The following is a 57671-nucleotide window of genomic DNA, read 5'->3' as shown; positions in this document are numbered from 1 at the left end:
AGCTCGCTGTAGCTGTCGTTTTCCAGCACCCAGATGCCGTGGCGCGTGAGCAGGCTTGCAATAGCCTCGAGATTATCCTGAGGAGCCAGACTGCCGTGGGGCATGTTCAATTGCGACGACAGCAAGACCAGCCGTACTGGCTCGGTTTCCAGCAACAATGCCAATTGCTGTGGATCGAACACCCCGCCGGGCTGCACCGGCAGCTCGATGATCCGCACATCCGCAGACTGAAGCAGGCGCAATATCATCCAGTCACAGGGCGACTCCACCACCACGGTAGCGTGGCGCAGCTCAAGGACAGCGATCAGGATCTCGAGGACCCCTCTTGCGTCGGCGCCAATATAGACATCTTCGGCATGCCAGCAATGGGTCGGTGAAGAGGTATAACGTGCAGCAAGCAACGTGCGCAGCTCCAGTTCGCCACAGGGCTGAACCACGGCCTGAGGTTGCCGCGGGTACTGGCGCATCAGCTCCCGCTCAAGCGTCAGCAGCGGACCATCCAGCGGTTGTACCGATGCCGGGTCATCTGCGCTCAGCACGCGCATCCCCGAACATCTGGCATTGACATAGACGGTTTCCAGCAGGTCGCTGCCCCGACCGGGCGGCATGACCGTACTGGCTGCTCTTGCGAAATAACCGGACTTGGCAACGGAGTAAACCCGACCTTCCTTTTCCAGCAAGGCATAGGCGTACTGAATGGTTGAAATCGAGACGCCCAGCCGTTCGGCCAATTGCCTCAGGGATGGCAATCGAATCGCACCTTCGCCGCCAGGCTCTTCGATCAACTGGGTAAGGTATCGATAGACGGCCTGGTAGGCGAAGTCGGTTTCACGTGCGGCATTCATGAGCGGGCATCCGCCGGCATGTTTTCGCCTTCAGGCAATACACTCACGCTCAACCTTCCGCGGAGCGGTCGCCCACGGCAACCTCGACGTCGGAGAGCTCCGGAGCCCGCCTGACCTGCTCATCCATGGGAATGGAATCCATGGCATACAACCGGCTGATCAGGTGTACGGGCAACCCGCTGACTTCGGTCATCCATTGCAGAACCTGCTCCGGCGCATGCAGCCCTTGCATCGCCCGGTGCAGATCCGGCATGGCGATCAGCATGCCCGGATGGCAAGTGCGCAGAAAACGTTCCAGGCCGGCACCGCCTTCGATAAACGGCGCAAACAACAGACAAACGAGTTGCGATTCACTGATTCCGACATTTCTGTGCAGTGCGGCCATCGCCACCGATCGGTGTTCGGTCAGATCGGACAGGTTGCCGAATGACGCCAGAAACCGCTCGCAAATCTGTTCGGGAACGTTCCTGCGGCGCATCGAAGCCAGACAACGCTGCACATACTCCGAGACGCCCGCCTCGTAGCTGCGCCCTTCGACATGACAGACTTGCAGGCCGTGCAGGTAGGCAGCGATTACAGGGTCTGTCGACTCGTCGGTGCCCGTTTCGATCTGCAGTTCATTGGCCTGAAAACCAAGAAAATCGCTGAGCAACGGCCACCGCTCGTCCATCTTGCCCACCACGATATCGTCGATGCCGATGTAACTGGTGCGCCGACAGGCTTCGAACTGGCCAAGCGGGCGCCAGGGCTGCAGGTCGGCTTCCGGGTAGAGTTCCCGATAGTAATCGCCGCCCATGCCATCGAGCAGGCTGAACAATTCATCGAAACCGTTGCCCCGCTTTGGCAGTGCACCGATGCCGGCTTTGCGAGCCGCCCGGTCGAGGCCATGCAGAAAAGCCTCCTGACTGCGTGCAGAGTCACTGCTGAGCAGTGCATCGACGCCGTTGTTCCATCGAGCGACCTGGCCGAAAAACTCGCCCGTTGCCAGGTAGTTGTCGTCCCATAGATAAAGCTCTTCATTCCAGCACCGACGATGGCCGACCATCAGCAAATTGATGCAGCTTGCCTCGCGCCCCACCTCCGAGACGGGTGCCTGGTGATTGAAGGGCAACACCTCTCGATGATCGACCATCAACAGTTCGACCCTGGGATCATCATAAAGAAACAGTGCACTGAAGCTGCGATGCATGTTGTGCAGTGCCGACGCGGGTACGGCACCTCCGCGCAGCGTCGCAACCCGCAGCTGAAAGGTGCCCGGAGCGCGCCCGGCGATGCTCAATTGGGCGGCGCGCATAAGGGCCAGGCTGTAACAACAGTCTCGGGTTCCGGATTGAGTCACCAGCACCTTGAATTCGCCGATACGATCCATGCCCCCGGCCGCTACCGCCAGCCGCTGAATCAACAACTGCAATGCCGTGCGCTCGGCACGGGAAAAGAAACTCAGCAATCGCTGCAATACTTGCTGGTAGACATAATTCATTGCCTGATCATGGATCGTGCTCATCAGTACTTCACCCGATATCAAAGGTTTCATATTGCGCAGCCAAGAACATCGGACGCGCAATCATTCTTCATTAATTAATAGACGCTAAAATGCTAACACTTAAAGTTTTGTAGTTATTTGAAACAGTTGCACTTGAAATAATTCACGCCCGCGACACGAATGGCGCAACCCCCTGTCTTTACGGAGGTTTCCCTGGCTTCAAGTTTTCTTAGGAAAATTCTTACAATGACCTGCGCACGATGAGCACAGGAAAAAAAGAAGGGATTACATAGCCGCCCTACAGCAATTAAACAGAAACCGGAACATCGATCTTCAACAGCCGTTTGGTATTGCACAAAGCAAATAGAATGCACAGACATCGCTCATTCCTTGAGATGAAAGTAGTCATTCAATTATCAGGGTCTGGAGGGCGATTAGAAGATACAGATCACGAGTAAAAACCAGTTCAGTTGCTGAACGTCCCCAGGCATCGCGCCCAGGGTTTCTCATGGTCTGAAGGAAAGAACGCACAAGAGTCCGTGGGCCACGGACTCTAAAGGTAAAGGTCAGGCAGGTTCGACTTGCAGTGCAACGCGCTCACGGCAAGGGCATTCATCCATGTAACGATGCGCTTCGACAAACTCGTTGAACGGGAAGACTCGCGTCTTGAGCGGCACCAGCACGCGATCGGCCGTCAACTGATTGATGTCGCGCAGGGCACGTTGCAGCGCAACATGATCCTGGACGATGCCCAGCTCCGGCTTCCCGGTGAAGTTGCCGATGCAATGCACGAAGAACTGGATGTTCTTCTGGAACGCTGCGCAGGCCGGGAATGGCGTCTGGTTGCCACCCTGCAGGCCATACAACACCAAGCTGCCACGAGGTGCCAGCACATCACCCAGCAGTGACATCTGTGGGCCGCCGAGACCGTCGAACACGACGTTGACGCCGCGGTTGTCGGTAATCTTGTTGACCCGCATCAACAGGTCTTCTTCTTCGGTGACGATCACTTTCTCGGCACCCAGAGAGAGCAGGTATTCGCGCTCTTCTGCGTTTTTTGTGGCGGCAATCACTCGCACGCCCAGCGCCTTGCCCAACTGGACAAAGGACGGGCCGGCGCAATGACTGGCGTCAGTGACCAGGGCAAACTGTCCGGGTTTGACGCGTGCCAGATCGACGTAACCGAAGTACGCGATCAACAGCGGCGTGTAATGCACGCTGGCTTCGATCGGGTTCAGCACGTCCGGATAACGGGTCAGCGCGGTACGTGGCAGAACGATCAGTTCGCCGTAGACCGGATAGTCGTTGGGACTTTCCGCCGGGAAACTGGCTACCTTGTCACCGACGATGAGGTCTTCGACACCGTCGCCGATCGCCGTGACCACACCGGCCATCTCATGGCCCAGGCCGGACGGCAGGCGTGCCTGGGACGATGCCAGATTCTGACGCCAGAGTGTGTCGTACCAGCTGATGCCGATTGCCTCGACACGCACCTGCACTTCGCCAGGACCTGGCTGAGCGGCCGCATGCTCTTCGCATTTGAGCACCTCGGCCGGACCAAACTTGTGAAAACGGATCGTGCGGGACATCGCAAACCTCGTCAAAGTAACCTCTAATGCCCTGAACTCTATCTGGGCTTTCCAGCCAAGACCATCAGTGGCTATTAATAGTCGACATGCCTGTCATTGATTCCGCAGCATGGCCAGCATTGAGAAAATCCATGAAAAAACTGCCACTGCCTTCTCAGTAAAGCTGAATTACCCGGTGCAGACTACCAGCCTTTCCCCGTAAGATTCATGCCGGCCATTGTTCTCATATGGCTGCCCTCGTCAAGCTTGATGACTCTGCCAGGACTCCAGATGAATCGTAATGACCTGCGTCGTGTCGACCTGAACCTGTTGATCGTATTCGAAACACTGATGCACGAACGCAGCGTGACCCGCGCTGCGGAAAAACTGTTTCTCGGCCAGCCGGCGATCAGCGCGGCGCTCTCGCGCCTGCGTGGTCTGTTCGATGATCCGCTGTTTGTACGCACCGGGCGCAGCATGGAACCGTCCGCTCGGGCGGTGGAAATCTTTGCCCTGCTCTCCCCGGCCCTGGATTCGATTTCGACTGCCGTGAGCCGCGCGGCCGAATTCGACCCGGCCACCAGCACGTCGGTTTTCCGCATCGGCCTGTCGGACGACGTCGAATTCGCGTTGCTGCCCATGCTGCTCAAGCGCCTGCGCGCCGAGGCGCCGGGCATCGTGCTGGTGGTGCGACGCGTCAACTACATCCTGATGCCTGGCCTGCTCGCCTCCGGCGAAATCTCCATCGGCGTCAGCTACACCACCGACCTGCCGGCCAACGCCAAACGCAAGGTCTTGCGCCGCAGCCAGCCAAAACTGCTGCGCGCCGACACCGTACCCGGGCCGTTGAGCCTGGACGACTACTGCGCCCGCCCCCATGCGCTGGTGTCGTTCGCCGGCGACCTCAGTGGCTTTATTGATGAGGAGTTGGAAAAACTCGGACGCAAACGCCACGTGGTACTGGCCGTACCGCAGTTCAATGGCTTGAGCACGTTGCTGGCCGGAACCGATATCGTCGCGACCGTGCCGGATTACACGGCTGATGCGCTGACGTCTGCGGGTGGCGTTCGGGCGGAAGATCCGCCGTTGCCGACGCGCACGTTCGAACTGCATATGGCCTGGCGCGGGTCGCAGGATAACGATCCGGGGGAGCGGTGGTTGAGGTCGCGGATTCAGATGTTTTTCGGTGATCCGGACAGTCTCTGAGCAACCTTTCCGAAACCGCTTTGCTGTCGTCAGCAAAGCGGTTCAAAAACTCAAACACAAGCCCCGGATCAAGCCACGCGATTGGCCGACAGACAGTAGATCAACAGCGCCAGCGCCGCCAGCGTGCCACCCACGATCCCCACATAAGCAAAGCCGAGCTGGCTGCCCACCCAGCTCCCCATCAGGGCCCCGCCACCAATACCGATGTTGTAGATCCCTGAAAACAGCGCCATCGCCACATCGGTCGCGTCGGGTGCCAGCACCAGGACCCTGGACTGCAGCGCCAAGCCGAATCCCATGATCGCCATTCCCCAGAACACGCTCAGTGCGCACAGGTACGAAACGCTACCGCTCAAAGGCAACAGCAGCACCAGGCACAATGCAAGCAACGAAACGGCGACGATCAGAAAACGCGGCGGGCTGTAGCGGTGCAGCCAGCTGAACAGCAGGGACCCGAAAATACCCGCGCCGCCGAATAACAGCAGGATCAGCGTGACCGTCTCGCCACTCATGCCCGCCACGACCTGCACGAAAGGTTCGATGTAGCTGTAGGCGGTGAAATGCGCCGTCACGACCATGGCCGTCAGGACGTAGATCGCCATGAGCGCAGGTCGCTTCAATAAAATGGGCAGACTTTTGAGCGAGCCAGAGTTCTGGCTCGGCAGCAACGGCAAGACCCTGGCCAGCCAGAACACCAGCGTAGCGGCCAGCACTGCGATCACGATAAAAGTGGTTCGCCAGCCCATCGCCTCGCCCAATATCCGGCCAAGGGGAATGCCGAGCACCATCGCCAGTGAAGTGCCGGTTGCCAGCAGGCCCAACGCTTGAACCTGCTTGCCCGGCGGCGCCAGGCGCACAGCCAGTGAAGCGGTGATGGACCAGAACAGCGCATGCGACAACGCCACGCCAATCCGGCTTACCAGCAGGACAGCGAAGCTGGTCGCCAGACTCGACAGGATGTGACTGAGGATGAATATCCCGAACAGTACGATCAACAGCTTGCGCCGCTCGACATTGCGCGTCAGCAGCATGATCGGAAGTGACGTCAGCGACACCACCCATGCATAAATGGTCAACATCAGGCCGACCTGAGCCGATGTCATGTCGAAACTGCTGCCAATCGAACTCAACAGACCGACAGGAACAAACTCGGTGGTGTTGAAGACGAACGCAGCCAGTGCCAGCGCAATGACCGCATACCAATTGCCGCTGGTGGTCGTCGTAGAATTGCTCATTTGAAAGTCGTGCCCATCTGTCGGTTTTGCGTACACCAATTGCCGGAAAGCCTCAGACGACAGGTGGTTCGATGGCGACTTTACTATAAAGAAACGGCGACTTGTCCGTTGGTGGCGAAACTCTTGGCGCGAGCGCCTCGCTGTTCTTTCTGCAATGCGCGTTATCGGTCGGAGCTGGTGATCCGGACGCCCCTCGCAAGCTCGTCATTTCGGTGCACATCGTGAGTGCTGGCAAAGTGCCTAATGACAAATTCGGCAATAAAGTTTAACGTGTCGCCGCCCCGACACATGGCAGTTCGGGTATACGCACTCAGTTAAGGAAAACGATGGCAATGGTCTATTGTCGTGCTTGCGCCAAGGAGCTTCACGAATCGGCGCTCACCTGCCCCCAATGCGGGGCTCCCCAGCAGGCCTCGGTGCCGCAAACTCAAGCCGAAGCTCCCTGGCTCGCCATCGTTTCATTGATCATCGGAATTATCAGCGCACTCACTTTGTTCGATGATTCCGAATGGGACAGAGACGCGATTGTCGGTGTGGGAGTTCTCAGCATTGCTGGTCTCCTTTGCGGCATCGTCTGCATCAACCAAAAACATCCAGGAAGAAACCTCGCGATTGCCGGCATTATTTTGTCAGGCCTTACCGCGTTCGTTTTGTCCTGCCTATCGATTGAATAATTTTAGGGAAAAAGATATGAGCATGGTTTTCTGCCGCGGTTGCGCCAAGGAAATTAGCAGCCTGGCCGTGGCTTGCCCACAGTGCGGAGCGCCTCAGGCGACCCAACAGTCCTTTGCAAGCGGCCCCGCCATCACGACGGGCAACCCCTATATGGAAGCGTTGAAGAACTACGCCGAGTTCAAGGGGCGCGCCACCCGTCGCGAGTACTGGATGTTCATCCTGATCAACATGGGTATCTGCATTGTCATCGGTGTTCTCGATGCAATCCTCAATACCAAGGGCGTCCTTTACAACCTGTACAGCCTAGCGATGTTGCTGCCAAGCATCGCGGTCGGTGCACGCCGCATGCACGACACCGACCGCAGTGGCTGGTGGTTGCTGTTGCCGATCGTCAACCTGGTGTTTCTGGTGCAGGACAGCCAGCCAGGTCCGAACCGTTTCGGGCCGAACCGCAAAGGCATCAACTGAGTCACCCGCTACACGCTGATCGAGACGGCCGCCATGGCCGTCTCTTTGCATCTGCCGCAAAGAATTCCTGTCGATTTCATCCTTGCAGGTCGCGCAACACAGATTTGTCATCGACCATATTGATAGCCCCCTAACGAAAGGTGCATGCTAGAGGGCTTCACTCGGTCTTATATCATTCCGAATGATAGTTACCTTCGTGTCATTCGATTCGTTTGCTATCTACCTGCCGAGCATCATCCGCCCATCTTCAATACATTGGCGGATGCATCCATGGAACAATCACTCAAACATTTGCGCTTCCCGTTGGCTCTGTTGGCCGTGATGGTGATGAGCGCCTGCGGCAAGACTCCAGAAACCGCCGCCGCCATGCCTGCTGCCAAAGTCAGCGTGGCCAAGGTGCTGGAACAACCCGTCAACGAGTGGGACGAATTCACCGGGCGCCTCGAGGCGCCGGAAACCGTTGAAATCCGTCCACGGGTCTCCGGTCAGATCGACGAAGTCGCCTTCACCGAAGGTGCACTGGTGAAGAAAGGCGACCTGTTGTTCCAGATCGACCCGCGTCCGTTCCAGGCTGAGGTTCGCCGTCTTGAAGCACTGGTCGCCCAGGCCCGCGCCAACGCCACCCGCAGTGAAAACGAAGCTGGCCGTGGCGAACGCCTGCGTGCCAGCAACGCGATTTCCGCCGAACTGGCCGACTCGCGCACCAGCGCTGCACAAGAAGCACGTGCCGCTGTCGGCGCCCTTCAAGCGCAACTGGATCTGGCCAAACTGAACCTGAGCTTCACCCGTGTAACCGCACCGATCAGTGGCCGTGTCAGCCGTGCCGAGATCACCGCCGGTAACCTGGTGACCGCCGACACCACCCCGCTGACCAGCGTGGTTTCCACCGACAAGGTCTACGCCTACTTCGACGCCGACGAGCGTGTGTTCCTCAAATACACCCAACTCGCCCGTCAGGGTCAGCGTGGCGCGACCACCCCGGTGTACATGGGCCTGTCCAACGAAGACGGCAACCCGCACCTGGGCCAGATGAACTTCGTCGACAACCAGGTCAACCCGAAAACCGGCACCATCCGTGGTCGCGCCGTCTTCGACAACAGCGACGGCACCTATACCCCGGGCCTGTATGCGCGTCTGAAACTGGTCGGCAGCGGCACCTACAACGCCATGCTGATCAACGACGAAGCCGTTGGCACCGACCTCGGCAAGAAGTTTGTGCTGGTGATGGATGGCGACAACAAGACCGCCTACCGCGCCGTCGAACTCGGTCCGAAGATCGAAGGCCTGCGTATCGTGCGCAGCGGCCTGAACAAGGACGACACGATCATCGTCAAGGGTCTGCAACGGGTTCGCCCAGGCTCCCCCGTTTCGCCTGAAGTGATTCCGATGGCCAGCGAGCAAACCATTGCCGCTCTCGCTCAACAACGACAAGCGCTGGAAGCCAGCAACCTGCCCAAAGTCGCACCAACCAAAGGCGCGCCGGGTTCGGTTGTGAAACTGGCTGCTGCGACCCCACGCGGTTAAGGGACGACAACTCCGATGAATTTTTCCCAATTCTTCATTTCACGGCCGATCTTCGCAGCGGTGCTGTCGCTGTTGATCCTGATTGCCGGTGCGATTTCGCTGTTCCAATTGCCGATCAGCGAATACCCGGAAGTCGTGCCGCCCACCGTGGTGGTACGTGCCAACTTCCCGGGCGCCAACCCAAAAGTCATCGGTGAAACCGTGGCGGCTCCGCTGGAGCAGGCCATCACCGGGGTCGAGAACATGCTGTACATGTCCTCGCAATCCACCGCTGACGGCAAGATCACCCTGACCATCACCTTCGCCCTGGGTACCGACCTGGACAACGCGCAGGTGCAGGTGCAGAACCGCGTGACCCGGACCGAACCGAAGCTTCCGGAAGAAGTGACGCGCATCGGTATCACCGTCGACAAGGCCTCGCCCGACCTGACCATGGTTGTGCACTTGACCTCGCCGGACAAACGCTACGACATGCTGTACCTGTCCAACTACGCGATCCTCAATATCAAGGATGAGCTCGCTCGCCTCGGTGGTGTCGGTGACGTGCAGCTGTTCGGTATGGGCGACTACTCGCTGCGTGTATGGCTGGATCCGAACAAGACCGCCTCGCGCAATCTGACTGCCACTGATGTAGTGACCGCCATTCGTGAGCAGAACCGCCAGGTGGCCGCCGGCCAATTGGGCGCCCCTCCTGCGCCAACTGCGCAAAGCTTCCAGCTGTCGGTCAACACTCAGGGCCGTCTGGTCTCCGAGGAAGAGTTCGAGAACATCATCATTCGCGCAGGCGACAACGGTGAAATCACTCGCCTGAAGGATATCGCCCGCGTCGAACTGGGTTCCAGCCAGTACGCCCTGCGCTCGTTGCTGAACAACCAGCCAGCCGTAGCGATCCCGATCTTCCAGCGTCCGGGGTCCAACGCCATCGAAATCTCGAACGAAGTTCGCGGCAAGATGGAAGAACTGAAGAAAAGCTTCCCGCAAGGCATGGACTACAGCATCGTCTATGACCCGACGATCTTCGTGCGCGGCTCCATCGAGGCGGTGGTTCACACCCTCTTCGAAGCACTGATCCTCGTGGTTCTGGTGGTGATCCTGTTCCTGCAGACCTGGCGCGCCTCGATCATTCCGTTGGTGGCGGTGCCGGTATCGTTGATCGGTACGTTTGCGGTGATGCACCTGTTCGGCTTCTCGCTCAACGCACTGTCGCTGTTCGGCCTGGTACTGGCGATCGGTATCGTGGTGGACGACGCCATCGTGGTGGTGGAGAACGTCGAGCGGAACATTGAACTGGGGCTCAACCCCTTCGATGCAACCAAAAAGGCCATGGGTGAAGTAACGGGTCCGATCATTGCCACGGCGCTGGTGCTGTGTGCGGTGTTCGTACCGGCGGCATTCATCTCGGGTCTGACCGGCCAGTTCTACAAGCAGTTCGCGTTGACCATTGCGATCTCGACCGTGATCTCGGCCTTCAACTCGCTGACCCTGTCGCCAGCGCTGGCCGCTGTGTTGCTCAAAGGTCACGACGCGCCGAAAGACCGCTTCTCGCGAGTGCTGGACAACATTTTCGGTGGCTGGCTGTTCCGTCCGTTCAACCGTTTCTTCGACCGTGCCAGTCATGGCTACGTCGGAACCGTGCGCCGGGTTATCCGTGGCAGCGGCATCGCCCTCTTCCTGTACGCAGGCCTGATGGTGCTGACCTTCTTCGGGTTCTCCAGCACCCCAACCGGTTTCGTACCCGGCCAGGACAAGCAATACCTGGTGGCCTTCGCACAACTGCCGGACGCCGCGAGCCTGGACCGCACCGAAGACGTGATCAAACGCATGTCCGACCTGGCGCTGAAACAGCCGGGCGTGGAAAGCGCCGTAGCGTTCCCGGGCCTGTCGATCAACGGCTTCACCAACAGCCCGAACGCCGGCATCGTGTTCGTGACCCTCAAACCGTTCGACGAGCGTAAAGACCCGAGCATGTCCGCCGGTGCGATTGCCGGTGCCTTGAACGGCCAGTACGCCGGGATCCAGGAAGCCTACATGGCGATCTTCCCGCCGCCACCGGTACAAGGTCTGGGCACCATCGGTGGTTTCCGCCTGCAAATCGAAGACCGGGGCAACCTGGGCTACGAAGAGCTCTACAAGGAAACCATGAACATCATTGCCAAGAGCCATAACGTTCCGGAACTGGCCAACCTGTTCACCAGCTACACCGTGAACGTGCCGCAGGTCGATGCTGCCATCGACCGCGAAAAAGCCAAGACCCACGGCGTGGCCGTCAGCGACATCTTCGACACCCTGCAGATCTACCTGGGTTCGCTGTATGCCAACGACTTCAACCGCTTCGGGCGCACCTATCAGGTCAACGTTCAGGCCGAGCAGCAGTTCCGCCTCGAATCCGACCAGATCGGCCAGCTGAAAGTACGCAACAACAAAGGCGAAATGATCCCGCTGGCGACCTTCATCAAGGTCAGCGACACCTCGGGCCCGGATCGCGTGATGCACTACAACGGCTTCATCACCGCTGAAATCAACGGTGCAGCAGCACCCGGCTACAGTTCCGGTCAGGCCGAAAAAGCCATCGAGAAATTGCTCAAGGATGAACTTCCGAACGGCATGACCTACGAGTGGACCGACCTGACCTACCAGCAGATTCTGTCCGGCAACACTGCGTTGTTCGTGTTCCCGCTCTGTGTACTGCTGGCGTTCCTGGTGCTCGCCGCTCAATACGAAAGCTGGAGCCTGCCACTGGCGGTGATCCTGATCGTGCCGATGACCCTGCTGTCGGCCATCACGGGTGTGATCATTTCTGGCGGTGACAACAACATCTTCACCCAGATCGGTTTGATCGTATTGGTGGGTCTGGCCTGTAAGAACGCGATTCTGATCGTCGAATTCGCCAAGGACAAACAGCAGGAAGGTCTCGACCCGCTGGCCGCTGTACTGGAAGCCTGCCGTCTGCGTCTGCGGCCGATCCTGATGACCTCGTTCGCGTTCATCATGGGTGTGGTGCCACTGGTGTTCTCCAGCGGTGCCGGTGCCGAGATGCGTCACGCCATGGGTGTGGCGGTGTTCTCCGGGATGCTCGGGGTGACCTTCTTCGGTCTGCTGCTGACGCCGGTGTTCTATGTACTGATCCGCAACTTCGTGGAACGCGGTGAAGCCCGCAAAGCGGCCAAGGCGCAGAATCTTCAAAAGCCACTGGAGGCGCACCAATGAGTCTGAAAGTCTTCCTGCCGAGCCTGCTGGTGCTGGCCCTGAGTGCCTGCGCAGTCGGCCCCGACTACAAGACCCCAGCCACGGAGGCGGCCAACATCACGGCCGCCACCGACGGCGCCGCCGGCCAGAAGAACTTTGACCGTTCGAAGTTCGAAGGCATCTGGTGGCAGCAGTTCGACGATCCGACCCTCAACCAGTTGGTGACTCAATCGCTGCAAGGCAACCGTCAATTGCGCGTGGCGTTCGCCCGCTGGAAAGCCGCCCGGGCGATCCGTGACGACGTCAGCAATGACGCGATGCCGACCATCACCAGCCGCGCCAGCAGCGATCTGGCCAAGGGGCAGATTCCCGGCCAGACCACCAAGCGGGTCAACAGCGAACGCTACGACCTGGGTCTGGACATGGCCTGGGAGGTCGATCTGTTTGGCCGCATCCAGCGCAACCTGGAAGCCAGTGAAGCCGATCAGCAGGCTGCCGAAGCGGATCTGTACCAACTGCAAGTCACCATGATTGCCGAACTAGTGGACGCTTACGGTCAACTGCGCGGTGCACAACTGCGGGAAAAGATCGCCGTGGCCAACCTGGAAAACCAGCAGGAGTCGCGCAAGATCACCATCAGCCTGCGTGATGCCGGCGTTGGCGATCAGCTCGATGTCGAGCGTGCCGATGCCCGTCTGGCCTCGGTCGAAGCCAGCGTGCCGCAATTGCAGGCGGAGCAGGTTCGGCAGAAAAACCGCATCGCCACCCTGCTGGGTGAACGTCCGGACAAGCTGACCGTCGACCTGAGCCCGAAAGACTTGCCAGCCATCGCCAAGGCATTGCCGATCGGTGATCCGGGCGAGCTGCTGCAACGTCGTCCGGACATCCTCAGCGCCGAACGCAAACTGGCTTCGGCCACGGCGCGTATCGGTGTGGCCAAGGCCGACCTGTTTCCTCGGGTCAGCCTCAGCGGTTTCCTGGGTTGGACCGCCGGGCGTGGCTCGCAGATCGGTTCCTCGGCGGCCAACGCCTGGGCACTGGGCCCGAGCATCACCTGGGCGGCGTTCGACCTTGGCAGCGTGCGGGCCCGCCTGCGCGGCGCCGATGCCGATGCCGAAGGCGCACTGGCGACCTACGAGCAACAAGTGCTGCTGGCCCTGGAAGAGTCGGAGAATGCCTTCAGCGATTACGGCAAACGTCAGCAACGCCTGATCTCGCTGATCCGCCAGAGCGAATCAAGCCGCAAGGCTGCCGATCTGGCTGAAATCCGCTATCGCGAAGGCACCACGGATTTCCTCGTGCTGCTCGACGCCCAGCGTGAGCGCCTGAACGCCGAAGACAGTCAGGCCCAGGCCGAAGTCGATCTGTATCGCGGCATCGTCGCGATCTACAAGGCCCTCGGTGGCGGCTGGCAACCGGAAACGGTCGCCAGCAAGTAACAGGTTTTTAAAGAGCTCCTTTGGTTGGCCGCAACCAACCAATTTTTTGCCCCGCGTATCATTCGGTCGCGGGGCTTTTTTGTACCCGTCTTTCGTGGTTTTCCAGAACGGTGACGGTGGCTGTAGTGCCTGCCCTGAGCCGGTCCTTGCCCGCATAGTCGGAGTCGATGCCGATGCGCACCGGTACCCGTTGTGCCAGTTTCACCCAGGTGTAGCTGGGGTTGATGTTGGCCAGCAATCGACTGCCCGGCGCGTTCTCCCGGTCGGCGATGGCGAACGCGATGCTTTGTACGGTGCCGCCGAATTTCTCTCCACTCATCAATTCGATCCGAACCCTGTCACCCTCCTCGATCCGTGGCAATTTGGTCTCTTCGAAGTAACCACTGACGTAGAACGAGTCGCTGTCCACCAGTGCCAGCAATGCGCCGCCGGCCACCGCGTAGTCGCCCTGCCGGGTCAACAGGTTGGTGACGTAGCCGCTGACCGGCGATTCGACACGGGTACGCTGCAAATCCAGTTCCGCCTGGGTCAGTGCCGCAATCGCCAATTGCACGTTGGCCTCAGCCAATCCCAGATTGGCCTGGTTACGCAGCAGGTCAGCCTGGGCCACAGCCACATCGGTGCTGGACTTTTCCCACTCTTCACCGGAAATCGCAAAGCCCTGTTTGAGTGTGCGTCTGCGTCGTTCCTCACTCTCGCGCTGTTTGAGCAAGGCCTCGCTGGCCACGATGGACGCCCGGGACTGACCCAGGGTGGCCTTGGCCACCTCGACCGAACGCCTGGCATGTTCAACCGCCAGACTGTAGCGGGCCGGATCGATCTCGAGCAGCAGTTGCCCCTTTTCAACGTGCTGGTTGTCCTGCACCGCCAGACTGACGATGCGACCCGAAACATCCGCCGACAGTGTCACCACATCTGCCCTCACCCGCGCATCCCGCGTCCAGGGAGCCCGGGTGTAATGCTCCCAGGCGAACCAGCCGAGCACGATGGCCAGCAGCACCACTGCCAATGTCGTCAATCGGGTGAGCAACGTCTTCAAGGCATCAGGCTCCCATCAGCAGAATCAAAGTGGCACAAACGCAGGCGTACAGCGCGCCTTCGAACAACGCTTCGTGCCAGACCAGACGCAGCACGCCGAGGCGACGCAATACCCAGTCCAGCAATAGAAAGACCGGTACGGCGAGGATCAGCACTTGGGCGATTGGTGGCAGGTAAACCCCACCGATCTCGAAATCAATGGGCAAGGCTCGGTTCTCCTTCAGGGGCGTTGTGTTGCAGATACTCGCCATGGCGCTCAAGAAACGACACGACGATCAGCAACGCCACACGCATGCGGAACACAGACCACAGATGTTCATGGGTCGCGGCATGCAGATCATCCAGTTCGTCGCCCAGTGCATGCAGCGTCGTCAACAAGGGTTTCAGGTCGGTGTCCGCCCGACCGGCGACGAACCGCCCGGTCTGGCGCAAGGCTGCCGTCAGTCGTTGACCGAAGGCCTCCGAAAGCAAAGCGTTGTTCTGCATCTGCTGCCTCAGTTGGTGAATCGCAACGCCGAGTGCCACGCAGGCGAGGCTGATTTCATAACGTCTCTGCATGTCCGGATCATTGGCTGCGGGCAATAGCCCCAACATGGTCGTCAGACGATCGACCATACGGCTTTCAAAAGCGAACTGCTGCTCGTCGGTGACGGGCGATTGGGTGAATTGATACACCTGTTCCCGTGCTTCGTTGTAGAAGCGACGGATTCGAAGCACCGGGCGGAACGGAAAAATCCACGCATAGACGATCAGGGCCAGCATCGCCGCACTGACGTAAGCGCCGGCAAACTCGAACCATTGAATGGCAGTGTTCTGACCGGTACCAACGTTCTGCGGCCCGAGCATCAGGAAACTCGACAAACCCAGCCCCATTCCGATACCTGCGGTGGCCGGACTGGCCAGCCCGACCGCAATCACATACAGCAGCGGCGCAAGCAGCAAGGCCAGCCATTCAAAGTCGCTGACCGCCGGCACCAGCATGAACTGGTACAGCGCCGAAACCACCAATGCCAGACCCAGTCCGCGGGCGTAACTCTGCGCGGCTATCAAGGGGCGCGGGAACGTCGCCATCAGCGAACACAGAATCCCGACCAGAATCATTCCGCCACGTGCGCCATCCCAGGCTGTTTCGATCCAGATCAACCCGGCGATCAACAAGGCGCTGAAGGCACGAATGGCATTCATGGTTGCCAGGGTGAAATCCAGATGCAACGGGCTGGCTTGACCACGAAACATGCAACTGGCCTCCCGCCCCTCCTGTATGGCTTCGCTCAGTTCGAGAATCTGCTCGATCTGCTGCAACAGCCGCGCCTGCTCCCAACGCAATGCCCAGGCCAGCGAGCGCAGGGTCGCACTCATTTCTTCCGTCTGCTGTTCGGCCCTGTAGGCCAGTTCCTCGAACTGCTGCTGCAGAATAACCAACCGATGCCTTGGTTCTTCCGGCAATGAACGCCCGTATCGGGCCAGTTCATCGAGAAACGCCAGCTCATCGGCGCGCAATCGCTGAACCTCCAACGGCAAGTCGCCCTCCCAGCGCTCGGTGAGCAACTGGCGTTGATGACGCAGGGCGGTCAGACGTGAGGTCAGCAACATCAGTTGATTGCCCAGCAGCAGCACCAGATTGTTGGCGCTGCGCAAGCGTGGGGCGTCGAAATACAGGTGTCGCCGCAGGCCCTCCAGTGCGCTGATTTCTCCGAGCAACTGCATTTGCCGGCGCTGGAATTCGGCTTCGCTTTCTTCAGTGCGGATCACCGCAGCGGCATGGGTAGCGACCAGTTTGATCACCTGATCGACTTTCGCGAAGTAGTTGCGCGAAACCGCCTCCGGACGGGCCGTCAGCAAGCTGACGATACACACGCAGGCCACGGCCAGCAGCGTTTCCGTCACCCTCGTGACCGCCAGCAGGAATGTACCGTCCTGATCCGGGATCGCCAGCAGCGCCACCACCACGGCGGTATAGCCACTCAGCACAAAGGCCTGTGAACTGGTGTAACGCAACAGCGTGCCGCCGGCCGTGCACAGGGCCAGCCACAACGCGAGGGTTGTAATGAACGGCAACGGCGCCTGGGGAAAGATCGCCATGATCAATACCGCCACCGCCGCGCCGAGGGTGGTGCCGATGACTTGCCCGAAACTGCGGGCCAATGCCATCCCGGCCAGCGGCTGGCTGATGATGACCACAGCCATGATCGACCACTTGGGCTGATCCAGATCGAACAGAAACGCCAGGTACAGGGTCAGCAACCCCGCCGCAATGGTGCGCAGGGCGAACAGCAACACCGTCTGACCAGGATGGATCACTGCCTTGAAGTAACCGAACAGGGCTTGCATGGACACGCTCATCGAAGGAACTTCATCAATCGTAGTCAATGCTTCGAGAGCTGGATGATTTCCGCAGCCGACAGATCTTGTAGGCCGATTCAACATCCGTGGTGGGCCATATCAGGCTCAGTGTTTGACTCACGGCGTCGGCTGACCGAAGCTTGCCCCCTCTGCGTCAATAGAAAGTTTCGGATACCTGCATGCCTCAGTCCCGCCGCTACTTGCTCATCAGTCTTGGCCTCGTGGTCATCCTCGTGGTTGCGTGGCTCTCCCTGCGCAACACCGCTCCGGTGGTGCCGGAGGCGATCAGGCACGGTTACAGCGAAGCGCTTTCCGCCGCCCGTGCCGGGCAACCGGGCGCCGCACGCCTGCTGTATCAGCAACTGGGGCGCCCCGACCTGTCGGTCAGGCGCCGCGTCTGGCTGCATGCCGAACTACCCAACTACCCAAGCCCTCAAGCCTTGAAGCTGGCAGATGCCGATCTGCAGAACACGTCCCCCGAAGTTCGCATGGCGGCGATCAGGAGTGTGACCGGCCTGGTACCGGGTGGGCAACGCAGCCTTCTGCTGGGCCCGTTGCTCGACGATGAAGATCAAACCGTACGATTTGCCGCGATCAACGCCTTGCTCGGCTTGTCGCCGGATCAACTGGGCCTGTATTTCGCGCCGTTGCAGCAAGGTATCGACAGTTGGGAACAGGCCCTGCAAAGCCAGCCGGAAAGCGCCGACAACTTCGTCCAGCTGGCGCGTCTGCACCTGCACAATGCCGAGCTCAAACAGGCGCAGGAAGATCTCGATCAGACCCTGCGCCTGGACCCCGGCAACCTGCCGGCGCTGGTGATGCAGATTGAAGTGCTCGACCGCCAGGGCCAGAGCGATGCCGCCCGCCAGCTATTGGCCAGACAGCTGAAGGCCCAGCCTGACTCCGCCTATCTGCAACATGCATTGGGTCTGTGGCTGCTGCATCACGATCAACGCGAGTTTGCGCTGCTCGGTCTGTCCAAGGCGGTGGAGCTGGAGCCTGATAACAAGGACTATCGCTACGACCTCGCCACCACACTGCACACCGCCGAGGAACTTGAAGCGGCGCAGAAACAATTGCAGGAAATCGTTCAGCGCCACCCCGCCAATCGCAAGGCCCGGGTGCTGCTGATCAATTACTGGAAGGAAAGCGGTCAGTTGCAGAACGTGCAGATTCTGCTGGCCCAGCTCGAACAGATGAACCCGGACGACCCGGCCTTGCAGCAGGGTCTTTGAACGCCTCCAGAAGGTTGCCGGCAAGAAATTCGGAACCGCCATCCCGGCCCGGGGTCAAGTGAACAGGCAGCCCTTGATGGCGTACACCGCCAGCTGCCGCGTTTCCCCTAGTCATGAGAGGGCATTTTTTGTCTACATCGAACGCGTTGATCAGTGCCAAAGCCGCCACCGGCATCGAAGGGCTGGACGATATCCTGGCCGGTGGCTTGTCTCGCAGTCATGTCTTTCTGCTGGAGGGCGAGCCCGGTACCGGTAAAACCACGGTCGCATTGCATTTTCTTCTCGCCGGCGCGCGCGCCGGGGAACGCTCGTTGTACATCACGCTGTCGGAAACCGAGCGGGAGTTGCGCCAGGGCGCGCTGTCCCACGGCTGGGAACTGGACGAGAACATTCACATTTTCGAACTGACTCCGCCGGAAAGCCTGCTCAATGCCGAACATCAGCAGAGCCTGCTGTATTCCTCGGATCTTGAACTGGGCGAAGCCACCCGACAGATTTTTGAAGTGGTCGAGCGCTTCAAACCGACCCGGGTGGTGCTCGACAGCCTCTCCGAGATTCGCCTGCTGGCACAAAGCTCCTTGCGTTATCGTCGACAGATCCTGGCGATCAAGCACTATTTCGTGCGCTATGACGCAACGGTACTGCTGCTGGACGACCTGACCACCGAGTCCCTCGACAAGACCGTCCACAGCGTGGCCCACGGCGTGATCCGCCTCGAAGAACTGACCCCCAACTACGGCGCCGAACGCCGGCGTGTCAGGGTGGTCAAATATCGAGGCCAGAAATATCGCGGCGGCTTTCACGACTTCACCATCATGGGCGATGGCGTGCATGTGTTCCCGCGCCTGGTCGCAGCGGAGCATCGTAACGATTACCCGCGCCTGCAACTGAGCAGCGGGATCAAGGAAATGGACGCGCTGCTGGGGGGCGGAGTCGAGACCGGTTCCAGCACGCTGATCCTCGGCCCTGCGGGTACCGGCAAATCATTGATCTCGATGATTTTCGCCGCGGCGGCAGTCACTCGTGGCGAAAAAGCCGCGCTGTTCATTTTCGATGAAGAACTGGGCCTGCTGTTCGAGCGCATGAAAAACATCGGCATCGACCTCAAGGCCCTGCAAGCCACCGGCAATCTGCTGATCGAACAAGTCGATGCCGCCGAACTGTCTCCCGGGGAGTTCTCTCATCGGGTGCGTCGCTGCGTCGATGACGGTGACATCAAGACGGTGGTGATCGACAGCATCAACGGTTATCAGGCCGCCATGCCGGAAGAGAACGCGCTGGTCCTGCACATGCACGAGCTGTTGCTGTACCTGAATCGCAAGGGCGCCGCGACCTTCATGACCGTGGCCCAGCATGGGCTGGTCGGCGACATGCAGGCGCCGGTGGACATCACGTACCTGGCCGACACGGTGATCCTGTTGCGCTACTTCGAAGCCCTCGGCAAAGTCCGTCGGGCCATTTCGATCATCAAGAAACGCACCGGCAGTCATGAATCGACCATTCGTGAATACCGCATTTCTACCCAGGGCATGACCATCGGCGAACCACTGGAAGCTTTCCAGGGAGTGCTGCGCGGTGTGCCCTCATACTTCGGCGCGAGCAATCCGCTGCTCAAGGAAGACAACTTGTGACCGTCACCGTGCCGCTGTCGGAACGGGCGCTGATTCTGGCGCCCCTGGGTCGTGACAGCCAGATTGCGCTGATGATCCTCAACGAGGCCGGGTATGGTGGCCTGATCACCCCGGATCTGGCCAACTTGTGCAGCGAACTGGAACCCGGCGCGGGTTTGCTGTTGATCGCCGCCGAAGCCCTGCGCGGGCCGGAGCTGGAAACCCTGTTGCGGTATCTTGAGCAACAGCCTGCCTGGTCCGACCTGCCGATCGTATTGCTGACCCATCATGGTGGCTCCGAACAGGGTCCGTCTTCGCAGCTCAGTGATTTGCTGGGCAACGTGACCTTTCTCGAGCGCCCGTTTCATCCGGCGACGCTGGTCAGCATGATTACTGCCGCCCTGCGCGGGCGACGACGACAGTACGAGGCCCGCGACCGCCTGATTGATCTGAGCGAAAGCGAACGGCGCCTGCAGTCAACCCTCGAAACCCTTGAGCAACAGGTTGAAGAACGCACGGCGCAATTGCGGCATAACGAAGAAGCCCTGCGCCAGTCGCAGAAAATGGAAGCGGTCGGCCAGCTTACCGGCGGTATCGCCCACGACTTCAATAACATGCTGACCGGCATCATCGGCAGCCTGGAGTTGTTGCGCCGACGCCTGGCTCGCGGGCGCCTGGAAGATCTCGACAGCCTGATCGATCTGGGCGTGACCTCCGCCAACCGGGCGGCCGGCCTGACCCACCGTCTGCTGGCGTTTTCCCGGCGGCAGTCGCTGGATTCCAAAGCCGTGCAGATGAATGATCTGGTGAAGTCGATGGGCGAGCTTCTGCAGCGCAGCCTCAACGAAAGCATCCAGCTGGACATGCGCCTGCACGAACAATTGTGGGTGGCGGAAGCCGACCCCAATCAACTCGAAAGCGCCCTGCTCAATCTGGTCATCAACGCACGCGACGCCATGCCCGACGGCGGTCATCTGGTGGTCGAGACAGGCAATCAGGTGCTGGATCGCGAATTCACCGCGACCTACAACAACCTTTCACCCGGCGACTATGTCGTGTTGAGCGTCACCGACAACGGCTGCGGAATGCCGCAGAGCGTGATCAGCCGCGCATTCGATCCGTTTTTCACCACTAAACCCATCGGTCAGGGCACCGGGTTGGGCCTGTCGATGATTTATGGCTTCAGCAAGCAATCCGGTGGCCATGTCTCGATCGATAGCGAAATCGACAAAGGCACTACGGTCAAACTCTATCTGCCGCGCTTCCAGGGTGAGTCCCTGCCCCACGTTCCAGTGGGCATGGAGCAGGCGCCGGATGCCGTGGAAGGCGAAACGGTGTTGATCGTCGAAGACGACCCGGCCGTGCGCGTGCTGGTCAGCGCGGTATTGAGTGAACTGGGTTACGGATTTGTCGAAGCCAGCGACGCCGACGGCGCGGTGCCCATCCTGGATTCGGCGCAGCGCATTGATCTGCTGATCAGTGATGTCGGCCTGCCGGGCATGAATGGCCGGCAACTGGCGGAAATCGGCCGACAGTACCGTCCAGAGTTGAAAGTCCTGTTCATCACCGGTTACGCCGAGCACGCGGCGGTACGCGGCGGGTTTCTTGATCCGGGCATGCAGATGATCACCAAGCCGTTCACTTTCGATCTGTTGACGGCGAAGGTGCGGGAGATGATCAAGAGCTGAGGCGGTTGACGCCTCAGGCCAGCAACTCCTGAATCTTCTCCTGCAACACGTCCAGGTCGAACGGTTTTTCCAGGATCGGTGCCCGGCGGGTGATCGGGCTGCCGGTCTCGCGGATTTCCTGCGGATAGCCGCTGATGAAGATCACTTTCAGATCAGGGCGCAACTTGACGGCGGGCTCGGCGATCTGCACGCCGGAAATTCCTCCAGGCAGGCGAAAATCAGTAATCAACATGTCCAGATGCGGCTTGCTCGCCAGAATCTCGAACGCCTGCTCGCCGTTTTCGGCCTGCAATACGCGATAGCCCTGCCCCGACAGATAGTCCGTCAGCACCATCAGGATCACCGGTTCGTCCTCGACGACGAGTACTACATCTTGTGCATCTACGCTCATGGGAAGCCTTTGTTCGGTCAATAGCTGCTGATACGACCGTGTGGTCACTCAGAGGTTGCGTTTGTTTTGCCGTTTTCCTGGAGCGGCAGACAAACGCGAAACAGGGCGCCCTCGTTGATCTTGCTTTCGACGACGATGGAGCCGCCATGGGCGGCGACGATCTGCTCGGAAATGAACAGACCCAGCCCGAGTCCGGCCACCACCGTCTTGGCGGAAACCCGTTCGAACTGTTGAAAAATGCGTTTCTGGTTCTCTTCACTGATGCCGATGCCCTGGTCCTGAACTTCGACCCGGGCCTCATAGCCTTCGCGATAGACCCGTACCTGGATCGGGCTTTTACCGCCGTAACGCAATGCATTGGTCAGCAGGTTCGACACGACCTGCTCGATGCGGAACTCGTCCCACTGCCCTTCCACCGGCTCGGTAGCGGTGAAACTGACCTCAGTCTCGGCGGCTTCGATCTGCTGGGCAAAGTTTTGCAGCAGATTGCCCACCAGTTGCGCGAGATCGAAGCGGCTCGGTCGGATCGACAGCTTGCCGGTGCGGATCCGCGAGACGTCGAGCATGTCCTCGATCAGCCGGATCAGGCTTTTGATCTGACGCTCGTCGCGGTCGACCATGGCGTGCATCTTGTCGAGGGTAAACGCGGCGGCATTGTCCCGGGCTAGGTGCATCTTGCGCAGTTGAGTTTCGAGGATAAGGCCGTTGAGCGGTGTGCGCACTTCGTGGGCGACGATCGACATGAAATCGTCGCGCATGCGCACCGCCTGCTCCAGTTCGCCCTGAGTGCTTTGCAGTTGCTGTAACAGTGCTTCCTGCTCGCGACGGCTCTGCTCCAGGGCTTCGACCTGTTGTTTCATCGCCTTGCTCTGGCGGTACAGGTCGACGAAGACGTTGACCTTGCTCTTCACCGCGTGGATATCCAGCGGCTTGTGCAGGAAGTCCACCGCGCCGCTTTCATAACCCTTGAACGCGTAGTTGAGTTCACGGCCGGCGGCGCTGACAAAAATGATCGGGATATTCTTGGTCTTCTCGGTGCCGCGCATCAGCTCGGCCAGCTCGAAGCCGTTCATGCCGGGCATCTGCACGTCGAGAATGGCCATGGCGAATTCGTGTTGCAGCAGCAGCGACAGCGCTTCGTCCGCCGACAGCGCCTTGTAGACGGTGCGGTCTTCGCGCTTGATCAGCGCTTCGAGGGCCAGAAGGTTCTCGGGCAGATCGTCGACGATCAGCAGTTTTGCCTGGATATTACTCAGCATGCGATTCGTTCCAGCTCGACAAGCAGACGGCCGATGCCGTGTATGGGAAGGATGTAGTCCGGTTGATGCGTCTTCAGCGCCGCACGAGGCATGGTGGCGACCTGCGCCTCGTCGGGGTCCTGCACGATGGTCAGGCCGCCCAGGCGTTTGACTTGCGCCAGTCCCCGCGCGCCATCGTGGTTGGCGCCGGTCAGCAACACGGCGGCCAGCGACGGCCCGTAAGCGTCGGCAGCGGACTCGAACAGGAAGTCGATCGAAGGCCGTGAATGATGCAAACGGTCTTCAAGGCTCAGCGACAGACTGAAATCCTGCTCCACCGACAGGTGATAACCCGGCGTCGCGAAGTACACGGTGCCGGGGGTGATGTCCTGTTTATCGATGGCTTCCGCGACCGGCAGCGCCAGCCGTCGGGCGAAGACCTCGGCGAGCTGGCTGCGACGCTCTTCCGGCAAATGCAGGACGATGATGATCGGCAGCCCGAACCCGGCGCGCAGCGAGCCAAGCATGCTCAGCAGGGCCTCGACGCCACCTGCGGAAGCCCCGACCACAATCGCCTCGATCCGAGGCAAGTCCGCTGCACTGTTCATGATTTGCGGTAGATCCGTTCTTGTTTCACCAGCGGTTCGAACTGGTTGGAATACCCGGAAAAATCCAGGGTTTCCTTGCTGCCCAGCACCAGAAATCCACGATGGCACAACGATTCATGAAATAACCCGAACGCTCGATCCTGAAGTTTTTTATTGAAGTAAATCAACACGTTACGACATGAAATTAACTGAGTTTCGGAGAATACACTATCGGTCGCCAGGCTGTGATCGGCGAAGGTCACGTTCTCGCACAGGCTCTTGTCGAAAATGGCGTAGCCATAGGCAGCAGTGTAGTAGTCGGCGAACGAGCGCTGACCACCGGCCTGCTGATAGTTGGCGGTGTAGGCGCGCACGTTTTCCATCGAAAAGATCCCCTGCTTGGCTTTGTCCAGCGAGCGCGGGTTGATGTCGGTGGCGTAGATGATCGTGCGGTCCAGCAGGCCCTCTTCGCGCAGCAGGATCGCCATCGAGTAGACCTCCTCGCCAGTGCTGCAACCGGCGATCCAGATCTTGATCGACGGATAGGTCTTGAGCAGCGGCACCACCTCCTGGCGGATCGCCAGGAAGTGCGACGGATCGCGGAACATCTCGCTGACCGGGATCGTCAGCAATTGCAGCAACTGCATGAACGCCGTCGGGTCGTGCAGGACTTTCTCCTGCAAGGCCGAGATGGTCGCGCATTCGAACTGGCTCAGCGCATGTTGCACCCGGCGCTTGATCGAAGCGCCGGAGTAATCGCGAAAGTCGTAGCTGTACTTGAGATAAATCGCCTCGATCAGCAACCGCAGTTCGATTTCACTGTTCCGTTCAACGGAATTACTACGTTCCACTAAATGCGTTCCATCTTCGGTAACCACACGCGAATCAGTGAGAACAGGCGATCCAGGTCAATGGGCTTGGCCAGGTAATCATTGGCGCCCGCCTGCAGGCAGCGCTCCTGATCGTCCTTCATGGCCTTGGCCGTCACCGCGATGATCGGCAGCTTGCGCCAGCGCGGATCCTTGCGGATTTCCATGGTGGCTTCAAAACCATCCATTTCCGGCATCATAACGTCCATCAGCACCAGGTCGATGTCCTCGACTTCATTCAGTTTTTCAATCGCTTCGCGACCGTTTCGGCCGATCACCACGACTGCACCTTTGGTTTCCAGGGCACTGGTCAGGGCGAAGATGTTGCGCACATCGTCGTCCACCAGCAGCACTTTACGTCCCTCGAAGACCTTGTCGCGGCTGCGGGCGGTCTTGAGCATCTTCTGCCGTTCATGGGACAACTGCGATTCGACTTTGTGCAGAAAGAGTGTGACCTCATCCAGCAAACGTTCCGGCGAGCGTGCGCCCTTGATGATGATCGAGCGCGAATACTTGCGCAGCTCCGCCTCTTCATCGCGGGTCAGATTACGTCCGGTGTATACGATCACTGGCGGGAACGAACAGATGTCCTCGGTGGACATGCGTTTGAGCAGGTCGTTGCCGAGCATGTCCGGCAGCTTCAGGTCGATGACCATGCAATCGAAGATCGTCGTGCGCAGCAGCTCCAGCGCGTCTTGCGCCAGGCCGACGGCAGTGATTTCGATGTCGTCGTCGCCGATCAGCCGCGCGATACTTTCCCGTTGCAGATCGTCGTCCTCGACCAACAGCACGCGTTTGACCTTCTGGGTCAGTTTGGCCTCGAGACGGGCGAACACGTCCTTGAGCTCTTCGCGGGTGGTCGGTTTGACCGCGTAACCAATGGCACCCATGTGCATCGCCGCTTCGACGCGGTCTTCCACGGAAATGACGTGCACCGGGATGTGTCGGGTTTCGGCGTGTTCTTTCAGGCGTTGCAGGACGGTCAGACCCGAATGATCCGGCAGGCGCATGTCCAGCAGGATCGCGTCCGGCACAAACTCTCTCGCCAGGTCATAGCCTTCATCGGCGCCGTGGGCGACCAGGCACTGATAGCCCAGTTCGTGGGCCAGATCGTAGAGGATGTGGGCGAAATTCGGCTCATCTTCCACCACCAGAATGCAACGGGTATTGAACGGCGCCTTGTTGCGGTCATCGTTGAAGCGCGGGATGTCGATGGTCGCCAAAGGCGAAACCGCTGCGACCGGCGCGATGACCGGAGCAGGGACCGGCGGACTTAAAGTCAATGGCACAACCGGCATGTCACCCGGCTCGCGGTATTGCTGCGGCAACACCAGGGTGAAAGCACTGCCCTGCCCCGGTGCGCTGCTGACGCTGATCGAACCGCCCAGCAGTGTCGCCAGATCCCGGGAAATCGACAGGCCCAGGCCAGTGCCGCCGTATTTGCGGTTGGTGGTGCCGTCGGCCTGGCGGAAGGCTTCGAAAATGCTTTCCTGCTGATCCGCCGCGATCCCGATCCCCGAGTCGCGCACGATGAAGGCGATGCGATCGTCCGGCTGGCCGGCGATGGTCAGGCTGACGGTGCCCTGCTCGGTGAATTTCACCGCGTTGGACAGCAGGTTCTTGATCACCTGTTCCAGACGCTGGCGGTCGGTGAACAAGGTGATCGGCGCATCGGGCTGCAACTCGACGGTGAACGTCAGTTTCTTGTCCGCCGCCAGCGGTTCGAACACGCTGCGCAACCCGTCGGCCAGGCGCGCCACGCTGGTGTTCTCCGGCAAGACTTCGAGTTTGCCGGCCTCCACCTTGGAAATGTCGAGAATATCGTTGATCAGGTTGAGCAGGTCGTTGCCGGCAGAATAGATCGACTCGGCGAACTTGACCTGTTCAGCGGTGAGGTTGTCCTGCGGGTTTTCCGCCAGCAGCTTGGCCAGGATCAGCGAACTGTTCAGCGGCGTGCGCAGTTCGTGAGACATGTTGGCCAGGAACTCGGACTTGTACTTGCTCGAGCGCTGCAATTCTTCGGCGCGTTCTTCGAGTTGTACCTGGGCCTGATTGAGTTCGGTGTTCTTCTGATCCATGGCGTCGCGCTGCTCGGCCAGGGTCAGGGCCTGTTCGGCCAGTTGCTCGTTGGTCTGTTCCAGCTCGACTTGCTGGGTTTCCAGATGCGCCTGGGACTCCTTGAGAATCCGCGACTGTTCTTCCAGCTCTTCGTTGGCGGTTTTCAGCTCTTCCTGCTGCACCTGCAACTCTTCATTGAGTTGCTGGGTTTCGGCCAGCACTTCCTGCAGACGCTGGCGATAACGCGCCGCTTCGATGGACGTGCCGATGTTGCCGGCGATCAGTTCCAGCAGCGCCACATCACGGTCGGTGAGCGGACGCAGGAAACCCAGTTCGATCACGCCGTTGACCCGTTCGTCATCACTGGTCGGCACCACCAGCACACTGTGCGGCAGACCTTCACCCAGACCGGAACTGACCTTGAAGTAGTCGGACGGTACCGAGTCGAGACGAATCAGCCGAGCCTGCTGGGCGACCTGCCCGACAAGACCTTCATTGCTGGAGATCAATTGATCCTGTTGTTCCTGTTCGCGAGAAAAACCGTAAGTTGCCACGCGTTTGAGGCCGCCATGTTCTTCGCGCACATACAGCGCGGCCACTGCGGTGCCGAGGTACTGGGCACAGAACTGCAGAATGTTGCGCCCCAGCAGATTGACCGTCAGTTGCCCCAGCACTTGCTCGGCAAGCTGGGTCTGGCCGTTGCGCAACCAGGCTTGCTGTTCCAGGCGTTTGGCGCTGGCCTCTTGCGCCGCCAGGGTCGCGCCGTAGCTTTGTGACAGGTTGAGCAGATCGCGCCGGCCGACGTAGGCCAGCAGGCCACTGATGCCGGCCACAAACAGCAAGTAAAGGCTGATGCTCCAGATCGTGGTGCGGCGCACGTCCTCGTTACGTGAAGCCCGCAACAACTGTTCGGTTTCAATCACATCTTCGAACTGTTTACGTATTTCGTCGGTCAGGCGCTTGCCCTTCCCCGTTTTGACTGCCGACTTGTAATCACCGCTGGAGCGTTGCAGATCGATCATCGATTGCGCATACGTCGCCCACTCGGTTTGCAGCGCCTGAAGACGACGCAGGCGGTCGGTTTGAGCCGGGTTGTCCGCAGTCAGTTCAAGCAAGGTATTGAGTGCCACGGAGATGCGCGGCTTGGCCGTTTCGTACGGATCGAGAAAATGCTCGTCGCCGCTGAGCAGATAGCCGCGCATTCCCGTTTCCAGGTCCACGGTGAGTTTTACTGCTTCGTTGGCGTTATTGATCACCCGGTCGGTGTGCTCCACCCACTGGATCACCGACAACAGATAAGTAATCAGTGAAACAAAGAACACGGCACTGACGACGCCGACGCCCAACGGCAAACTGACGTTGCGGGTCAGGAGTTTGCGAAACCGTTGCTCATCAACCGAAGACGGAGAGGACATGTGGCAGCCTTGTCGAACTGTTGAAAAACAGGGAGTTTGCCCCAAAACGGCGGCATGGATCCATTTTTCTCACAGAGATAGCACCGTTTTCCCACATTTGCCTGCGCCGAATCCCAAGCCAGCGGTTATCCTTGCCCAACCGTTTGCGCCTACTCTTTTTTTGTATTCATTCGGGAACTTGTGGCCATGCGCCACTTACTCATGCAAGAGCCCGGCATTTTTGATCGACCGGCGCCCCTGCCCCCCATTTTTTGAGAGCCGCCATTATGTCCAGCCCTGTGTCCACCATCCTTGTAGTAGAAGACGACGCCATCGTGCGCATGCTGATCGTCGACGTGCTGGAGGAATTGGAATTCAAGGTTCTGGAGGCGGATGGCAGCGAACAGGCGCTGGCAATTCTCAAGGATGTGAATCAGCACATCGACCTGATGATGACCGACGTCGGCCTGCCGAATATGGATGGCCGTCAACTGGCCACCGAAGCCCGCAACATTCGCCCCGCACTGCCGATTCTGTTTGCCAGCGGTTATGCCGAGACTATTGAAGTACCGGCAGACATGCACGTGATTGGCAAGCCGTTTTCCATTGATCAATTGCGCGACAAGGTGAAAGCGGTTCTTGGGCAATCCTGAACGCTGAACCGGGAACTTGCACTCCAGGCACCCTCTTCGGGCAGACTTGCAACCTGCCCTGACCAACTTTGAAACCAACTGCAGCTATCCACCAACTAAAGCGCGCATTTACTCTGACGCCGCCCCGTAGTTGAAGATTTGTTGCATCCCCAACATTTGCACAAACAGCGAGGTCACTACCAATAAACAATTAAAGGATAACTTGTTAATGCAACTTTCACAGGACGGAAATCTGCTGAGCGCCGACAGTCCGGCATTGGATTCTGGTTATATTGTCGAACGCCAAAAACTTGATCTCGCAGAGAAGTCCAATATCGTATTGGCGCTTTCCGATCTGATCGGGGACCGCGCAAGTGCCGAAATCATTGATCTGCACTTCATTACGGTGCCCCGAACATCGAATAGCGCTTTTGATAACGCCCAGGAATTTGCCCGCGTCGCTCTTGCGAAGATGCTGGAGACCGAGGACTTTCTTTTTCTCGCCGAAAAACATGCACTGCCCGGCGACACCATTGTCTGCATCAATGAACAGGCTCGACTCAGCGTCTCGGCGGGTGGCACCTGGATCGACTTGACGGGTGACAATGTCATCAGTGCAGATCTGCAAGATGAAATCCTCATGGTCGGAGAGTGTGCAGTACGCACCGGTGGTTACGTATTTTCCACCGAGGTCTTCGGCCTTGAGCAATGGCTTAACTTCCATCAATACACCCTCCCGACAACCGTCGCCGAAACACGCAGTCTGATTGCCTGGCTCGAATTCCAACTGCCGACCAGTCCGGTAACGGGGGATTATCACGAATTGCTGTTGGCGCCGGTTGAGTCGCCCTTCCATCTTTCAGCGACCGAGCGTCAAACGATCAAACAGATCGCCAAGGACACGACAAAGGGTCGAGTCAGCCTCCTGCAACATATCGCTACCCCGGATTTCAAGGCACTTGAGGTTGCGTCGAGTCGCGAACGTGCCGGCATTCATCTGGACCAGTTGCTGCAGACACCGAATGCCTGGGCGTTGGGAATCCTTCTGCATGACCGGCTCGGCTGGCATCTGGACCAAGGCAACCATGAAGCGGCTTTGCGACAGATCAAATGCATGGTTGCAACAGCGCTGATTCTGGATCTCGGACTTGAGGTCGAGCGACACGCAAAAGTCATTGCCGGTTTTCAGCTGTATCACCCGGACAATGTCTCGAAAACTGCACCGCAGGTGGTTGAAGCGTTGGAATGGCAACTCACTCGCGACCTGCAACTGGATCCGCTCTACGCACCATTGGCCGCTCACCTTCTGCTGGCCTGCGCTGCGCCACAGTTGCTTGTGCAGCAGGCTCCCGCCGAACTGACGATCGGTAAACCCGGCTGGGTGATCGTGTCCCAGGCCGTTGCGCTGGTCGAACTCACGGCGCCAGGCGCATCGCGCCTGATGACCTATGACCGGATCAAGGCGTTTTCCGAACTGACTCCTGTCAGTGCTGCCCAACGCACGCTGCATGAGTTGGCGACCATTACGCCCATCATCCAATGGGCAATGCTTAACGGCATATTGCCCGGTACTACCGAAGATGATGACGTAAACGCCTTTACAACCGCCGCCAACCGTTTCAGCCAATATGCGCAAGCGTTGAACGAAGTCGAAACCGGTATTGCGATAGTTCCGCCTGATCGACGGCAACTCGCGCTTCAAGAGCTCAAACGCGTCTTGCCAGATGGCAGTTACCTGGAGCAACCGGCATTCAAGGCCAACTTCGATGTTGCGCTTGACGAGCGCAGTGCGCTGGAATGGCTGGCGCTTATCGTTCCCTCCAGCGAATGGAGTGTGAAAGACACTTCTGCTGTAGGGAGGCTGCGTCTCTCGATTCTAGACCTTTACATGTCGGGTGATCTGGTGGTCAACGGCAAACTGACCGACAAGTTTGACAGCGCCAGATACTTCAACCCGCCACGGAATGCCTTTGCCCGACTCGGTGAACTGAAACCGATCGACGCCTTATTTGAAAAATCATTCGAGCAATACCATCTGACGCTAAAGAAAAGTCAGGCCTCCATTCTCAAAATGGCAGTGTCCAACTTGCCCGAACGTGACAGGACAATGATCGCCAATGGTTTTATTACGTTATATACCGTCAGGGAATCGGTAAATCCGCTCAACCCGTTTGAAGAAACTCAGCGACATCGTGAAGCGGCCAGGGGGCGCTACGGCCTGATTATCGGATGCCAGCACGAAAAGGCGTTTCGCTGTTATGAGCTGTTTACCCTCAGAGGGTTGTGTCGTGAACGCCCGGAGCTGGCCGCCCTGTTACGGTCCAGGGGTACACTGTTCGAAGAGCCTTCGCTGGGGTATGACGGCCAGGACACAGACTTCCAGACCAAGAACCCTGCACAACGATGGCCGATCGACTTTAATGCCTACCTGAAGGGCGACGCGCCGAAACATGGAGTCTGGTCCGAAGTGGTCGTGGAAAAACTCTGGAACTTCGTCCTTGCCTCAGATGAAGTCCAGCCAGTCCCACTGTTTTTTTCCCGTGCCTTGGACGCCCTGGCCGAAGGCGTTCTGGGCAATCACCCGGTCGCGACGCGCGACGAACTGTACTCATCGCTGTATCAACAGACTGAACTGCAAAGGATTCGCGCTAAAAACGCTCAGATCAATGAAGCTGTGATCAATGTGATCGTGCCGTTCAAAAAATGTATTGAAGACATCCGCTCAGGCGATGCGCCCCGGGTATCCGAAGGCATCGGTGGTTGCATTCTTGACGGCCTGGCGTTGCTGGGGCTGGTGGTCGGCTTTGGCGCCACGATTGTCGGCATCGCGGGCAAGACAACCTCGACAACCGCCAAGGCTCTGAGCATCGCCAAAGCGGCTGCCCACCTCTCGGTATCGTTCCTGAATCCCCTGGATGGCTTACCGACGCTGGCTTTACAAGGCGGGCGCCTGGCCAAACGAGGCGTTCTGCTTTTGAGCAAACACGGGCTCAACGTGGTGGAAACCGCCACGGGCCAACTGCGTAAACTGACGGGGAGCGCGCAGTCCTACGACCTGGTCAGGGCCGCGCAAAAAAACGACTTGTTTCAAGGCACCTGGAAAGCGGCGGATAACCTGGAGGATACGATCAACCTGCTGGCACTCCAGCGCAACAACGACTGGTATGCGCTGAACCTGAGAGTCGGTGGCGCTTGGGGGCCGAAGCTGAGAAACCTTAAGGTGTCGCCACTGGCGCCGCTTCGCCGGTTCTTCGGCCTTGCCAAACCTTTTGACTATTCTCGGGCAATCGTGAAGAGGGCAATGCCTTTTGCGAAGCGCAAAATCGATAACGCATTGAGTCTGTTGGCGCAGACACCAAACGACGACACGCGCTGGGTGATTAAACATATATTCGGTAGCGATACCGATGATGTCCTGCAACATGTGGCGATGAATCTCAAATCGATGCGTCAGGATCTGGATTCGGTCACCGTCGCCAACATGTCCTTCAGAAAGGGTTCAGATGCCTATGCAGCACTGCGACCGGCAGCGTACAAACGCTGGCAGGCCCGTGTACAGGCGGGTACGCATCGACAGAAGCCAGTCCCGACGTTTCTGGATATCTTCCCCGAAGGACTGGATGACTATTACCGCATGTCGAAATATGACGACAGCCGCGTGGCCGATATCGTGATTCACGAACTGGCGCACGGCGCGCCCGACACCCTGGATCTTTACTACGGAATAGTGAAAGAGAGGGCCACCGGCCCCGCCGAGTTTGACGTGGCCGGTTTGCTCCAGCTAGGAAGTGCCACCGATACGAAGGCGCTGCACCCCAGGAATCTTTCCAACCTGCAGCATAAGAGCGCATACGCACAAGGGCTCGAAGCATTCGATTCCATTTCCAGTACGTTGCCCGAAGTGGTTCGAAAACACCCCGCACTCTTTAATGCCGACTCCTATTCATTGGCAGTTTCCATGCTCGATCAGGCAAGCACTCACCGAGAAGCCTTCCTGATCAATCTCGCGAAGATCAACAAGGGTGTGAAAAACACTTCCGATCTCGGTTTCATCAAGGGTTCATTGCGGGTCAACCTGGCCAAGGCCTCGAACTGAGAAAAAGCGGATCGGCGAGCGCGCGCATTGTGTTTTAATTCGCGCGCATTTTTTTCGTCTCTTCGTCCCAGGAATCGTTTCTCATGAGTCAGCCCGCAACCAAAGTCCTCGTCATTGGTTACGTCTGGCCGGAACCCCGTTCCTCCGCTGCGAGCGGGCATGTGATGCAGATTCTCGAAACATTCCTGCAGCAAGGCTGGCAAATCACCTTTGCCAGCCCGGCCGGCACCGGTGAACATCGCGCCGACCTCAGCGCGCTGGGCATCCGCGAAGTCCCGATTGAGCTGAACAACAGCAGTTTCGACGTTTTCATCAGCGAATTGGCACCGGATATCGTGCTGTTTGACCAGTTCATGATCGAAGAACAGTTCGGCTGGCGCGTGGAAAAACACTGTCCCGACGCCTTGCGTGTTCTGGAGACTTCAGACCTGCAAAGCCTGCGACATGCCCGACACCAGCGATTGAAAGATCGGTTGAAACTCAGCGATGACACCAACGATTTCCAACAATTGTTCGCCCCCGCGCTCGCCGAAGAATTTGAACTGATGGCCGAGACGGATCTGGCCAGGCGCGAGATCGCCGCGCTGTATCGTTGTGATCTGAACCTGATGATTTCACAAGTGGAAATTGAGTTGCTGGTACAGCAGTTCAAATTGCCGCCCCAGCTGATGCATTGGTGCCCCTTGATGGTCGAGCCGCCGAGCACGCCAGCGAAACCCTTTGAGGATCGCGCGCACTTCCTCAGCATCGGCAATTTCCGCCACGCTCCGAACTGGGATGCCGTCCTGTGGCTGAAATCGACAGTCTGGCCGCTGATTCGCAAGCAACTTCCGAAAGCGCAATTGCATATCTACGGTGCGTATACGCCGCCGAAGGCGACAGCCCTGCACAATGCGGCCGAGGGTTTCCACATCATGAATTGGGCAGAGGATGCATTGCAGGTCATGTCCGATGCCCGGGTTTGCCTGGCACCGCTGCGTTTCGGCGCAGGCATCAAGGGCAAACTGGTCGATGCAATGCTCTGCGCAACCCCGAGTGTCACCACGCCGGTCGGAGCCGAAGGGATGCAGGCGGATCATCCCTGGCCGGGCGCTGTCACCGGCACGGCCCAAACATTCGCCGAAGCGGCGGTCCGGCTGTATAACGACCGGGACCTCTGGCAAACCGCACAGGCGCAGGGGCAAGCCCTGCTGGTCGACCGATACCTGCAAACGGTTCACGGGCCCGCACTTATCGAGAAAATTAAGTATTGCCGCGAAAATCTGTCGCAACTCAGAAGGAACAACTTCACCGGCAGCATGTTGCGCCACCATTCACACAAGAGCACCCAATATATGGCTCAGTGGATTGAAGCCAAGAACCAGAACAGATAACTTGGCTGGACAACTATACAAACAATACCCAACAACTTGCATTACTCCCTTCATGGCCAACTAACAAGTTAGACATTATAAACATCCTGCACGTACGGCCTTGACTGTTTTATCGGGCCGTACTTTATAAAAACTTATGCAGGATGCACTGATGAGCACTAATAACTGGATGGGCTCGACACCCGCCATTGATACACTGTCGATCTTCGAACTGACATTGCCCGGCACCCACAATGCCGGCAGTGACTGGCGCGCCTCGTATCCGTTCTTCGGCCCTCCGCGCCACTGGCTCGTCTGCCAGCATGACTCCTTTCTTGCCCAGCTCAATCACGGTTCCAGGGCGCTGGATATTCGTCTGACCCATAACGGCGGCGGCAAAGGTCCGGAAAAATTCGTCGCCCACCATAACGGCTTCCAAAACTCTCGAACCCTGGCGAACCTGATCGCCGACGTCAATAAGTTCCTGGACAACAACCCGGATGAATTCATTATTCTGGACTTTCACAGTCTGGACGGCGCCGACTTCGATTACGACGACTTCAATAAGATCATGATCCATTACCTGGGCCATCGTCTTGTCCCGCGCAACAATTTCTACCTGAGCCTGCGTGAACTCAAGCAAGTCAGTGCGCAACAACGTGTGTTCGCTGCTGCCACGTCACATTGGCAACTGGACTACAAAATATTCCACACTTTCATCAATCACCGATGGTCGGGAAACAACATTACCAGTCCCGATGATTTGAGGCAGTACATTGGCAGCGTCCTGCAAAACTCGACAGACAACAGACGTCTCTGGTCGCTGTCCGCCACCAGTTACACCGCGTTTGGTGGCCCGGTCGACATTCATGACGAATTGAACGAGTGGTTCGATCTGGATAAAAGCGACTGGGCACTGAAGTGCAACATCATCAACGTCGACTTCATGGAAGAGTCGGACCTGGTGGAGTTCTGCCGAATTGCCAGCTTGATGAAGGCCCGACAGCGCGCGCTTTGAGCCGCACTGAAAACTGGCGTAACCCACGCGCAAAGAGGCATGATCGCCGGGCGATAACAAGAAAAGCGCCTTGCCATGACCCGAACCGCCCGCGTGACCGACCCCTCCTACGAGCTGATGGATGACCACAACGGGTTGTCCATCATCTATCGCCAGCACGGTTTCCCCTGCCCGCTGGTGCGCTGGCATTTTCACAAGGAATACGAGCTGCACCTGATCGTCGCCAGTTCCGGCAAAGTGTTCATCGGCGACTACATCGGCAATTTCTACCCGCAGACGCTGTTCCTGACCGGCCCCAATCTGCCGCACAACTGGATCAGCCAGGTGGCCGAAGACGAAGTCGTCGAGAAACGCGACATGCTGGTCAACTTCACCGATGAGTTGTTCGAAAGCGGTCATCAGGTGTTCGCTGAACTCAAGACCCTGGCACCACTGCTTGAGCGCGCGCAGTACGGCATCGAGTTCCGCTCACCGCAGACGATTAGTCAGGCCATGACCCTGATGCAACGCATCGCCGATTCCAACGGCATCACCCGTCTCGGGCACTTTTTCATCCTGATGGAATTGCTCGCTGCCTGCGACGACTACCAACTGCTGTCCGGCGCAACCACCCCGCAACTGGCCGATGAGCACAACATCGACCGCACCAACCGCGCAGTCGATTACATCTTCGCCCACTACGCTCGCGAACTGCCGCTGGAGGAAGTCGCCGAGCACCTGGGCATGAAACCCACCTATTTCAGCCGCGTGTTCAAGCAGGCCACCGGGCGCAATTTCATCGAATTCGTCAATCGCCTGCGCATCAGTAAATCCTGCGAACTGCTGGCGGATGGTGACAAACCGGTGACCGAAGTGTGTTTCGAGTCGGGCTTCAACAATATTTCCAATTTCAACCGGCGCTTTCAGCAGCTCAAAGGCATGACGCCTTCGCATTATCGGCGGCTGGTGGTGCAACGCCTGACCGAGCAAAACCACGGCTGATCGCCGAAAACCTGTACGGATTCATGGCTGTCGCCCTTCTGAAACGCCCTTACTTGCGCTTATCGCGCCAATCCAGAGTGCAAAAAAGTATCGATTCAAGTGCTAGGGATGATTTGTCAGCCCTGCGTCAGAAGGCTGTAATCAGTGCACATTCTTCCCCCGCCGGAAGAACACAAAAACAATAACTGTCCTTCTGCTCCCGCCGGGTGCAGAAAAGGAGTGCACGATGCAACCCACTGCAAAAGCTCTGCTTGCCCTCACCTGCATGACCCTCAGCAGCGTCAGCCTTGGCGCCCAGACCCTGACCATCGCCACCGTCAACAACAGCGACATGATCCGCATGCAGAAGCTCTCGAAAACCTTTGAGACCGAGCATCCGGACATCAAGCTGAACTGGGTGGTACTGGAAGAAAACGTCCTGCGTCAACGGCTGACCACCGACATCGCCACCCAGGGTGGCCAGTTCGACGTGCTGACCATCGGCATGTACGAAGCCGCACTCTGGGGCGCCAAGGGCTGGCTGGAGCCAATGAAGGATCTGCCGGCCAGTTATGCCCTCGACGATGTGTTCCCGTCGGTGCGTGAAGGGCTGTCGGTCAAGGGTTCGCTGTACGCGCTGCCGTTCTACGCCGAAAGCTCCATCACCTATTACCGCACCGACCTGTTCAAGGATGCAGGCCTGACCATGCCGGAGCGTCCGACCTGGGAACAGATCGCCGGCTTCGCCGAAAAACTCACCCACAAGGACAAGGAACAGTACGGCATCTGCCTGCGCGGCAAGGCCGGTTGGGGCGAGAACATGGCGCTGATCACCACCGTGGCCAACGCCTACGGCGCGCGCTGGTTCGATGAGCAGTGGAAACCGGAATTCAACGGTCCGGAATGGAAAAACGCGCTGAACTTCTACGTCGACACCATGAAGAAATCCGGCCCGCCGGGAGCCTCCAGCAACGGCTTCAACGAAAACCTGGCGCTGTTCAACAGCGGCAAATGCGCAATCTGGGTCGATGCCAGCGTCGCCGGCTCGTTCGTCACCGACAAGACCCAGAGCAAGGTCGCCGATCATGTCGGCTTCACCTTTGCGCCGCATCAGGTCACCGACAAAGGCTCGGCGTGGCTGTATTCGTGGGCGCTGGCGATTCCGACCAGCTCCAAGGCCAAAGATGCTGCCAAAGCATTCAGCGCCTGGGCCACGTCCAAGGAATACGGCGAACTGGTTGCCAAGACCGACGGCATCGCCAACGTACCGCCGGGCACTCGCGCCTCGACCTACAGCGACGCCTATATGAGCGCCGCACCGTTTGCCAAGGTCACGCTGGAATCGCTGAAAGCCGCTGACCCGAGCAAACCGACCCTCAAACCGGTGCCTTACATCGGCATTCAACTGGTGACCATTCCTGAATTCCAGGGTGTCGGTACCCAGGTCGGCAAGCTGTTCTCCGCCGCATTGATCGGCCAGACCACCGTCGATCAGGCGCTGACCGCCGCGCAACAAACCACCGAACGCGAGCTGAAGCGCGCGGGTTATCCGAAGTAATCCTGCGCATTTCCATGTGGGAGCGAGCCTGCTCGCGATAGCGGTAATCCGGTCTCAATAAATGTGGCGGATGGACCACCCTCATCGCGAGCAGGCTCGCTCCCACAGTGGATCGAGTCTGCCTTTTAAAACGGTTGTGATCACCATGAATACTTCAACTGCCAAAGCCCACATCGACCTGTCGCAGCCCCGGCGCAAAAACCGCGTGGCCAATCCCGGCTGGTTTCTGGTCAGTCCTTCGGTGGCCCTGTTGCTGCTGTGGATGATCGTGCCGCTGGGCATGACCGTCTATTTCTCGATGATCCGCTACAACCTGCTCGACCCGGGCATCAACGAATTTGTCGGGCTGGATAACTTCACCTACTTTCTCACCGATTCCGGGTTCCTCCCCGGAGCCACCAACACCTTGCTGCTGGTGGGCAGCGTGCTGCTGATCAGCGTGGTGTTCGGTGTGTTGATCAGCGCATTGCTGGAGGCCAGCGAATTCTTCGGCCGCGGCATCGTGCGGGTGATGCTGATTTCGCCGTTCTTCATCATGCCCACGGTCGGTGCGCTGATCTGGAAAAACCTGATCTTCCATCCGGTGTCCGGGATCCTGGCCTACATCTGGAAACTGTTCGGCGCGCAGCCGGTGGACTGGCTGGCCCACTACCCGCTGCTGTCGATCATCATCATTGTCTCGTGGCAATGGCTGCCCTTCGCGATCCTGATCCTGATGACCGCCATGCAGTCCCTCGACCAGGAACAGAAAGAAGCCGCCCGCCTCGACGGCGCAGGCCCCGTCGCGATCTTCTGGCACCTGACCCTGCCGCATCTGGCGCGGCCGATTGCCGTGGTCGTGATGATTGAAACCATCTTCCTGCTGTCGGTGTTCGCCGAAATCTTCACCACCACCAACGGCGGCCCCGGCTACGCTTCGACCAACCTCGCCTACCTGATCTACAACCAGGCGCTGGTGCAGTTCGACGTCGGCATGGCCTCGGCCGGCGGCCTGATCGCCGTGGTCATCGCCAACATCGCCGCGATCATTCTGGTGCGGATGATCGGCAAAAACCTGACTGACAAAGCCTGAGGCCTGCCATGACTCTTCAACAATCCCGCCGGCTGCAAAGCCTGCTGCTCGGCACGCTGGCCTGGGCCATCGCGATCATCATTTTCTTCCCGATCTTCTGGATGGTGCTGACCAGTTTCAAGACCGAAATCGACGCCTTCGCCACACCGCCGCAGTTCATCTTCACGCCGACGATGGAGAACTACCTGCACATCAATGAGCGCAGCGACTACTTCAGTTTCGCCTGGAACTCGGTGGTGATTTCCTTCAGCGCCACGGCTCTGTGCCTGCTGATTGCGGTGCCGGCGGCCTACTCGATGGCGTTCTACGAAACCCAGCGCACCAAAGGTACGCTGCTGTGGATGCTCTCCACCAAGATGCTGCCGCCGGTGGGCGTGCTGATGCCGATCTACCTGCTGGCCAAGAGTTTCGGCCTGCTCGACACGCGCATCGCGCTGATCGTGATCTACACGCTGATCAACCTGCCGATCGTGGTCTGGATGGTTTACACCTACTTCAAGGACATCCCCAAAGACATCCTCGAAGCCGCCCGCCTCGACGGCGCCACCCTCGCCCAGGAAATGCTCCGCGTGCTGCTGCCGATCGCCAAGGGCGGCCTGGCTTCGACCGTGCTGCTGTCGCTGATCCTGTGCTGGAACGAGGCGTTCTGGTCGCTGAACCTGACCTCGTCCAAAGCCGCGCCGCTGACCGCGTTGATCGCCTCCTACTCGAGCCCCGAAGGCTTGTTCTGGGCCAAGTTGTCGGCCGTCTCGACGCTTGCTTGCGCGCCGATTCTGATCTTCGGCTGGATCAGCCAGAAACAACTGGTGCGCGGTCTGTCGTTCGGCGCCGTGAAATAAGAATTCGTAAAAGGAGCGCCACCATGGCCAACCTGAAAATCAAGAATCTGCAAAAAGGCTTCGAAGGTTTTTCCATCATCAAGGGCATCGACCTTGAGGTGAACGACAAGGAATTCGTGGTATTCGTCGGTCCGTCGGGCTGCGGCAAATCGACCCTGCTGCGACTGATCGCCGGCCTTGAAGAAGTCAGCGGCGGCACTATCGAGCTGGACGGGCGTGACATCACCGAAGTCAGCCCGGCCAAACGCGATCTGGCGATGGTGTTCCAGACCTACGCGCTGTACCCGCACATGACCGTGAAGAAAAACATGTCGTTCGCCCTCGACCTGGCCGGCGTACCGAAAGCCGAAGTCGAGAAGAAAGTCGGCGAAGCGGCGCGCATTCTCGAACTGGGCCCGATGCTGGAACGCAAGCCGAAGCAACTGTCCGGCGGCCAGCGTCAGCGCGTGGCCATCGGCCGGGCGATCGTGCGCAACCCGAAAATCTTCCTGTTCGACGAGCCGCTGTCCAACCTCGACGCCGCCCTGCGGGTGCAAATGCGCCTGGAACTGCTGCGCCTGCACAAGGACCTCAAAGCAACCATGATCTACGTGACCCACGATCAGGTCGAAGCCATGACCATGGCCGACAAGGTCGTGGTGCTCAATGGCGGCAAGATCGAACAGGTCGGCTCGCCGCTGGAGCTGTATCACCACCCCGCCAACCTGTTCGTCGCCGGGTTCCTCGGCACGCCGAAAATGGGCTTCCTCAAGGGCAAGATTGCCCGGCTCGATGGTGCAAGCTGCGAAGTCTCGCTGGACGCCGGCACGCGCATCATCCTGCCGTTCAACGCGTCGAACCTGAGCGTCGGCAGCGCCGTGACCCTGGGCATTCGTCCGGAACATCTGGAACTGGCGCAACCGGGCGACTGCACCCTGCAAGTCACCGCCGACGTCAGCGAGCGCCTGGGCAGCGACACCTTCTGCCACGTCAAGACCAACGCCGGCGAAGCCCTGACCATGCGCGTACGCGGTGACCTGGCGAGCCGTTACGGCGAACAACTGAACCTGCACCTGGATGCCGCCCATTGCCATCTGTTCGATGCCGACGGCGTGGCGCTGACCCGCCCGTTGCGCGCAGCCGCCTGATTTCGAGACTGACCCGATGAAACTGAACAAGCAAAACCTCAACCGCCTCGCCGCCGAAGTGAAACTGCCGGCCTACAGCCTCAGCGACACCCGCCAGGGCATTGCACACATTGGCGTCGGTGGTTTCCATCGCGCGCATCAGGCGTATTACACCGATGCGCTGATGAACACCGGCGAAGCACTGGACTGGGCGATCTGCGGCGTCGGCCTGCGCGCCGAAGACCGCCGCGCCCGGGACGACCTCAAGGAGCAGGATTACCTGTTCACCCTGTTCGAACTGGGCGACAGCGACGACACCGAAGTCCGCGTCATCGGTGCGATCCGCGACATGCTGCTGGCCGAGGACAGCGCCCAGGTGCTGATCGACAAACTCGCCGACCCGCAGATCCGCATCGTTTCGCTCACCATCACCGAGGGCGGTTATTGCATCGATGACAGCAACGGCGAGTTCATGGCGCACCTGCCGCAGATTCAGCACGATCTGACGAACCCGCAACAGCCGAAAACCGTGTTCGGCTTCCTCTGCGCGGCACTGGCCAAGCGGCGGGCGGCGGGCATTCCGGCGTTTACCGTGATGTCCTGCGATAACCTGCCGCACAACGGCGCCGTCACCCGCAAGGCGCTGCTGGCGTTTACCGCGCTACTGGATCCGGACTTGCGTGACTGGATTGACGCCAACGTCAGTTTCCCCAACGCCATGGTCGACCGTATCACCCCAATGACCAGCACCGCGCATCGCCTGCAACTGGCGGACAAACACGCCGTCGACGACGCCTGGCCTGTTGTGTGCGAACCGTTCGTGCAATGGGTACTGGAAGACAAGTTCGTCAACAGCCGCCCGGCCTGGGAAAAGGTCGGCGTGCAGTTCACCGACGATGTTTCGCCTTACGAAGAGATGAAGATCAAACTGCTCAACGGCAGCCATCTGGCGCTGACGTATCTGGGCTTTTTGAAGGGTTACCGCTTCGTCCACGAGACCATGAACGACCCACTGTTCGTGCGCTACATGCGTGCCTACATGGACCTGGACGTGACGCCGCAACTGGCGCCGGTGCCGGGCATCGACCTGACCGAGTACAAGAACACGCTGGTGGCGCGGTTCTCCAATCAGGCGATTGCCGATCAGCTTGAACGTGTTTGCTCCGATGGTTCGTCGAAGTTTCCCAAGTTCACCATTCCGACGATCAATCGGTTGATTGCCGATGGGCGGGAAACCAGACGCGCAGCGTTGGTGGTGGCGGCCTGGGCGCTTTACTTGAAGGGCGTGGATGAGAATGGTGACACTTATTCGATTCCGGATCCTCGGGCGGCGTTTTGTCAGGCGTTGGTGGCGGAGGATGCTTTGATCACTGAGCGGTTGTTGGGGGTTGAAGAAATCTTCGGTACGGTGATAGCGCGCTCGAAGGAGTTTGTGACGGCGTTCGAGTGGTGCCTGAACAGCTTGCGCGAAGAAGGCGTGACGCGGACTCTCGAGCGTATTCTGACCTGAAAGCCCCTCACCCCAGCCCTCTCCCAGAGGGAGAGGGAGCCGGCCGAGGTGTTTATCCGAGGTACATCGACCTGAACGTTTTGAGTCGAACTCAGGAATTGAAAGGCTCCACAATCTGCTCCCTTTCCCCCTCTCCCCTCTGAGGAGAGGGTTGGGGTGAGGGGTGGCTTTAGAAGTCGCCAAAAAACCAACAGGTTCACACCATGCACAACCAACAGCTCTTCCTCGGCATCGACTGCGGCACCCAAGGCACCAAAGCCATCATCCTCGACGCCACCAGCGGTCAGGTGTTGGGCCAGGGCGCCGCCGCCCACACGATGATCAGCGGCGCCAACGGCCGTCGCGAACAAGACACCCACCAGTGGCTGGAAGCCTTCGCCCTCGCCACCCGCCGCGCCTTGCTGGCGGCAAATGTCGACGGTCAGGGGATTCTCGGCATCGGTGTTTCCGGCCAGCAACACGGGCTGGTGCTGCTCGACGATCAAGGTCAGGTCCTGCGCCCGGCCAAGCTCTGGTGCGACACCGAAACCACGGCTGAAAACGACCGTCTGCTGGCTCATTTGGGCGGCGAAAACGGTTCGCTGGAACGCCTCGGCGTGGTCATCGCGCCGGGCTACACCGTGTCGAAACTGTTGTGGACCAAAGAACAGCATCCAGACGCGTTTTCCCGAATCGCACGGATTCTGTTGCCCCACGACTACCTTAATTTCTGGCTCACCGGCCGTGCGTGCAGCGAATACGGCGATGCATCCGGCACCGGCTATTTCAACGTGCGCACCCGCCAATGGGATTTGCAGCTGCTTCGCGACATCGATGCCAGCGGTCGTCTGCAATCCGCGCTGCCGGAGCTGATCGACGCCCATCAAGCAGTCGGCACGATCCTGCCCGCAATCGCCGAACAGCTGGGCATCAACCCGAACGCGGTGGTGTCCAGCGGTGGCGGCGACAACATGATGGGCGCCATCGGTACCGGCAATATTCAGCCGGGCGCGATCACCATGAGCCTCGGCTCTTCCGGCACGGTGTACGCCTACGCCGAGGCACCGAAGGTCAGCCCGGACGCTTCGGTCGCGACCTTCTGCTCGTCCAGCGGCGGCTGGCTGCCGTTGATCTGCACCATGAACCTGACCAACGCCACCGGGGCGATCCGCGAACTGTTCGATCTTGACCTTGATACCTTCAACGCCTTGGTGGCCCAAGCGCCGATTGGCGCTGAAGGCGTGAGCATGCTGCCGTTCCTCAACGGCGAACGCGTGCCTCCCCTGCCCCACGCCACCGGCAGCCTGCATGGCCTGACGATCGATAACCTGACCCGGGCCAATCTGTGCCGCGCGGCGGTCGAAGGCACCACCTTCGGCCTGCGTTATGGACTGGATCTGCTGCGCCAGAATGGTTTACAAAGCCGCAGCATTTGCCTGATCGGCGGCGGCTCGAAAAGTGCGGTGTGGCGGCAGATCGTCGCCGACATCATGAACACCCCGGTGATCTGCACCGAGCAGAGCGAAGCCGCCGCCCTCGGCGCGGCGATTCAGGCGGCGTGGTGTAAGTCGTGGTCGAACGGCCACGAAGACACCCTGGCCGACCTGTGCGAGCGCTGCGTGAAGCTCGACCTGAACAGTGAAACCCTGCCGGTTGCCGCGAATGTCGCGGCCTTCCAGCAGGCCTATGAACGCTATCGACTGCATGTCGCAACCTTATAAAGAGCAAACAACTATGTACCTGGTGTGTGGCGAAGCGCTGTTCGATTTCTTCAGCGAAGACGATGCCGGCGGGCAAGCATCGAAAGTCAATTTCAAGGCCATTGCCGGTGGCTCGCCGTTCAACGTGGCGGTGGGTTTGCGCCGTTTGGGTGTGGACTCGGCGCTGTTCGCCGGGTTGTCCACCGACTACCTCGGCCGACGTATGCATCAAGTCCTGCAGGATGAAGGCGTCCGTCCGGATTACCTGGTGGATTTCGCCGCGCCGACCACCCTGGCGATGGTCGCGGTGGGCGCCAATGGCTCGCCCCATTACAGCTTCCGTGGCGAAGGTTGCGCCGACCGGCAGTTGAGTCAGGCACATCTGCCGACGCTGGGCCCGCAAGTGCGCGGCCTGCACTTCGGTTCCTTCTCGCTGGTGGTGCAACCGGTGGCCGATACCCTGCTCGCGCTGATTCAGCGTGAAAGCGGCAAACGCCTGATCAGCCTCGACCCGAACGTGCGCCTCAACCCCGAGCCGAACATCGACCTGTGGCGCGAGCGGATCGCCACGCTGGTGCAACTGGCGGATCTGATCAAGGTCAGCGACGAGGACTTGAGCCTGTTGTATCCCGAGCAGGATCCGCAACGCGTCATCGAAGGCTGGCTGCAGCATCGCTGTCAGGTGGTTTTCCTGACCCGTGGCGGTGAAGGCGCGACCGTGTTCAGCCGTGCTCATGGTTCATGGTCGGTGCCGGCCTCTTCAGTGAAGATCGCCGATACCGTCGGCGCGGGGGATACTTTCCAGGCCGCGTTGATCACCTGGCTGACCGAGCATGAGCTGGATTCGGTGGAGGGTGTTCAGCACCTCGGCCGCGAACAAATCGACGCGATGCTCAGGTTTGCCGTACGGGCCGCCGCCCTTACATGCAGCAAAACAGGTCCGGATTTGCCTTATCGCCACCAGTTGACCTGACCGCGTAGACTGGCGCCCTTTTTTGCACGACGGGATGACGGCTTTTGAATTCGGGGCGCACGGTTGGACTGTTGGTGCTGGCGACACTGTTGAGCGGCTGCGGAACATCACCGCCGCGTTCGCCGGAAAACCTCTGCGAGATTTTTCGGGAAAAGAGTGATTGGTACGACGCGGCGCAAGTCACGCAAAAGCGCTGGGGCGTACCGATCCAGGTGCCGTTCGCGATCATGTATCAGGAGTCCGGCTACCGCTACGACGCCAAGACGCCGCGCAAATACCTGCTGTGGGTGATCCCGTGGGGCCGCGTCACGACAGCGTCGGGTTATGCGCAGGCCAAGGATGAAGTCTGGTCCGACTACCAGAAAAGCACCGGCCGCCACGGCGCCGATCGCGAAGACTTCGACGACGCCATCGACTTCGTCGGCTGGTACATGGACAAGACCACTTCGATCAACGGCGTGTACAAGTACGACGCCTACAACCAGTACCTCAACTACCACGAAGGCTGGGGCGGTTTTCGCCAGAAGACTTATGCCAGCAAAGCGTGGCTGCCGCCGGTGGCGCGCAAGGTGCAGAACCGCTCGGACATGTACGGCCAGCAATACGCGGCGTGCAAGGATGATCTGAATCGCGGGTTCTGGAGCCGGTTCTGGCATTGGCTCTGATCCTCGGTGCTCTTTAGGACGCCATCGCGAGCAAGTCGAATCGTCGCACCGCAGCTCCCACAGGTTTCCCGGGTGCTCACTAACTTGTGGCCACCTAAATCCCTGTGGGAGCGGGCTTGCCCGCGAAGACGTCAGCTCAGACACCGCCGACCTATGGGTTACAACACCGAAAAGTTGTAACTCACAATCAACCGGGTCTCATCCACGTCCCGGGCAAACTTCTCGTAGTTGGTGCGGTACGTCGCATTGCGCAAACGCAGGCTGACGTCCTTGAACGTGCCGGTCTGAATCACGTACTTCAACTCGCTGTCACGCTCCCACTCTTTGCCTTCCTGATCACTGCCCGGCACCTTGATGTGGTCACCGTTCACGTAACGGGTCAGGAAGCTCAGGCCGTTGATGCCGATGGCCTTGAAGTCATAGTCGTAACGCAGCTGCCAGGAAAGTTCCTGCGCGGCGGCGAAGTCGTTGACCTGCACGTAGTTCACCAGGTACGGGTTGCTGCCATCCAGATACGGCATCGAATTGTCGCCGTTCATGCGCTGCCACCCGGCACTGAAGGTGTGACCGCTGATGCCGTAGGACAGCATGCCGCTCAAGGCGCGGTTGTCGATGGAGCCCGCTTTCGCATCACCGCTGTCGGCGCTTTTCAGCAAACGCAGATCGGCTTTCAGCACGCCGTCACCCAGCGGCTGATTGGCCAACAGACCCACGAAGTGCTGGCGATAGATGTCCTCCAGTTCGGCGTAGTGATACTGCGCCGTCAGACGATCGTTGATCTTGTAGTCGAAGCCGTACATGTCGAAATGATCGGCGGTGGTGTTGCAGGCATAGCGCTTGTTTTTGCAGTGCACGCGAATGTCCTGGGAATCGGTCGAGTCCCGGGCGGTGTACTTGTCCAGACGTGCAGCCATGAAGGTCAGGTCCTTCACCTCCTTTGAAGTCAGCATCGCGCCGTTGAACATGGTCGGCAGCAGACGGCCGTCGTTGTACTTGAGCAACGGCAGATCCGGCAGCAATGCGCCGTATTTCAACACCGTGTCCGAAACTTTCACCTTGGCGGTCAGGCCCATTTTCGCGTACTGACCTTTCGAGCCACGCGGGTTATCGCCGCTGGAAGGCAGCAGGCCGCTGTTGCTGCGGTCGGGGCTGGAATCGAGCTGAAAACCCGCCATGCCCAGCGCATCAATGCCGAAACCGACGGTGCCTTCGGTGTAGCCCGATTGCAGATTGAGAATGAAACCCTGCGCCGACTCTTCGCGCTTGGACGCGCCCTGATCACTGGAGGTGTGCCCATCACGGAAATCGCGGTTGAAGTACACCGTGCGCGACTCGATCTTCGCCGTGGTGTCTTCGAAAAAACCGCTGGCCTGGACCTGCGCGGTAAAACCGGCACACAGCACGAAGGCTCCGAAGCCAAGCGACTGGCGCGGGGTGATGAGGGGAAATGGGGGACGCATTGAAAACTCCAACAGAACAACGATTGCGCGGGGGCGCAAACAAACTGAAATAGCTCCCGTCCCGGAACAATGAAGAACCGGGAGGCAGTGAACACGCGGGGGTGAGCGGCAATGATGGCAGATGGCTTTGACGTGCTACAGGCGACTTTAGTCTGAAACTGACTGGTTGTTCTTGAACGCTGGTAGTGGTGATTGCACGGAGTCTCTTGCGCGCAAGTGCCCGTTTCACGGGGGGACACAACCGGCCTAAGGGTTTTCCCTATGGCTTGAGGCCTGTGCTTCTACGGCATTTGCGCCTTGAACGAGGCGGTTTAATCCTGCACCATCCGCCCACGCTAATCCAAAGGACGGAAAACAAGGCATGCTGGACGCCAATGCTACCCACATTACCCTCACGCTCGAAGGCGCTTCGGCCGATCTGCAAGTCCTCAGTTTCACCGGTCGCGAAGCCCTCAACGAGCCGTTCCGTTTCGACCTCGAACTGGTCAGCGCCCGTCCCGACCTCAACCTTGAAGAACTCCTGCACAAGCCCGGCTGCCTGACCTTCGGCGCCACTGGCGAGGGCAAGATTCATGGTCTGGTGTATCGCATCGAGCAAGGCGACTCCGGCAAGACCCTGACCCGCTACAGCCTGAGCCTGGTGCCGCAACTGGCCTACCTGCGGCACAACCATGACCAGCAGATTTTCCAGCAGCTGACGGTGCCGAAGATCATTGCCCAGGTGCTGGAAGATCGCGGGATCCTGGCCGACGCCTACAGCTTCCAGCTCGGCGCCGAGTATCCGGAGCGTGAGTACTGCGTGCAGTACGACGAATCCGACCTGCATTTCATCCAGCGTCTGTGCGAAGAGGAAGGCATTCACTTCCACTTCCAGCACAGCAGCAGCGGCCACAAACTGGTGTTCGGCGATGACCAGACCGTGTTCCGCAAACTGAAACCGGTGAACTACCAGCAAGACTCCGGCATGACCGCCGACAAACCGGTGATCAAGCGTTTCAACCTGCGCCTGGAAACCCGCACCAGCCGCGTCAGCCGCCGCGACTACGATTTCGAAAAACCGAAGATCCTGCCCGAAGGTGCCGTCAAATCCGAGTTCATGCCGGACCTGGAAGACTACGACTACCCCGGCCGCTTCACCACGCGCGAGCGCGGCAAATTCCTCTCGACCCGAGCGCTTGAACGCCATCGCAGCGACTACAAACTCGCCGAAGGCAAAGGTGACGAGCCGACCCTGACCAGCGGCCACTTCCTGACCCTGGCCGAGCATCCCCGCGCCGAATGGAACGACCTGTGGTTGCTGCTGGAAATCTTCCACGAAGGCAAACAGCCGCAAGTGCTGGGCGAAAACGTCACCAGCGACGTCACCGACAACAAGAGCGATTTCCACCAGGGCTATCGCAACTCGTTCGTGGCCACCCCGTGGGACGCCCACTACCGCCCTGCCCTCGAACACCCGAAACCGAAAGTCCTCGGCAGCCAGACTGCCATCGTCACCGGCCCCGCCGGCGAAGAAATCCACTGCGACCAGTACGGCCGCGTGAAAGTGCAATTCCACTGGGACCGAGAAGGCCAGGCCGACGACAAAACCACCTGCTGGCTGCGCGTCGCCAGCGGCTGGGCCGGCGCAGCCTACGGCGGCATCGCCATCCCACGGATCGGCATGGAAGTGCTGGTGACCTTCCTCGAAGGCGACCCCGACCAGCCATTGGTGACCGGCTGCTTGTACCACAAGGAAAACGTCGTCCCCTACGACCTGCCGGCGAACAAGACCCGCAGCACCTTCAAGACCCTGAGTTCACCGGGCGGAAAGGGCTACAACGAATTCCGCATCGAAGACAAGAAAGGCGCGGAACAGATCTACATCCACGCCCAGCGCGACTGGGACGAAAACATCGAGCACGACCAGAAAATCCGCGTCGGCAACGAGCGGCATGACACGGTTGAAGCCAACACCTACAGCGAGTTCAAGGTCGAAGAACACCGCATCACTCACCTGAATCGCATCAGTGAAATGCGCGCCAACGATCACCTGACCGTCGCCGTGACCCAGCACCTCAAGGTCGGCACGGCGCAACTGGTCGAAGCGGGAACCGAGATCCACTACTACGCCGGCCAGAAAGTCGTGATCGAAGGCGCCATGGAACTGACCGCCAAGGCCGGCGGCAGCTTCGTCAAAGCCGATGCCGGCGGCGTGACCATCAGCGGCGCCGAAGTGAAGATCAACACCGGCGGCGCGCCGGGCGTGGGGACACCGGCAGCGCCGTTGTTGCCGGGCCCGATGAAGGTGGTGGATGCGGATAAGGCCGGGAAAGCACCGCTGCCCGCCCGCCTGAACGAATCAGGCATCACGCCGCTGTGCGGAAAACAGAGTAACGGCGCTTGCAGCCGTAAGGATTGCACATGCATGTAAAAGCGCTGAGTGCTTTGCTGGAAGAGCCTCGCTACAACTTCTCGGACCTGCCGGCAGCGAACCCATCGCTGTGTTTCATCATCGACCAGGGGCTTCAGCCGCAAGCCATGAGCCGGCTCTACCGGGTGGGTGAGCCCGTAGTTTGCGAAGGGCTGTTTTTCCGAACGGAATTCGTCGAGATACCCGATGGCCCCTTGTGGCTGGTCGCCCCCCGAGGCAGCAAACTGGCTGCAGAAGCTGCAAAACTCTGTGAAGAACACTTTTCGGGAATTGCGATCTCGACACCTGACCCGGAAAAAGCCCTGGCTCACGCACGCTGGCTGCTCAAAGCCAACGACGGTTCCGGAGGGCAAAGTTTGCTGAGTTACCACAAGCCGAGCCTGTGGGCAGCACTGGCCTATACCGCCGAAAAGACTTTCGATCAGTTGTTGGGTTGCTGGTCGGCCGTTTACGCCCCCGCGCCAGGAAACTTTGGCCAGCAACGTGGTCCATGGTTAGCCTGGGTGGCTAACGCGGAATCGACATGGTCGGGTGACCACGCGGCATTCAACCTTCCAATGGCGGCCGCTCAAGTTCAGGCGCGCCTTGGATGGGTGTATTGGGTGGATGAAGAGTACGAGGCGTTTGGCGAACCCGGCGAGGATCGTTTGAACGATATTGCTGACAATCTCGACCTGCTGCTCAACAACAACATTTATGACGGCGACCACCTGCTCAAACTGGGTCATGCCGTAAACGGTCCACTGTTTGAAACACAGCCTGAGATCATGACGATCCTGCAATCAAAGGATGAGTCGTTTATCAAAGTAGATCGACTCCTGGAATCAGTCGCCGTCGCCCAACGTTAACGGCGACGCGACAACAGAACGGAATCACCATGGAAATCACGAATCACGCCGTCATGCCCGGCGAAACCCTGGGCCAGATTGCCTCGCGCTACAACAGCACCGTGGCGCAACTGCGCCAACTCAATCCCTTCATTACCAATCCGGACAACGTCAAGGTCGGATGGAATCTGAGCGTACCGAAAAGCGCCCAAGCCGCGTCAGCCAAACCAGCCGCTCAGGCACCCGCTGCGTCTCAAGCGCCTGCCCAGGCATCTCCCGATGCGTCAGCTCAGTGCACGGCTGAGGACCTGGTTGAACTGGACCCCGTCAAGGACGCTCCAGACAAAGCCTCGAAGACCTTCAAGCCGCATGCCCCTCCTTGCAGCAAAACCTTTGCCAGCGCCATTTATGCAACAGAGGAACAAGAGTTCTGGCTGCTGCCCGAGCGTGCAGTGTCTGCCATTAAAGAATCGATGCTCACTCTGGAGAAAATGATTGCGCCGAACAAGGCCCGCGATGCGCGCCTAAACGGGCTGCAAGAGTCAGGTCTGCTCGAGTACTTCCTCGAACCCAAGTTGAGCAACTTCCTCACAGGCGCAAAGCGTGCCCGCATGGAAGAGTTCGAAGCGATGGGCGATGAGATCGAAATCGATCCCGCCACCGCCAAAAAGAGACAGAACGAAGCCAATCGAAACAAACCCGCGGCCGCTCCCGCGCAACCTCCTCAAGAAGACACTGCGCAATCTCGTATGGACCGTTTGAATGCGGACATCGCAGGTCAGGAAAGTATCCGCAAAGAATTTGTCGACTTTCACAAACGGCGGGCTGAGTGGCTTGCGCTGAAAAAAGAGGCTGTAGCGGCTGCAAAGCTTGAAGGCTACTCCTACGAAAGCGGGACGTTGTACTCCAAGGATGCAATTGAAGCCCGCGCCCGCGTTCAAGCGTATCTCGAGGCCCGGAAAAAGCTATTCGCCAATAAAGACTTCAAGCAGGTGTCACTCGAAGATGTCGCCAAGGCCCTCGCTGAGAAGAAAAAAAGTTACGAGAACATCTGCACCGGCATGACCGACTGCACCGCCGACCTCGTCGCTTACGCTTACACGTTGCACAAGAACGCCGACGCGCTGAATTACCACGATTACACTGAATCCATTATCAGAGTTTCAGAATACGGTATCGCGCTTCCAGAGTTCGCGCTGATCAGTGACGGCCTGCCATCGGGCATTGCGCAATTCAAGTTGTACATGGACACCGAGAAGAAACAGGCGGAAATAACCGCACAGCTCCAGGAAAAATACAAACGCTGGATCGAAGCCACCGGGCAAAATGCCCAGGCACCGGCGGGCCTGGTTGATGTCGAGCGAGCCGAGTGGGATCGCCTGCAGAAAATCAAGGACGACCTGCAGGCAACAGCCCAGCGGAATGTGATCGCCGCCAAACCGGGACGCCACCTGATCTGGGAACCGGAAGAGTTCCAGCCCAAACCCGTCGACCGCATGGTTAAACCCGGGTTTCCTTTGCGTGAAGTCAGTCTCTCCGATGCCAAGGGCACGCCCTTGGGCTGGTTCAGCATGACGAACCTGAAGGACTTCAAGAAAATCATCAAGGAAGATGGAAAAAAAGCCCTCCTGTCCCCCAAGAAGATCGGCGAAAGCTTACCGACCGATGCCACAGAAGACTCGGATAAAAACAGCGAAACCAGCTCGTTCCGCCAATGGCTTCTTGCGCAGGGTGCGATCAAGTTCAATGATCAGGTAGGTGACTGTTTTGATGAAAAAGGCTGGTTCAAGGCCAATGACTTTTACGCTTATCTGAAAAAGCAGGGCTACAAAGTCACTGAGCTGGAGAACAGTGCAACTTTGACCAGTTGGGGGAAACACCTTCAGCAACTGGTCTTCAAGAAAAGTGTGCGCGGCAAAATCCGACTGTTCGATAACAGCCCTCAGGCTCAATTCGTCCGCTGCCTGACCCCTCCCCAGCCAAGTATTCACGGTGAAGTGAAGCTGGAAGGTCCGAAAATGAGCGCCGCCGAAGGCTTTCAGATGTCGGCCAACATGGGTTTGAGCCTCGACCTGGCCCGCGGCGAAGTGCAGTTGATGAAGGTCGACATGCCCGCCAAGGAAAGCGCCAAAGACATCACCCTGGATTACCTTCTGGACGGCAAAGCCCAGCAGATGAGTTTTGGCCGATTCTCCTTTCACTTTGGTGTAAAGGCCTGGGGCTACGCCGGCGCGTCCCTGTTGCTGGCCGGTACCGTCGAGTTGAACCCCATCCTCGGCAACGTCAAATACGGAGCCTCCCTCAGCCCCGTCAAACGCGCACAGCGCGAGGACGCCTCGGCCAAAGAAGAACGTGCAGATCACGATGCGGCCAAGAAGGCCAAGGCCGACAGCGGTGACAATAGCCCTACTCCCGACCTTGAACACAAATCAACGTCCGGTACCTATGTCGATACCAAAAGCACAGACCAGGTACTCACCGGCAAAAAAGCCAATGTGCAAATTGAAAACGGGGCAAAGGCCACCTTCAACGTTTTCGGAGGTCTGCAAGCGGCCATTGAACTCACCGGCGCACTGAACTGGGCCCCACCCAAAGACCTCGTCGCACTGCGCACTGCACCCACCATGGGTATCGGCAGCGACAAAGACGCGAAAAAAACCAACCCATGGCTGACCCTCGCCAAGCTGAGTGGGTCTGTAGGGGTTGCGCTGGGTGCGGGATTCCAGGGAACCGCGCAGATATCACTCGATAACGGGCGCTTTATTCTCAACCTGAAAGCGGCAGTGGTATTGGGGCCTGGTGCTAACGGCAGCTTCAAGTTCGAGATTGGGTATGAGGCGGTGGTTGACATCATCAATTTGTATCGCAAAGAACTGCATAAAACCAAAGGCCGTAAAGTCGAATGGATGGACCCAGAGGCAAGTGAATATGCGTCAGCGCTCAACGCATTGGGCGCTGCTGGGTTGAACGTGGCGATGGCGTACATGATGCGTTGGGATGTTGTGATGAGTTTGTATGAAGCGTTGACTCGGAGTGGCAAGGGGGGGCCGATTGCGGACACAATCATGTATTACAGTGACAAAAAAGCTCTTGAGGAATGGTGCATCAATGCCATTCCGGATGCTCTAGGGCCCTTGTTCAGAACCTTAATTAGCACTCCGGAAGCGTTCACTATCACTGCAGCATCAGGAACTAATGGAGTAGCTGATGAAAAGCGGGTGTACAACCAAGCTGAGGCTCACGTTCTGCAACAAAAAGCCATTGAACGAATTCTTGATTGGATCGTTACCAACGCAAAAAAAACGAACACTATCGACAAAGCACAAAGTCAGTTTGAGTTTGCATGCATGTCTATGAACGAATTCGGTATAAAAGATACTAACGCAAAAATGTCTTACTGCAAAAATCGGATGCTACTGGATAGCTTCATGTCCGAAAGCGTGCGCGCGCTCTTCGATGACACCGGCGTTGAAGCCCGAAAATACTACAAGTCCCATGTAAAATTGCTTGGCGCCAATTCTGCCGAGTTCTGCGAACAAAACTATATTCCGCAGCCCAACTACTCCCCTAGCGGCGCAACACCATTTTTAAAGAGTTATTAATAAATGGCACCTTTACAATTGAAAGCAAAAGAAAACACAACACTAGCAATCACATATTTGTTTCTAATAGTCTTGAGCAGTGCCGTATTTGCCAGCCCTATCTCAAGCGCCGCACAAAAAGAACAGAAAGGCATAGTTCTGTACAATCAATTAAAGTTGGACTCTGCAATTCAAGAACTAGAGCGCGAGGCCAGCAGTGGGAGTATTGACTCACAATATTACCTAGGAGAAGCGCTTCGCAAGAAAAGTCGTTACATGTCTCCAGAAGCGCAACACTGGTATGAGACTGCAGCAGAAAACAATAACGTATATGCAATGATACAACTGGGCCGAACAAAAAATGACCTTTGTGAAAAAATTGGAAATTGCCCTCCAACCAAAAAAACACAAGCCGAATGGTTTTCACTCGCTAAAGACTTAGTTCTGCCAAGAGCGGAGAAAGGTGATCCTGAATCGCTATACCTAATGTATGAAATCACACTGAACCGGGAATGGTTGGAAAAATCCGCTAACGCCGGATATTCGCTTGCACAATATTGGATGGCTGTTAGCGAACGACAAGGCGAAGGATTCTTTCTGATTCCCGGAAAACGTGATGCCTCTGTTAAAAAATGGTTATTACTGTCCTCTGAGGGCGGATATCCAAAAGCCATGATGGACTACCTTCAAATTCTATTCGAAGAAGGAGATATGGCAAATGTTCGCCATTGGCTAGAGATTGCCGCAGCAACTGGTGATCAGGCTGCCATAAGCAATTACGGCGCCTACGTAGCGCATACGCCTGACAAAGTTGGTTACTCACTAGACTTGGTCAAAGGCTACGCACTGTTCACCTTACTTGGAGAACTTGATGACAGCGGTGGAATTGGAAGGTATGTTGAGCGAAAAAGTGAAGAGATTCGTGAAAAAATGACTCCCGCACAAATCGAGGAGTCAAAGATAATGGCTAAAGAGTGGAAGGCAACTCACCCGCCCCTCTCTTTTTTTCCTGACAAGCTAGGTAACTAACACCAGTGCTGCTGATACGCCACCTTGTTTTGGCATTATCCATTGCCACCTATACTGCGACCGGCTTAGCAACGCCACAAGGAAGCGAGCCAACTTTAGGCGTGAGTTTGTACAACCAGCTTAAAATTAGCTCAGCCATCTCCGAACTGGAAAAGGAAGCACAATCTGGAAACGTGGAGTCACAGTATTACTTGGGTGAGGCTCTAAGGAAGCGCAATCGCTATATGACTTCCGAAGCGCAACACTGGTATGAAGCAGCTGCAAATAACGGCAACATTTACGCGATGATCCAGTTGGGTCGAAGTAGCCACGACCTGTGCCAACAAATTAGAAATTGTCCCTCAAGCGAGGAAAGTCCGGTTGAGTGGTTTGAAAAAGCCAAAAACTTAACATTTCCCAAAGCCAATGAAGGTGATCCCGAGTCTTTGTATTTAATGTACGAAGTGACACTGGAACGCGAATGGTTAGAAAAGTCCGCGCGTGCGGGTTATGCGCTTGCGCAGTACTGGATGGCTATCGGCGACCGGCAAGGTGAGGGATTTTTCCTTATACCGGGAAAACGTGAAGAAGCCGTCAGTCAGTGGTTGAAAATGGCTTCTGAGGGTGGAAACTCAAAAGCAATGTTGGAGTATATTGAGATCCTTTATAAGAAAAATGATCTTGAAGGTGTCCGATACTGGCTTCAAGCCGCAGCTGAAACTGGGGATCAAAAAGCAATCAGCAGCTATGGCTCTTATATTGCCCATGCGCCTGACCAGGTTGGTTACCCATTGGATCAAGTCAAGGGTTATGCACTAATCAGTCTACTGAAAGAGTTGGATGGGGGCGGTGCCATTCAGGAATTCGTCGAGGATACACTCGAAGAGATTGGAGGCAAGATGACTACCGAGCAGATTGAACGGTCGAAAGCCGTGGCAAAGGAATGGAAGGCCACCCATCCACCGCTCTCCTTTTTTCCCGACAAGCTTGGACGGTAGTTCAACGTCGTCCCTCCGATTACAGTAATTCACGCATAAAAATAGCGGAACGAGTGAAGTGCATTGATGCCTCACTCCTTCCGCTTTTTACTTACAACATCAAACCGGCGCCTGCCAGTTCAACATTTTCTGCTGCGCAACCTGCAGCAAATCACTGCCATCCTGCGTCAGCAGGTACAGCGCATGGGTGATGTGGGGAATGTCCTGGACGTCGGCGTGTTTGAAGCACAGGCAGTGCAGGGTTTCGAGCAGGTCGGCTGCGGCGCGGATGCGTTGCACAGCGGCTTCGAAGAGATCTTTCGGGTTGGCTTGGGTGTCGATGACCAGCGGTGCGCTGTCGGTGACGCCGCTGTTGAGCGGGAGATAGCGGGCGGAGCTTAATTTCAGGATTGGCATTGGAATTACTCAAGGCAGCTTGAAAGTAACCGCCAGCACCGTGACCAAACGATGGGGAGGCGGACTGTGTACAGGCTTGGTCAACCGAGAACCACCTGACTCGGCTCGCCCGAAGGCGACCCTGCACACAGCCGCCACAGCAATGCACTCCACGGACACGAATGTCCGTCGGGGCGAATAATGGCACACATGCACAGGTGATTACGTTAGGTGACCAAACCTAAGCCGCTGATTTTGCAGCGACGCCAAACCATAACCTCCCCACTCCAGCCCCCGAAAGCAGACAAGGCATCCACCCTTGTAGGAATACGCCGAGACTCCCCCGCGAAACAATCCCCGCCCAGACAGCCGGCGTTCAGCCCGGTTAACCATCGCTTAACGCCGCGGTCAAAAACTCTACTGAACCGCACACCCTCAGCCCCTGGCTGACGCCGAGTGCGGCAGGTTTGGCTGGCAATCCGCCAAACTCAATTTCCGTCGCACCGGAGTTCATCATGAACATTCGTCCGTTCCTGCTCACCACCGCCCTCGCCTGCACCGCGTTTGCCGGGCTGGCCCAGGCCAATGACACCTCCAAGGCTGTTCCCTATGAATACGGCATGCCGCTGCATGTCGCCAAAGTGGTTTCCCTGACCGAACCGCAGACGCAGGAGTGCAAGGTCATCACCGCCGACATGAAGTACCTCGACAACACCGGGAAACCGGAAGAAATCAGTTACCGGAAATTATCTGACGCCTGCAGCTTCCAGAACTGACAGAAAGCTCTGATTTGCGGCTTTGCGGTAGGCGAGCACGGGTCTCGAAGAGTATGCTCGGGGCCCTCCTCACTGCCGCAAGGATTCGCCATGCAGTTGTCGTTTCGCACGCTCTCGACCCTCACCTTCTCCCTGTGTTTTCTGCTTTCCTTGGCGTGGGGTCTGGCACCACAGATGTTGCTGGCGATCTGGAGTATCGAGTATTCGGAGGCCGCCGGATTCGTCGCACGGCGCAGCGCAGTGCTCTTTGCGGCTTTGGGGGTGATGTTTTATCTGGTGCGCAACGCGCCCGTGTCGATCGCGCGCAATGCGCTGAGCAACGGCTTTATCGTCGGCTGTTTTGGCCTGGCGGTGCTGGGATTTGCTGAATGGCTCAACGGCCACGCCGGCCCCGGGATTCTGCTCGCGGTGCTGGTCGAGTTCGCGCTGGGCCTTGGCTTCTTGCAGGCCCGGCGCGTGACGGTCGAACTGGGTGAAACGGTGCGTTAAACGACCTTCGATCGCGGGGCATAGGGCTGACTTGTCGCGTTTTGCGCCAAATCAGAACGCAACCCGGCAATCAGGCCATTGATTTCGCGACAGCTGTTCAAGTGACTGGCATCGATGCCACTCACCTGCAACTCAACCTGGTCGGTCTGGTGATCGCCATAGACCTTGACGGTCATCGACAGATCCGGGGACAGCGTGCACTGGCAG

Annotated in this window: 45 protein-coding genes (2 of these 45 cut by a window edge); 29 read left to right on the top strand and 16 right to left on the bottom strand. The window is 58.4% G+C overall.

Annotated elements, in window-relative coordinates; translation table 11 throughout:
- The 3 genes from NE357_RS13990 to NE357_RS13980 form a co-directional block, all read right to left on the bottom strand.
- Window positions 1–845 carry the 5' portion of an aminotransferase-like domain-containing protein gene (locus NE357_RS13990; RefSeq protein WP_169430366.1) on the bottom strand. 556 nt of this gene lie to the left of the window's left edge, so the window shows 845 of its 1401 coding nt (coding positions 1–845); it begins with the start codon at window positions 843–845; its stop codon lies off the left edge, out of view.
- Window positions 846–894: 49 nt separating this feature from the next.
- Complete coding sequence (locus NE357_RS13985) at window positions 895–2349, bottom strand: hypothetical protein (protein ID WP_169430365.1); 1455 nt, start codon at window positions 2347–2349, stop codon at window positions 895–897.
- Between the two features lie 545 nt (window positions 2350–2894).
- Complete coding sequence (locus tag NE357_RS13980; protein ID WP_169430364.1) at window positions 2895–3917, bottom strand: zinc-dependent alcohol dehydrogenase family protein; 1023 nt, start codon at window positions 3915–3917, stop codon at window positions 2895–2897.
- A 270-nt stretch (window positions 3918–4187) separates the two neighbouring features.
- On the opposite strand from NE357_RS13980, the gene NE357_RS13975 reads away from it, so the two are divergent.
- The gene (locus NE357_RS13975) at window positions 4188–5102 is read left to right on the top strand and encodes a LysR family transcriptional regulator (RefSeq protein ID WP_085709803.1); all 915 of its coding nucleotides are present in this window, start codon (window positions 4188–4190) and stop codon (window positions 5100–5102) included.
- Window positions 5103–5170: 68 nt separating this feature from the next.
- Here NE357_RS13975 and NE357_RS13970 read toward each other — a convergent pair whose 3' ends face one another.
- Window positions 5171–6337, bottom strand: a complete 1167-nt coding sequence (locus NE357_RS13970; RefSeq protein WP_169430363.1) for a sugar transporter — start codon at window positions 6335–6337, stop codon at window positions 5171–5173.
- A 326-nt stretch (window positions 6338–6663) separates the two neighbouring features.
- Here NE357_RS13970 and NE357_RS13965 point away from each other — a divergent pair, with 326 nt between their 5' ends.
- From NE357_RS13965 to NE357_RS13945, 5 genes are all read left to right on the top strand, one after another.
- Entirely contained in the window at window positions 6664–7011 is a 348-nt protein-coding gene (locus NE357_RS13965) for a DUF4190 domain-containing protein (RefSeq protein WP_169430362.1), read from the top strand.
- 16 nt (window positions 7012–7027) lie between these two features.
- Window positions 7028–7480, top strand: coding sequence for a DUF805 domain-containing protein (locus tag NE357_RS13960; protein ID WP_169430361.1), 453 nt, complete (start codon window positions 7028–7030; stop codon window positions 7478–7480).
- A 270-nt stretch (window positions 7481–7750) separates the two neighbouring features.
- Window positions 7751–9004, top strand: coding sequence for a multidrug efflux RND transporter periplasmic adaptor subunit MexE (mexE, locus tag NE357_RS13955; protein WP_169430360.1), 1254 nt, complete (start codon window positions 7751–7753; stop codon window positions 9002–9004).
- A gap of 15 nt (window positions 9005–9019) precedes the next feature.
- Window positions 9020–12211 carry an efflux RND transporter permease subunit gene (locus tag NE357_RS13950; RefSeq protein ID WP_169430359.1) on the top strand — a complete coding sequence of 1064 codons (3192 nt, stop codon included), beginning with the start codon at window positions 9020–9022 and terminating at the stop codon, window positions 12209–12211.
- Entirely contained in the window at window positions 12208–13629 is a 1422-nt protein-coding gene (locus NE357_RS13945) for an efflux transporter outer membrane subunit (RefSeq protein WP_169430358.1), read from the top strand. The genes NE357_RS13950 and NE357_RS13945 overlap by 4 nt, the downstream gene beginning before the upstream one ends.
- A gap of 58 nt (window positions 13630–13687) precedes the next feature.
- Here NE357_RS13945 and NE357_RS13940 read toward each other — a convergent pair whose 3' ends face one another.
- From NE357_RS13940 to NE357_RS13930, 3 genes are read right to left on the bottom strand one after another with little or no spacing between them, the layout of a single operon-like run.
- Window positions 13688–14668 (bottom strand): biotin/lipoyl-binding protein, encoded by a 981-nt coding sequence (locus NE357_RS13940; RefSeq protein ID WP_169430357.1) that lies wholly within the window; start codon window positions 14666–14668, stop codon window positions 13688–13690.
- A gap of 4 nt (window positions 14669–14672) precedes the next feature.
- On the bottom strand, window positions 14673–14873 hold the full coding sequence (locus NE357_RS13935; protein WP_169430356.1) for a DUF1656 domain-containing protein: 201 nt from the start codon (window positions 14871–14873) through the stop codon (window positions 14673–14675).
- Window positions 14863–16998 (bottom strand): FUSC family protein, encoded by a 2136-nt coding sequence (locus NE357_RS13930; RefSeq protein WP_169430355.1) that lies wholly within the window; start codon window positions 16996–16998, stop codon window positions 14863–14865. The genes NE357_RS13935 and NE357_RS13930 overlap by 11 nt, the downstream gene beginning before the upstream one ends.
- A 191-nt stretch (window positions 16999–17189) precedes the next feature.
- On the opposite strand from NE357_RS13930, the gene NE357_RS13925 reads away from it, so the two are divergent.
- The 3 genes from NE357_RS13925 (at window position 17190) to NE357_RS13915 (ending at window position 21543) form a co-directional block, all read left to right on the top strand.
- The gene (locus NE357_RS13925; RefSeq protein ID WP_169430354.1) at window positions 17190–18245 is read left to right on the top strand and encodes a tetratricopeptide repeat protein; all 1056 of its coding nucleotides are present in this window, start codon (window positions 17190–17192) and stop codon (window positions 18243–18245) included.
- 128 nt (window positions 18246–18373) lie between these two features.
- A complete protein-coding gene (locus NE357_RS13920) occupies window positions 18374–19876 on the top strand; it encodes an ATPase domain-containing protein (protein ID WP_169430353.1) in 1503 nt (500 codons plus the stop codon).
- Window positions 19873–21543, top strand: coding sequence for an ATP-binding protein (locus tag NE357_RS13915; protein WP_169430352.1), 1671 nt, complete (start codon window positions 19873–19875; stop codon window positions 21541–21543). The genes NE357_RS13920 and NE357_RS13915 overlap by 4 nt, the downstream gene beginning before the upstream one ends.
- Before the next feature lie 13 nt (window positions 21544–21556).
- On the opposite strand, the gene NE357_RS13910 is transcribed toward NE357_RS13915, so the two are convergent.
- Genes NE357_RS13910 through NE357_RS13890 form a run of 5 tightly spaced genes read right to left on the bottom strand, consistent with a single transcriptional unit; the run spans window position 21557 to window position 28101 of the window.
- A complete protein-coding gene (locus NE357_RS13910) occupies window positions 21557–21934 on the bottom strand; it encodes a response regulator (protein WP_007954537.1) in 378 nt (125 codons plus the stop codon).
- A 44-nt stretch (window positions 21935–21978) separates the two neighbouring features.
- Window positions 21979–23193: a hybrid sensor histidine kinase/response regulator gene (locus NE357_RS13905; protein WP_169430351.1), complete on the bottom strand. Its 1215-nt coding sequence runs from the start codon at window positions 23191–23193 to the stop codon at window positions 21979–21981.
- Entirely contained in the window at window positions 23187–23780 is a 594-nt protein-coding gene (locus NE357_RS13900; RefSeq protein ID WP_169430350.1) for a chemotaxis protein CheB, read from the bottom strand. The genes NE357_RS13905 and NE357_RS13900 overlap by 7 nt, the downstream gene beginning before the upstream one ends.
- Window positions 23777–24610, bottom strand: coding sequence for a CheR family methyltransferase (locus NE357_RS13895; protein WP_039768267.1), 834 nt, complete (start codon window positions 24608–24610; stop codon window positions 23777–23779). The genes NE357_RS13900 and NE357_RS13895 overlap by 4 nt, the downstream gene beginning before the upstream one ends.
- Window positions 24610–28101 carry a response regulator gene (locus NE357_RS13890; RefSeq protein ID WP_169430349.1) on the bottom strand — a complete coding sequence of 1164 codons (3492 nt, stop codon included), beginning with the start codon at window positions 28099–28101 and terminating at the stop codon, window positions 24610–24612. The genes NE357_RS13895 and NE357_RS13890 overlap by 1 nt, the downstream gene beginning before the upstream one ends.
- A gap of 266 nt (window positions 28102–28367) precedes the next feature.
- Between NE357_RS13890 and NE357_RS13885 the strand changes: the two genes are divergently transcribed.
- The 13 genes from NE357_RS13885 to NE357_RS13825 all read left to right on the top strand — a co-directional run bounded on the left by NE357_RS13885 (window position 28368) and on the right by NE357_RS13825 (window position 45540).
- Window positions 28368–28733 carry a response regulator gene (locus NE357_RS13885; RefSeq protein WP_169430348.1) on the top strand — a complete coding sequence of 122 codons (366 nt, stop codon included), beginning with the start codon at window positions 28368–28370 and terminating at the stop codon, window positions 28731–28733.
- 208 nt (window positions 28734–28941) lie between these two features.
- Window positions 28942–32808: a hypothetical protein gene (locus NE357_RS13880; protein WP_169430347.1), complete on the top strand. Its 3867-nt coding sequence runs from the start codon at window positions 28942–28944 to the stop codon at window positions 32806–32808.
- An 83-nt stretch (window positions 32809–32891) separates the two neighbouring features.
- Window positions 32892–34181, top strand: coding sequence for a glycosyltransferase family 4 protein (locus tag NE357_RS13875; RefSeq protein WP_169430346.1), 1290 nt, complete (start codon window positions 32892–32894; stop codon window positions 34179–34181).
- Window positions 34182–34332: 151 nt separating this feature from the next.
- Window positions 34333–35178, top strand: coding sequence for a phospholipase (locus NE357_RS13870; RefSeq protein ID WP_169430345.1), 846 nt, complete (start codon window positions 34333–34335; stop codon window positions 35176–35178).
- Window positions 35179–35253: 75 nt separating this feature from the next.
- Window positions 35254–36159 carry an AraC family transcriptional regulator gene (locus NE357_RS13865; RefSeq protein WP_169430344.1) on the top strand — a complete coding sequence of 302 codons (906 nt, stop codon included), beginning with the start codon at window positions 35254–35256 and terminating at the stop codon, window positions 36157–36159.
- A gap of 226 nt (window positions 36160–36385) precedes the next feature.
- Entirely contained in the window at window positions 36386–37696 is a 1311-nt protein-coding gene (locus NE357_RS13860; RefSeq protein ID WP_169430343.1) for an ABC transporter substrate-binding protein, read from the top strand.
- 145 nt (window positions 37697–37841) lie between these two features.
- Window positions 37842–38768 (top strand): carbohydrate ABC transporter permease, encoded by a 927-nt coding sequence (locus tag NE357_RS13855; protein WP_134826769.1) that lies wholly within the window; start codon window positions 37842–37844, stop codon window positions 38766–38768.
- An 8-nt stretch (window positions 38769–38776) separates the two neighbouring features.
- Window positions 38777–39607: a carbohydrate ABC transporter permease gene (locus tag NE357_RS13850; RefSeq protein ID WP_169430342.1), complete on the top strand. Its 831-nt coding sequence runs from the start codon at window positions 38777–38779 to the stop codon at window positions 39605–39607.
- Between the two features lie 23 nt (window positions 39608–39630).
- Window positions 39631–40734 carry an ABC transporter ATP-binding protein gene (locus NE357_RS13845; protein ID WP_169430341.1) on the top strand — a complete coding sequence of 368 codons (1104 nt, stop codon included), beginning with the start codon at window positions 39631–39633 and terminating at the stop codon, window positions 40732–40734.
- Window positions 40735–40750: 16 nt separating this feature from the next.
- Complete coding sequence (locus tag NE357_RS13840) at window positions 40751–42223, top strand: mannitol dehydrogenase family protein (protein ID WP_169430340.1); 1473 nt, start codon at window positions 40751–40753, stop codon at window positions 42221–42223.
- Between the two features lie 203 nt (window positions 42224–42426).
- The gene (gene xylB, locus NE357_RS13835) at window positions 42427–43923 is read left to right on the top strand and encodes a xylulokinase (RefSeq protein ID WP_169430339.1); all 1497 of its coding nucleotides are present in this window, start codon (window positions 42427–42429) and stop codon (window positions 43921–43923) included.
- Between the two features lie 13 nt (window positions 43924–43936).
- Entirely contained in the window at window positions 43937–44875 is a 939-nt protein-coding gene (locus tag NE357_RS13830; RefSeq protein ID WP_169430338.1) for a carbohydrate kinase family protein, read from the top strand.
- Between the two features lie 44 nt (window positions 44876–44919).
- On the top strand, window positions 44920–45540 hold the full coding sequence (locus NE357_RS13825) for a transglycosylase SLT domain-containing protein (protein WP_169430337.1): 621 nt from the start codon (window positions 44920–44922) through the stop codon (window positions 45538–45540).
- A 158-nt stretch (window positions 45541–45698) separates the two neighbouring features.
- On the opposite strand, the gene NE357_RS13820 is transcribed toward NE357_RS13825, so the two are convergent.
- Window positions 45699–47000: an OprD family porin gene (locus tag NE357_RS13820; RefSeq protein WP_169430336.1), complete on the bottom strand. Its 1302-nt coding sequence runs from the start codon at window positions 46998–47000 to the stop codon at window positions 45699–45701.
- Between the two features lie 361 nt (window positions 47001–47361).
- Here NE357_RS13820 and NE357_RS13815 point away from each other — a divergent pair, with 361 nt between their 5' ends.
- From NE357_RS13815 to NE357_RS13795, 5 genes are read left to right on the top strand one after another with little or no spacing between them, the layout of a single operon-like run.
- Window positions 47362–49410: a type VI secretion system Vgr family protein gene (locus NE357_RS13815; RefSeq protein ID WP_169430335.1), complete on the top strand. Its 2049-nt coding sequence runs from the start codon at window positions 47362–47364 to the stop codon at window positions 49408–49410.
- Window positions 49401–50258, top strand: coding sequence for a DUF4123 domain-containing protein (locus NE357_RS13810; RefSeq protein WP_169430334.1), 858 nt, complete (start codon window positions 49401–49403; stop codon window positions 50256–50258). Before NE357_RS13815 ends, NE357_RS13810 begins: the two co-directional genes overlap by 10 nt.
- Window positions 50259–50287: 29 nt before the next feature.
- Window positions 50288–53839, top strand: a complete 3552-nt coding sequence (locus NE357_RS13805) for a LysM peptidoglycan-binding domain-containing protein (RefSeq protein ID WP_169430333.1) — start codon at window positions 50288–50290, stop codon at window positions 53837–53839.
- A 3-nt stretch (window positions 53840–53842) separates the two neighbouring features.
- Window positions 53843–54847: a tetratricopeptide repeat protein gene (locus tag NE357_RS13800; RefSeq protein ID WP_169430332.1), complete on the top strand. Its 1005-nt coding sequence runs from the start codon at window positions 53843–53845 to the stop codon at window positions 54845–54847.
- A 5-nt stretch (window positions 54848–54852) separates the two neighbouring features.
- Window positions 54853–55824 carry a tetratricopeptide repeat protein gene (locus NE357_RS13795; protein ID WP_249314425.1) on the top strand — a complete coding sequence of 324 codons (972 nt, stop codon included), beginning with the start codon at window positions 54853–54855 and terminating at the stop codon, window positions 55822–55824.
- A 99-nt stretch (window positions 55825–55923) separates the two neighbouring features.
- Here the strand turns inward: NE357_RS13795 and NE357_RS13790 are convergent, their stop codons facing one another.
- A complete protein-coding gene (locus tag NE357_RS13790) occupies window positions 55924–56220 on the bottom strand; it encodes a hypothetical protein (protein ID WP_025109577.1) in 297 nt (98 codons plus the stop codon).
- Window positions 56221–56584: 364 nt separating this feature from the next.
- Window positions 56585–56722: a hypothetical protein gene (locus NE357_RS13785; RefSeq protein WP_169430331.1), complete on the bottom strand. Its 138-nt coding sequence runs from the start codon at window positions 56720–56722 to the stop codon at window positions 56585–56587.
- On the opposite strand from NE357_RS13785, the gene NE357_RS13780 reads away from it, so the two are divergent.
- Both NE357_RS13780 and NE357_RS13775 read left to right on the top strand, forming a co-directional pair.
- Window positions 56715–56975, top strand: coding sequence for a DUF2790 domain-containing protein (locus tag NE357_RS13780; RefSeq protein ID WP_011334038.1), 261 nt, complete (start codon window positions 56715–56717; stop codon window positions 56973–56975). The genes NE357_RS13785 and NE357_RS13780 overlap by 8 nt on opposite strands.
- Before the next feature lie 90 nt (window positions 56976–57065).
- Window positions 57066–57464, top strand: a complete 399-nt coding sequence (locus NE357_RS13775; RefSeq protein ID WP_169430330.1) for a hypothetical protein — start codon at window positions 57066–57068, stop codon at window positions 57462–57464.
- Here NE357_RS13775 and NE357_RS13770 read toward each other — a convergent pair.
- Window positions 57461–57671 carry the 3' portion of a DUF1652 domain-containing protein gene (locus NE357_RS13770; protein WP_169430329.1) on the bottom strand. The gene runs 59 nt beyond the window's last position, so only the last 211 of its 270 coding nucleotides appear in the window; its start codon lies beyond the right edge, outside the window; it ends in the stop codon at window positions 57461–57463. The two genes, NE357_RS13775 and NE357_RS13770, sit on opposite strands and share 4 nt — an antisense overlap.

Source organism: Pseudomonas sp. G7(2022) (genome assembly GCF_052660475.1).
Note: the sequence above shows the minus strand (reverse complement) of the source record. Positions and strands in the feature narration are given on the sequence as shown.

Coding starts and splice junctions, on each gene's coding strand:
- NE357_RS13855 (WP_134826769.1), top strand. CDS start 37,842: ATGAATACTTCAACTGCCAAAGCCCACATCGACCTGTCGCAGCCCCGG.
- NE357_RS13830 (WP_169430338.1), top strand. CDS start 43,937: ATGTACCTGGTGTGTGGCGAAGCGCTGTTCGATTTCTTCAGCGAAGAC.
- NE357_RS13910 (WP_007954537.1), bottom strand. CDS start 21,934: ATGAGCGTAGATGCACAAGATGTAGTACTCGTCGTCGAGGACGAACCG.
- xylB (WP_169430339.1), top strand. CDS start 42,427: ATGCACAACCAACAGCTCTTCCTCGGCATCGACTGCGGCACCCAAGGC.
- NE357_RS13860 (WP_169430343.1), top strand. CDS start 36,386: ATGCAACCCACTGCAAAAGCTCTGCTTGCCCTCACCTGCATGACCCTC.
- NE357_RS13945 (WP_169430358.1), top strand. CDS start 12,208: ATGAGTCTGAAAGTCTTCCTGCCGAGCCTGCTGGTGCTGGCCCTGAGT.
- NE357_RS13780 (WP_011334038.1), top strand. CDS start 56,715: ATGAACATTCGTCCGTTCCTGCTCACCACCGCCCTCGCCTGCACCGCG.
- NE357_RS13925 (WP_169430354.1), top strand. CDS start 17,190: ATGCCTCAGTCCCGCCGCTACTTGCTCATCAGTCTTGGCCTCGTGGTC.
- NE357_RS13865 (WP_169430344.1), top strand. CDS start 35,254: ATGACCCGAACCGCCCGCGTGACCGACCCCTCCTACGAGCTGATGGAT.
- NE357_RS13965 (WP_169430362.1), top strand. CDS start 6,664: ATGGCAATGGTCTATTGTCGTGCTTGCGCCAAGGAGCTTCACGAATCG.
- NE357_RS13775 (WP_169430330.1), top strand. CDS start 57,066: ATGCAGTTGTCGTTTCGCACGCTCTCGACCCTCACCTTCTCCCTGTGT.
- NE357_RS13905 (WP_169430351.1), bottom strand. CDS start 23,193: ATGCTGAGTAATATCCAGGCAAAACTGCTGATCGTCGACGATCTGCCC.
- NE357_RS13885 (WP_169430348.1), top strand. CDS start 28,368: ATGTCCAGCCCTGTGTCCACCATCCTTGTAGTAGAAGACGACGCCATC.
- NE357_RS13880 (WP_169430347.1), top strand. CDS start 28,942: ATGCAACTTTCACAGGACGGAAATCTGCTGAGCGCCGACAGTCCGGCA.
- mexE (WP_169430360.1), top strand. CDS start 7,751: ATGGAACAATCACTCAAACATTTGCGCTTCCCGTTGGCTCTGTTGGCC.
- NE357_RS13820 (WP_169430336.1), bottom strand. CDS start 47,000: ATGCGTCCCCCATTTCCCCTCATCACCCCGCGCCAGTCGCTTGGCTTC.
- NE357_RS13950 (WP_169430359.1), top strand. CDS start 9,020: ATGAATTTTTCCCAATTCTTCATTTCACGGCCGATCTTCGCAGCGGTG.
- NE357_RS13900 (WP_169430350.1), bottom strand. CDS start 23,780: ATGAACAGTGCAGCGGACTTGCCTCGGATCGAGGCGATTGTGGTCGGG.
- NE357_RS13810 (WP_169430334.1), top strand. CDS start 49,401: ATGCATGTAAAAGCGCTGAGTGCTTTGCTGGAAGAGCCTCGCTACAAC.
- NE357_RS13890 (WP_169430349.1), bottom strand. CDS start 28,101: ATGTCCTCTCCGTCTTCGGTTGATGAGCAACGGTTTCGCAAACTCCTG.
- NE357_RS13815 (WP_169430335.1), top strand. CDS start 47,362: ATGCTGGACGCCAATGCTACCCACATTACCCTCACGCTCGAAGGCGCT.
- NE357_RS13985 (WP_169430365.1), bottom strand. CDS start 2,349: ATGAGCACGATCCATGATCAGGCAATGAATTATGTCTACCAGCAAGTA.
- NE357_RS13790 (WP_025109577.1), bottom strand. CDS start 56,220: ATGCCAATCCTGAAATTAAGCTCCGCCCGCTATCTCCCGCTCAACAGC.
- NE357_RS13845 (WP_169430341.1), top strand. CDS start 39,631: ATGGCCAACCTGAAAATCAAGAATCTGCAAAAAGGCTTCGAAGGTTTT.
- NE357_RS13870 (WP_169430345.1), top strand. CDS start 34,333: ATGAGCACTAATAACTGGATGGGCTCGACACCCGCCATTGATACACTG.
- NE357_RS13805 (WP_169430333.1), top strand. CDS start 50,288: ATGGAAATCACGAATCACGCCGTCATGCCCGGCGAAACCCTGGGCCAG.
- NE357_RS13930 (WP_169430355.1), bottom strand. CDS start 16,998: ATGCAAGCCCTGTTCGGTTACTTCAAGGCAGTGATCCATCCTGGTCAG.
- NE357_RS13840 (WP_169430340.1), top strand. CDS start 40,751: ATGAAACTGAACAAGCAAAACCTCAACCGCCTCGCCGCCGAAGTGAAA.
- NE357_RS13785 (WP_169430331.1), bottom strand. CDS start 56,722: ATGTTCATGATGAACTCCGGTGCGACGGAAATTGAGTTTGGCGGATTG.
- NE357_RS13850 (WP_169430342.1), top strand. CDS start 38,777: ATGACTCTTCAACAATCCCGCCGGCTGCAAAGCCTGCTGCTCGGCACG.
- NE357_RS13980 (WP_169430364.1), bottom strand. CDS start 3,917: ATGTCCCGCACGATCCGTTTTCACAAGTTTGGTCCGGCCGAGGTGCTC.
- NE357_RS13975 (WP_085709803.1), top strand. CDS start 4,188: ATGAATCGTAATGACCTGCGTCGTGTCGACCTGAACCTGTTGATCGTA.
- NE357_RS13875 (WP_169430346.1), top strand. CDS start 32,892: ATGAGTCAGCCCGCAACCAAAGTCCTCGTCATTGGTTACGTCTGGCCG.
- NE357_RS13800 (WP_169430332.1), top strand. CDS start 53,843: ATGGCACCTTTACAATTGAAAGCAAAAGAAAACACAACACTAGCAATC.
- NE357_RS13970 (WP_169430363.1), bottom strand. CDS start 6,337: ATGAGCAATTCTACGACGACCACCAGCGGCAATTGGTATGCGGTCATT.
- NE357_RS13960 (WP_169430361.1), top strand. CDS start 7,028: ATGAGCATGGTTTTCTGCCGCGGTTGCGCCAAGGAAATTAGCAGCCTG.